This is a genomic window from Microbacterium sp. MMO-35, assembly GCF_037147555.1.
Lineage (GTDB): Bacteria > Actinomycetota > Actinomycetes > Actinomycetales > Microbacteriaceae > Microbacterium.
In genome coordinates this window covers 452,420-509,210 of the sequence record NZ_JBBCVH010000001.1, presented here as the reverse complement: position 1 = coordinate 509,210, position 56,791 = coordinate 452,420, and the positions used below count along the sequence as shown (strand labels likewise).

The 56,791-nt window shown below is 71.2% G+C and carries 51 protein-coding genes (2 of these 51 cut by a window edge); 37 read left to right on the top strand and 14 right to left on the bottom strand.

Annotation, left to right across the window (positions count from 1 at the left end; translation table 11 throughout):
• Together WFJ01_RS02260 and WFJ01_RS02255 are read left to right on the top strand one after the other, a co-directional pair.
• On the top strand, positions 1-852 hold the 3' portion of the coding sequence (locus tag WFJ01_RS02260; protein WP_336628082.1) for a heavy-metal-associated domain-containing protein. The gene continues 126 nt to the left of window position 1, outside the view; only the last 852 of its 978 coding nucleotides appear in the window; the start codon falls outside the window, past its left edge; it ends in the stop codon at positions 850-852.
• A 38-nt stretch (positions 853-890) separates the two neighbouring features.
• Complete coding sequence (locus WFJ01_RS02255) at positions 891-3,248, top strand: heavy metal translocating P-type ATPase (RefSeq protein WP_336628081.1); 2,358 nt, start codon at positions 891-893, stop codon at positions 3,246-3,248.
• 220 nt (positions 3,249-3,468) lie between these two features.
• Here the strand turns inward: WFJ01_RS02255 and WFJ01_RS02250 are convergent, their stop codons facing one another.
• From WFJ01_RS02250 to WFJ01_RS02240, 3 genes are all read right to left on the bottom strand, one after another.
• Positions 3,469-3,834, bottom strand: a complete 366-nt coding sequence (locus tag WFJ01_RS02250) for a Fe-S protein (RefSeq protein WP_292882602.1) — start codon at positions 3,832-3,834, stop codon at positions 3,469-3,471.
• A 135-nt stretch (positions 3,835-3,969) separates the two neighbouring features.
• A complete protein-coding gene (locus WFJ01_RS02245) occupies positions 3,970-4,695 on the bottom strand; it encodes an SDR family NAD(P)-dependent oxidoreductase (protein ID WP_292882605.1) in 726 nt (241 codons plus the stop codon).
• Positions 4,692-5,402, bottom strand: coding sequence for a hypothetical protein (locus tag WFJ01_RS02240; protein ID WP_336628080.1), 711 nt, complete (start codon positions 5,400-5,402; stop codon positions 4,692-4,694). Before WFJ01_RS02240 ends, WFJ01_RS02245 begins: the two co-directional genes overlap by 4 nt.
• A gap of 53 nt (positions 5,403-5,455) precedes the next feature.
• On the opposite strand from WFJ01_RS02240, the gene WFJ01_RS02235 reads away from it, so the two are divergent.
• A complete protein-coding gene (locus tag WFJ01_RS02235) occupies positions 5,456-5,959 on the top strand; it encodes a MarR family winged helix-turn-helix transcriptional regulator (protein WP_336628079.1) in 504 nt (167 codons plus the stop codon).
• Between the two features lie 13 nt (positions 5,960-5,972).
• On the opposite strand, the gene WFJ01_RS02230 is transcribed toward WFJ01_RS02235, so the two are convergent.
• Complete coding sequence (locus WFJ01_RS02230; protein WP_251443559.1) at positions 5,973-6,863, bottom strand: helix-turn-helix domain-containing protein; 891 nt, start codon at positions 6,861-6,863, stop codon at positions 5,973-5,975.
• A gap of 174 nt (positions 6,864-7,037) precedes the next feature.
• Here WFJ01_RS02230 and WFJ01_RS02225 point away from each other — a divergent pair, with 174 nt between their 5' ends.
• From WFJ01_RS02225 to WFJ01_RS02215, 3 genes are all read left to right on the top strand, one after another.
• Positions 7,038-8,042 carry an aldo/keto reductase gene (locus WFJ01_RS02225; protein ID WP_292882616.1) on the top strand — a complete coding sequence of 335 codons (1,005 nt, stop codon included), beginning with the start codon at positions 7,038-7,040 and terminating at the stop codon, positions 8,040-8,042.
• Between the two features lie 377 nt (positions 8,043-8,419).
• Positions 8,420-9,892, top strand: coding sequence for an MATE family efflux transporter (locus WFJ01_RS02220; protein WP_292882619.1), 1,473 nt, complete (start codon positions 8,420-8,422; stop codon positions 9,890-9,892).
• A gap of 302 nt (positions 9,893-10,194) precedes the next feature.
• On the top strand, positions 10,195-11,097 hold the full coding sequence (locus tag WFJ01_RS02215; RefSeq protein ID WP_336628078.1) for a VOC family protein: 903 nt from the start codon (positions 10,195-10,197) through the stop codon (positions 11,095-11,097).
• Between the two features lie 34 nt (positions 11,098-11,131).
• Here the strand turns inward: WFJ01_RS02215 and WFJ01_RS02210 are convergent, their stop codons facing one another.
• Positions 11,132-11,497 (bottom strand): DoxX family protein, encoded by a 366-nt coding sequence (locus tag WFJ01_RS02210; RefSeq protein WP_292882625.1) that lies wholly within the window; start codon positions 11,495-11,497, stop codon positions 11,132-11,134.
• 217 nt (positions 11,498-11,714) lie between these two features.
• Between WFJ01_RS02210 and WFJ01_RS02205 the strand changes: the two genes are divergently transcribed.
• The gene (locus WFJ01_RS02205; RefSeq protein ID WP_336628077.1) at positions 11,715-12,026 is read left to right on the top strand and encodes a winged helix-turn-helix transcriptional regulator; all 312 of its coding nucleotides are present in this window, start codon (positions 11,715-11,717) and stop codon (positions 12,024-12,026) included.
• A gap of 3 nt (positions 12,027-12,029) precedes the next feature.
• Here the strand turns inward: WFJ01_RS02205 and WFJ01_RS02200 are convergent, their stop codons facing one another.
• A complete protein-coding gene (locus tag WFJ01_RS02200; protein WP_336628076.1) occupies positions 12,030-13,775 on the bottom strand; it encodes an AMP-binding protein in 1,746 nt (581 codons plus the stop codon).
• A 238-nt stretch (positions 13,776-14,013) separates the two neighbouring features.
• Between WFJ01_RS02200 and manA the strand changes: the two genes are divergently transcribed.
• The 5 genes from manA (at position 14,014) to WFJ01_RS02175 (ending at position 19,098) form a co-directional block, all read left to right on the top strand.
• Positions 14,014-15,183, top strand: coding sequence for a mannose-6-phosphate isomerase, class I (manA, locus tag WFJ01_RS02195; RefSeq protein ID WP_336628075.1), 1,170 nt, complete (start codon positions 14,014-14,016; stop codon positions 15,181-15,183).
• A gap of 245 nt (positions 15,184-15,428) precedes the next feature.
• A complete protein-coding gene (locus tag WFJ01_RS02190; RefSeq protein ID WP_336628074.1) occupies positions 15,429-16,454 on the top strand; it encodes a DMT family transporter in 1,026 nt (341 codons plus the stop codon).
• 107 nt (positions 16,455-16,561) lie between these two features.
• A complete protein-coding gene (locus WFJ01_RS02185) occupies positions 16,562-17,239 on the top strand; it encodes an acyl-CoA synthetase (protein ID WP_251443538.1) in 678 nt (225 codons plus the stop codon).
• A complete protein-coding gene (locus tag WFJ01_RS02180) occupies positions 17,236-17,607 on the top strand; it encodes a hypothetical protein (protein ID WP_292882637.1) in 372 nt (123 codons plus the stop codon). Before WFJ01_RS02185 ends, WFJ01_RS02180 begins: the two co-directional genes overlap by 4 nt.
• 48 nt (positions 17,608-17,655) lie before the next feature.
• Positions 17,656-19,098 carry an MFS transporter gene (locus tag WFJ01_RS02175; protein ID WP_336628073.1) on the top strand — a complete coding sequence of 481 codons (1,443 nt, stop codon included), beginning with the start codon at positions 17,656-17,658 and terminating at the stop codon, positions 19,096-19,098.
• 358 nt (positions 19,099-19,456) lie between these two features.
• Here WFJ01_RS02175 and purB read toward each other — a convergent pair whose 3' ends face one another.
• Positions 19,457-20,833 carry an adenylosuccinate lyase gene (gene purB / locus WFJ01_RS02170; RefSeq protein WP_336628072.1) on the bottom strand — a complete coding sequence of 459 codons (1,377 nt, stop codon included), beginning with the start codon at positions 20,831-20,833 and terminating at the stop codon, positions 19,457-19,459.
• Between the two features lie 41 nt (positions 20,834-20,874).
• Positions 20,875-21,396, bottom strand: a complete 522-nt coding sequence (locus WFJ01_RS02165) for a low molecular weight protein-tyrosine-phosphatase (protein WP_251443529.1) — start codon at positions 21,394-21,396, stop codon at positions 20,875-20,877.
• A gap of 150 nt (positions 21,397-21,546) precedes the next feature.
• Between WFJ01_RS02165 and WFJ01_RS02160 the strand changes: the two genes are divergently transcribed.
• Positions 21,547-21,792 carry a hypothetical protein gene (locus tag WFJ01_RS02160; RefSeq protein WP_292882651.1) on the top strand — a complete coding sequence of 82 codons (246 nt, stop codon included), beginning with the start codon at positions 21,547-21,549 and terminating at the stop codon, positions 21,790-21,792.
• A 4-nt stretch (positions 21,793-21,796) separates the two neighbouring features.
• The gene (locus tag WFJ01_RS02155) at positions 21,797-23,275 is read left to right on the top strand and encodes a hypothetical protein (RefSeq protein ID WP_336628071.1); all 1,479 of its coding nucleotides are present in this window, start codon (positions 21,797-21,799) and stop codon (positions 23,273-23,275) included.
• Positions 23,276-23,301: 26 nt separating this feature from the next.
• Here the strand turns inward: WFJ01_RS02155 and WFJ01_RS02150 are convergent, their stop codons facing one another.
• Positions 23,302-23,706, bottom strand: a complete 405-nt coding sequence (locus WFJ01_RS02150; protein WP_251443522.1) for a phage holin family protein — start codon at positions 23,704-23,706, stop codon at positions 23,302-23,304.
• A 106-nt stretch (positions 23,707-23,812) separates the two neighbouring features.
• Between WFJ01_RS02150 and WFJ01_RS02145 the strand changes: the two genes are divergently transcribed.
• The 4 genes from WFJ01_RS02145 (at position 23,813) to WFJ01_RS02130 (ending at position 28,835) form a co-directional block, all read left to right on the top strand.
• Positions 23,813-24,883 carry a histidinol-phosphate transaminase gene (locus WFJ01_RS02145; protein WP_336628070.1) on the top strand — a complete coding sequence of 357 codons (1,071 nt, stop codon included), beginning with the start codon at positions 23,813-23,815 and terminating at the stop codon, positions 24,881-24,883.
• Between the two features lie 349 nt (positions 24,884-25,232).
• The gene (locus WFJ01_RS02140; protein ID WP_336628069.1) at positions 25,233-26,372 is read left to right on the top strand and encodes a thiamine pyrophosphate-dependent dehydrogenase E1 component subunit alpha; all 1,140 of its coding nucleotides are present in this window, start codon (positions 25,233-25,235) and stop codon (positions 26,370-26,372) included.
• Positions 26,369-27,376 (top strand): alpha-ketoacid dehydrogenase subunit beta, encoded by a 1,008-nt coding sequence (locus tag WFJ01_RS02135; protein ID WP_336628068.1) that lies wholly within the window; start codon positions 26,369-26,371, stop codon positions 27,374-27,376. Before WFJ01_RS02140 ends, WFJ01_RS02135 begins: the two co-directional genes overlap by 4 nt.
• A gap of 115 nt (positions 27,377-27,491) precedes the next feature.
• Positions 27,492-28,835 (top strand): dihydrolipoamide acetyltransferase family protein, encoded by a 1,344-nt coding sequence (locus WFJ01_RS02130; RefSeq protein WP_336628067.1) that lies wholly within the window; start codon positions 27,492-27,494, stop codon positions 28,833-28,835.
• Positions 28,836-28,890: 55 nt separating this feature from the next.
• On the opposite strand, the gene WFJ01_RS02125 is transcribed toward WFJ01_RS02130, so the two are convergent.
• On the bottom strand, positions 28,891-30,174 hold the full coding sequence (locus WFJ01_RS02125; RefSeq protein ID WP_336628066.1) for an ROK family protein: 1,284 nt from the start codon (positions 30,172-30,174) through the stop codon (positions 28,891-28,893).
• A gap of 130 nt (positions 30,175-30,304) precedes the next feature.
• Between WFJ01_RS02125 and WFJ01_RS02120 the strand changes: the two genes are divergently transcribed.
• The 6 genes from WFJ01_RS02120 to WFJ01_RS02095 all read left to right on the top strand — a co-directional run bounded on the left by WFJ01_RS02120 (position 30,305) and on the right by WFJ01_RS02095 (position 39,203).
• On the top strand, positions 30,305-31,609 hold the full coding sequence (locus WFJ01_RS02120) for an ABC transporter substrate-binding protein (protein WP_336628065.1): 1,305 nt from the start codon (positions 30,305-30,307) through the stop codon (positions 31,607-31,609).
• Positions 31,606-32,517, top strand: a complete 912-nt coding sequence (locus WFJ01_RS02115; protein ID WP_292882670.1) for a carbohydrate ABC transporter permease — start codon at positions 31,606-31,608, stop codon at positions 32,515-32,517. Before WFJ01_RS02120 ends, WFJ01_RS02115 begins: the two co-directional genes overlap by 4 nt.
• Positions 32,517-33,413, top strand: coding sequence for a carbohydrate ABC transporter permease (locus tag WFJ01_RS02110; protein WP_251443499.1), 897 nt, complete (start codon positions 32,517-32,519; stop codon positions 33,411-33,413). Before WFJ01_RS02115 ends, WFJ01_RS02110 begins: the two co-directional genes overlap by 1 nt.
• A gap of 50 nt (positions 33,414-33,463) precedes the next feature.
• Entirely contained in the window at positions 33,464-35,146 is a 1,683-nt protein-coding gene (locus WFJ01_RS02105; protein WP_292882676.1) for a glycoside hydrolase family 13 protein, read from the top strand.
• A 172-nt stretch (positions 35,147-35,318) separates the two neighbouring features.
• On the top strand, positions 35,319-37,733 hold the full coding sequence (locus tag WFJ01_RS02100; RefSeq protein WP_292882679.1) for a polysaccharide lyase 8 family protein: 2,415 nt from the start codon (positions 35,319-35,321) through the stop codon (positions 37,731-37,733).
• Positions 37,734-37,808: 75 nt separating this feature from the next.
• Positions 37,809-39,203 (top strand): sulfatase family protein, encoded by a 1,395-nt coding sequence (locus WFJ01_RS02095; RefSeq protein ID WP_336628194.1) that lies wholly within the window; start codon positions 37,809-37,811, stop codon positions 39,201-39,203.
• Here the strand turns inward: WFJ01_RS02095 and WFJ01_RS02090 are convergent.
• The 3 genes from WFJ01_RS02090 to WFJ01_RS02080 are packed head-to-tail and all read right to left on the bottom strand — an operon-like array spanning position 39,193 to position 42,752.
• Positions 39,193-40,623 (bottom strand): sulfatase-like hydrolase/transferase, encoded by a 1,431-nt coding sequence (locus WFJ01_RS02090; RefSeq protein WP_336628064.1) that lies wholly within the window; start codon positions 40,621-40,623, stop codon positions 39,193-39,195. The two genes, WFJ01_RS02095 and WFJ01_RS02090, sit on opposite strands and share 11 nt — an antisense overlap.
• Positions 40,620-41,612, bottom strand: a complete 993-nt coding sequence (locus WFJ01_RS02085) for a Gfo/Idh/MocA family protein (protein ID WP_336628063.1) — start codon at positions 41,610-41,612, stop codon at positions 40,620-40,622. Before WFJ01_RS02085 ends, WFJ01_RS02090 begins: the two co-directional genes overlap by 4 nt.
• Before the next feature lie 9 nt (positions 41,613-41,621).
• Entirely contained in the window at positions 41,622-42,752 is a 1,131-nt protein-coding gene (locus WFJ01_RS02080; protein ID WP_336628062.1) for a GntR family transcriptional regulator, read from the bottom strand.
• 226 nt (positions 42,753-42,978) lie between these two features.
• Between WFJ01_RS02080 and WFJ01_RS02075 the strand changes: the two genes are divergently transcribed.
• The 6 genes from WFJ01_RS02075 to WFJ01_RS02050 all read left to right on the top strand — a co-directional run bounded on the left by WFJ01_RS02075 (position 42,979) and on the right by WFJ01_RS02050 (position 48,901).
• Positions 42,979-44,280: an ABC transporter substrate-binding protein gene (locus WFJ01_RS02075; RefSeq protein WP_336628061.1), complete on the top strand. Its 1,302-nt coding sequence runs from the start codon at positions 42,979-42,981 to the stop codon at positions 44,278-44,280.
• Positions 44,277-45,239 (top strand): carbohydrate ABC transporter permease, encoded by a 963-nt coding sequence (locus tag WFJ01_RS02070; RefSeq protein ID WP_336628060.1) that lies wholly within the window; start codon positions 44,277-44,279, stop codon positions 45,237-45,239. The genes WFJ01_RS02075 and WFJ01_RS02070 overlap by 4 nt, the downstream gene beginning before the upstream one ends.
• 8 nt (positions 45,240-45,247) lie before the next feature.
• Positions 45,248-46,177 carry a carbohydrate ABC transporter permease gene (locus WFJ01_RS02065; RefSeq protein ID WP_295034503.1) on the top strand — a complete coding sequence of 310 codons (930 nt, stop codon included), beginning with the start codon at positions 45,248-45,250 and terminating at the stop codon, positions 46,175-46,177.
• Between the two features lie 98 nt (positions 46,178-46,275).
• The gene (locus tag WFJ01_RS02060) at positions 46,276-47,169 is read left to right on the top strand and encodes a metal ABC transporter solute-binding protein, Zn/Mn family (RefSeq protein WP_336628059.1); all 894 of its coding nucleotides are present in this window, start codon (positions 46,276-46,278) and stop codon (positions 47,167-47,169) included.
• Positions 47,166-48,011, top strand: a complete 846-nt coding sequence (locus WFJ01_RS02055; RefSeq protein ID WP_292882700.1) for a metal ABC transporter ATP-binding protein — start codon at positions 47,166-47,168, stop codon at positions 48,009-48,011. The genes WFJ01_RS02060 and WFJ01_RS02055 overlap by 4 nt, the downstream gene beginning before the upstream one ends.
• Before the next feature lie 44 nt (positions 48,012-48,055).
• Positions 48,056-48,901 (top strand): metal ABC transporter permease, encoded by an 846-nt coding sequence (locus WFJ01_RS02050; RefSeq protein WP_442928031.1) that lies wholly within the window; start codon positions 48,056-48,058, stop codon positions 48,899-48,901.
• 63 nt (positions 48,902-48,964) lie between these two features.
• Here the strand turns inward: WFJ01_RS02050 and WFJ01_RS02045 are convergent, their stop codons facing one another.
• The gene (locus tag WFJ01_RS02045; protein WP_336628057.1) at positions 48,965-49,651 is read right to left on the bottom strand and encodes a DUF899 family protein; all 687 of its coding nucleotides are present in this window, start codon (positions 49,649-49,651) and stop codon (positions 48,965-48,967) included.
• A gap of 118 nt (positions 49,652-49,769) precedes the next feature.
• Between WFJ01_RS02045 and WFJ01_RS02040 the strand changes: the two genes are divergently transcribed.
• The 7 genes from WFJ01_RS02040 to WFJ01_RS02010 form a co-directional block, all read left to right on the top strand.
• Positions 49,770-50,351: a TetR/AcrR family transcriptional regulator gene (locus WFJ01_RS02040; protein WP_336628056.1), complete on the top strand. Its 582-nt coding sequence runs from the start codon at positions 49,770-49,772 to the stop codon at positions 50,349-50,351.
• Positions 50,352-50,629: 278 nt separating this feature from the next.
• Positions 50,630-51,943 (top strand): DivIVA domain-containing protein, encoded by a 1,314-nt coding sequence (locus WFJ01_RS02035; RefSeq protein ID WP_336628055.1) that lies wholly within the window; start codon positions 50,630-50,632, stop codon positions 51,941-51,943.
• A 102-nt stretch (positions 51,944-52,045) separates the two neighbouring features.
• Entirely contained in the window at positions 52,046-52,444 is a 399-nt protein-coding gene (locus WFJ01_RS02030) for a Fur family transcriptional regulator (RefSeq protein WP_251443451.1), read from the top strand.
• Positions 52,445-52,517: 73 nt separating this feature from the next.
• Entirely contained in the window at positions 52,518-53,525 is a 1,008-nt protein-coding gene (locus WFJ01_RS02025) for a permease (protein ID WP_442928030.1), read from the top strand.
• Positions 53,518-54,405 (top strand): TIGR03943 family putative permease subunit, encoded by an 888-nt coding sequence (locus WFJ01_RS02020; protein WP_308220687.1) that lies wholly within the window; start codon positions 53,518-53,520, stop codon positions 54,403-54,405. The genes WFJ01_RS02025 and WFJ01_RS02020 overlap by 8 nt, the downstream gene beginning before the upstream one ends.
• Complete coding sequence (locus tag WFJ01_RS02015; protein ID WP_336628054.1) at positions 54,395-56,248, top strand: hypothetical protein; 1,854 nt, start codon at positions 54,395-54,397, stop codon at positions 56,246-56,248. Before WFJ01_RS02020 ends, WFJ01_RS02015 begins: the two co-directional genes overlap by 11 nt.
• Positions 56,248-56,791, top strand: partial view of a DNA-3-methyladenine glycosylase gene (locus tag WFJ01_RS02010; protein ID WP_336628053.1) — the 5' portion only. Its footprint extends 269 nt past the window's final position; 544 of the gene's 813 nt are visible here — the first part of the coding sequence; the start codon lies at positions 56,248-56,250; its stop codon lies beyond the right edge, outside the window. The genes WFJ01_RS02015 and WFJ01_RS02010 overlap by 1 nt, the downstream gene beginning before the upstream one ends.

The window sequence follows — 56,791 nt, the reverse complement described above, 5'->3', positions numbered from 1 at the left end:
GGAACTCAGCAGGAGGAGAAGAGCATGAACGGGCACGACGCGCACGGCAGCGCGCCGCAGACGGGCGCCGACCAGGGCGCACAGGCGGCCGCGTGGACTGCGGGCGTGTCGCTCGCCGCCGGCGGGTACACGCTGGATCCGGTCTCCGCGCCGGCCGCGGTGGGGGAGCAGGGGGCTCTGAGCTTCCGGATCCTGGACTCATCGGGAACCCCGCTCACCGCCTACGCGCCACAGCACGAGAAGGACCTGCACCTCATCGTCGTCCGCAGCGACGGCGCGCAGTTCCGGCACGTGCACCCCGTTCTCGACGCGGCCACCGGCACCTGGAGCATCCCGTGGTCCTGGAGCGCCGCCGGCTCGTACCGGGTGTTCGCCGACTTCGCGGCCCTGCGCGAGCCTCAGGGGACGGAGGCGGATCCGATCACGCTCTCGCGAACGGTCGAGGTCGCCGGATCCTTCGCGCCCGTCGTCCCTGCGACGAGCACCCGGACGAGCGTCGATGGCTTCGACGTCAGCATCGCGGGCGATCTCGTCGCCGGATCCGGCTCCGAGCTCACCGTGACGGTCCGCCGCGACGGCGAGCCCGTCACGACGCTGCAGCCGTACCTCGCGGCTTTCGGGCATCTGGTCGCGCTGCGCGAAGGCGACCTCGCCTACCTGCACGTGCACCCCGAGGGCGCCGCACCGACCGGTCCGGACGCGACCTCCGGCCCCGACGTCCGGTTCGGCGCGCACGTGCCCACCGCCGGCCGCTACCTGCTCTACTTCGACTTCCTGGCCTCCGGATCCGTGCACACCGCAGCGTTCGTCCTGGATGCGCACGGCGCCGAGACCGCGACCCACCAGCACTGACCCCTCGAAGACGACCGACCCCGGAAGGAGATGCACCCATGAACGCGAACAGCGTGGAGCTCGAGATCGGCGGGATGACGTGCGCCTCCTGCGCCAACCGCATCGAGAAGACGCTCAACCGGATCGACGGCGTCACCGCCACGGTGAACTACGCGACCGAGAAGGCGAGGGTCGACCTGCCGGACGGCTTCGACCCCGCGACGCTCATCGCCCAGGTCGAGGACATCGGCTACTCCGCGGTGCTCCCCGCGCCGCCGGTCGCGGAGCCGCCGGCCGGCGATGCCCCTACGGCGGACGACCCCGAGCTGCGCTCCCTGCGCACCCGTCTCGTCGTCAGCGCAGTGCTCGCGGTGCCCGTCATCGCGATGGCGATGATCCCGGCGCTGCAGTTCACCAACTGGCAATGGGCCTCGCTCGCGCTCGCCGCGCCGGTGATCGTGTGGGGCGCCTGGCCGTTCCACCGCGCCGCCTGGCTGAACCTGCGCCACGGCGCCGCGACCATGGACACCCTCATCTCGATGGGGACGCTGGCCGCTTTCGGCTGGTCGCTGTACGCCCTCTTCCTCGGCACGGCCGGCATGCCGGGCATGCGGCACGAGTTCTCGTTCGCTCTGCAGGCCGGTGACGGCAGCAGCAACATCTACCTCGAGGTGGGTGCGGGCGTGACCGTGTTCATCCTGGCCGGACGGTACTTCGAGAAGCGCTCCAAGCGGCGGGCGGGAGCGGCGCTGCGCGCGCTGCTCGAGCTCGGCGCCAAGGATGTGGCGGTGCTGCGCGCTTCGGCGGGCGCAGGGGCCGGGGGCGCTGCCCCGGAAGCGGCGGATGCCGGCGCGGTGCCCGGGGACGCCGACTCGGCGGCCGGGGGCGCCGGTTCGGACGCGGGGAGCGCGTCACCGCAGACCGCTGTGCGGACCGAGGAGGTGCGGATCCCGATCGCGCAGCTCGTCGTCGGCGACGAGTTCGTGGTGCGACCGGGGGAGAAGATCGCGACCGACGGCGTCATCGTCTCCGGGACGTCGGCGGTCGACGCCTCGATGCTCACCGGCGAGTCCGTGCCCGTCGAGGTCGGCGCGGGCGATGCCGTGGCCGGAGCCACGGTCAACGCGGGCGGGCGCCTCGTCGTGCGTGCCACGCGGATCGGATCCGACACGCAGCTCGCGCAGATGGCGCGCCTCGTCGAGGATGCGCAGACCGGCAAGGCCGAGGTGCAGCGCCTCGCGGACCGGATCAGCGGAGTGTTCGTGCCGATCGTGATCGCGATCGCCGTGGTGACGCTCGGGGCCTGGCTCGGCGCGGGGTTCCCCGCGACGGCGGCGTTCACGGCCGCGGTGGCGGTGCTCGTGATCGCATGCCCGTGCGCCCTCGGCCTGGCGACCCCCACGGCGTTGCTCGTCGGGACCGGTCGCGGTGCGCAGCTCGGGATCCTGATCAAGGGTCCGGAGGTGCTGGAGTCCACCCGCAAGGTCGACACGATCGTGCTCGACAAGACCGGGACGGTGACGAGCGGCCGGATGGAGGTCACCGACGTCATCGTCGAGGACGGCACGGATGCCGCCGAGCTGCTGCGTCTGGCGGGCGCCGTCGAGGCCGCCTCCGAGCACCCGATCGCGCAGGCCGTGGCCCGTGCGGCGGCGGGTGCGGGACCGGTTCCGCCCGTCGAGTCCTTCGAGAACATCCCGGGTCGCGGCGTGCAGGGCGTCGTCGACGGTCACGCCGTGCTCGTCGGGCGGGAGGCCCTGCTCGCGGACTGGGCGCAGCACCTGAGCCCGCGGGTCGCGGCGGCCAAGGCCGAGGCCGAGGGCGGCGGCAAGACCGTCATCGCGGTCGGCTGGGACGGATCCGCCCGCGGCGTCGTCGTGATCGCCGACACGGTGAAGCCGACGAGCGCCGAGGCCGTCGCCGCGCTCAAGCGGCTCGGACTCACCCCGATCCTGCTCACGGGAGACAACGAGGCGGTCGCCCGCCGGATCGCCGCGGAGGTGGGCATCGACGTGGTGTCAGCGGAGGTGCTCCCCGAGGGCAAGGTCGACGTGATCGCCCGGCTTCAGGGCGAGGGGCGTGTCGTCGCGATGGTGGGCGACGGCGTGAACGACGCCCCCGCGCTCGCCACGGCCGACCTCGGCATGGCGATGGGCACGGGCGCCGACGTCGCGATCGAGGCGAGCGACATCACGCTCGTGCGCGGCGACCTGCGCACGGCGGCCGACGCGATCCGGCTCTCGCGCCGCACGCTCGGCACGATCAAGACGAACCTGTTCTGGGCCTTCGCGTACAACGTGGCGGCGGTCCCGATCGCCGCGCTGGGGCTGCTGAACCCCATGCTGGCCGGAGCCGCCATGGCGTTCTCGAGCGTCTTCGTGGTGGGCAACAGCCTGAGGCTGCGCCGGTTCCGCTGAGCCGCAGGCTGTGCCGGTTCCGCTGAGCCGGGCGCTGCGACGGGTTCGACCCGGGGCCTCTGAGTCGAACCCGGACGGGGCAGCCCGGTACTTTGCGGCGGAGAAGTGCGCCTTCTTCGGACGGATCCGGAGAACGGATCCGAAGAACGCGTACATCTCCGTGTGAAGTCGTCGGGTTGCGGGCCGCCGGGCCCGCGTGCCGCGAGCTCGACCGAGGGCGTCAGGCGCCGTGCCAGAAGATCGCGATGCCCGCATTCAGCACCGCAAGCACGCCGATCGTCCAGAAGGCCCCCGCGGTCGGTCGGCCCGCGCGCTCGCGGGTGATGACGACGCCGAACGCGCCGCCGATCGCCAGGGCGACGACGAGCTTCACGCCGAGCTTGACGTAGTCCAGGTGCACCCCGGCGGGGAAGGGGATCGCGAGGATCAGGCCCGACGCGATCATGACCCCCAGCCCGGTGCGGAACAGGGTCGTGGTGACGTAGCGCCGGCGCACGGCCTGGGCGGCCCAGCCGCCGAGCAGGAGGGCGAAGCCCACGAGGTGCACGAGCACGAGGAACTCGCGCAGCAGGGACAGAGGATCCATGGGTGTCTCCTTTTCGGATCGGACGGGCAGAGGGATTCGGACAGGGCGGATCCAGCGGGTGGGTGGATCCGGCAGGGGGATCGGGCGCGCCGGAGGAACCCGGCGCAGCGGGTGACGACGAGGAGCGGTCCGGGGTCAGGCCGCGGCGGTCTTCCCGCCGTCGACGGGCAGGACCACGCCGGTGACGAACGAGGCGGCCGGCGACGCGAGCCAGGCGATCGCCTCCGCGACCTCCTCGGGGCGCCCCATCCGCTGCATCGGCACGAACCGGCCGATGTGCTCCCGCACCTCCGCGGGCTGGGTGAGCACGCGGCCCGAGGCGATCGGGCCGGGGGCTACGGCGTTGACCCGCACGCCGCGAGCGGCCTCGTCGAGGGCCGTGGTGCGGGTCAGGCCGACCACGCCGTGCTTGGCGGCCGCATAGGCCGACATCCCCGGAGCCCCGCCGATGCCCGCGGTGGACGAGACGTTCACGATCGCCCCGCCGTCGCCGATGACGGCGAGCTCGGCTCGCAGGCACCGCGCCAGCCCCAGGAGGTCCACCGTGAGCACGCGCTCCAGCTCGGCATCGTCGATCGCACCGAGCGGGCGCGGCAGGTGCGCGACGCCGAGGTTGTTGACGGCGACCTGGATTCCATCGGGGGCTTCGCGGGAGAGGAACTCCTCGAGCGCGCCCTCCATCGAGGCGTCGAAGGCGCCCGCGGCCACGTCGACCCCGGTCGTCCGCAGCTCCGCGGCGAGGGCGTCGAGCGGCTCCGCCCGGCGTGCCACGAGGAGCATCCGGTGCCCTTCGCCGGCGAGCCGCCGTGCGACCGCTCCGCCGATCTCCCCGTTCGCGCCGACCACGATCGCACAGCTCATGACCTGTCCTCCCGGCCTGCCAGGCGCGGATCCCGGCGAGGGCGATCGCGGGGGAGGAGGAACGCCGCGGCGATGAGCCAGGCGCCGCCGCCGAACCGGACGATCGGAAGAAGGACCTGCAGCGGATCCAGCACGAGCGAGAGGAACGACACCTCGCCCGCGGCGGCGGTGACGAGCCCCGCGAGGGCGAGCCACCGAGGCAGGAGGCGCAGGATGTAGGCGGGGACGGCGATGCCCGCGATGAGCAGGCCCATGCCCACCGCGTATCCGACGCTGCCGAGCCCGAACGCGAGGCGGCCGAGCGCCGCGACGGAGCCCGGATCCCCGGGGGAGGATCCGGAGGCGAGCGACCAGGGCACGAGGGCCGAGAGGAGCAGCAGCAGCGAGGCCGCGATGCCGCCGTACAGTCCGATCACCGGTCCGGGCACCCGCACGCCGAGCCGGAGCTGCCGCGCGTAGACGGAGGCGGCGAGGATCCCCAGCGGCACGGCCGCGCCGAGCTGCAGCGTCGCCGCGATGCGGATCGGCAGCGCGTGCGCCGCGTACCAGGCCGCGACGTCGCCGGCCGGTGCGAACGGCGCGGGAGCGGATCCGGTGCCGGCGAGCAGGGTGACGACGCCGGCGATCGTGAGGGCGAACGTCACGATCGCGAGCGGGCCCAGGGGCGGTCCACCAGGGCGACGGGGGCGCTGCGAAGAATCGGTCATACAACAAACGATGCATGGCATGAATCATTCTGTCAAGGGACTAAGCTGAGGTGATGGACACCCCTCGCCGCCCCGAGCGCACGGGCTTCCTCCTCTCGCAGCTCGGATCCTTCGCCGCCGCGCGCTTCGCCGAACTCGTCAAGCCGGCCGGCCTCACCCCGGCGACCGCCGGTGCGCTGCGCATCCTGGCGCGCAGTCCCGGTCTCAGCCAGCGCGCGCTCGCCGACCGCCTCGGGGCCGTGCCCAGTCGCGTGGTGGTGCTCGTCGACGCCCTCGAGCACGCCGGACTCGTCTCCCGCACCCGCGATCCCGACGACCGTCGTCACCACCGGCTCGATCTCACCGACGCGGGGCGCGCCGCGCTGCAGGGGCTGCGCACGGCGGCCGAGCAGCAGAACGCCGACATCCTCGGGCCCCTCGATCCCGCCGAGCGTGAGGCGTTCGCCGCCCTCATCGCCCGGCTCGCCGCCGCGCACGGCATCGACCCCGACGTGCACCGCGGGTTCGCCGATCATCCTCGTGCGGAGGATGGCGCGCCAGGCGACGACCGGGCGTAGCGACGAGTCCCGCTCAGAGGTCGCGGGCGCGGAGCCGCTCCTCCTCGTCGGTCGCGGCCCAGCTCGCCAGCATCCGCAGAGCGTCCGCCGACCCGGATCCGGGCTCCGCCGTGTACACGGCCATCATCACGCCCGGGTCGGCGGAAAGGTCCAGGCCCTCGTAGGTGAGGTCCAGATCGCCGACGACCGGGTGATGCAGGCGCTTGATCCCGGTGCGGTGGAAGCGCACGTTGTGCGCCGCCCACAGTGTGCGGAACTCGTCCGAGCAGTCCGACAGCTCATCGACGATCGACGCGAGCGCGGGATCCGCCGGGTGCCGTCCGACCTCGGCGTGCAGAGTCGCGACCAGATCCTGCACGACCTGATCCCACTCGCGGTAGAAGGTGCGCGCCACAGGGTCCAGGAAGGCGAAGCGCAGGCTGTTCGGCCGCTCGTGCGCGAACAGCGGGGCGTAGAGCGCCCGGCCCAGGCGGTTCGCGCCGAGATAGTCGAAACCGCCGCCGCGCACGATCGCCGGCGCATCGACGATGGCGTCGATCATCCGCAGCACGCTCGGGCGGAGCGCCGCGGCCCGCACCGGGGCTGCGAGGCCCGGGCGCGTGACGCGGCCGGAGCCGCGGGCGAGGTCGAACAGGTGGGCCGTCTCGGCCTCGTCCAGCTGCAGCGCTCCGGCGATGGCCGCGAGCACCGTGTCGGAGGCGCGGGTGAGGTCGCCGCGCTCGATGCGGATGTAGTAGTCCACGCTGACGCCCGCGAGCAGCGCGACCTCCTCGCGACGGAGCCCGGGAACCCTGCGGAACCGCCCGTATGCGGGAAGCCCGGCCTGCTCGGGAGACAGCCGTGCGCGCCGGGACGTGAGGAAGTCCTGCACCTCAGCCCTGGCGTCCCGCCCGCGATCGTCCATGCCTCGACGGTACGCGCCGCGATCGGGCGGTGCCAGGCACTGGCAGTACCCGGAACATCCGGGTCTGGTGCCTGCGGGGGAATCGGAGTGGACTGGACGTGCTCCGGATCCGCCGGAGCGGGATCCGGCAGGGCGGCTCGACGCGCCGGCCGGCAGCGACGGAAGGAGAGGCGCATGCACACGCGCACACTCGGACACGGTCTCGACGGCGCGGGCCTCCAGGTCTCCGCGATCGGCCTCGGCGCGATGGGGATGTCGCAGAGCTACGGTCCGAATCCCGGCAGCCGGGAGGACATGATCGGCGTGCTGCGTTCGGCACTGGACCACGGCGTCACCCTCATCGACACCGCGGAGGTCTACGGGCCCTACGTCAACGAGGAGCTCGTCGGCGAAGCGCTCGAGCCCGTCCGGGACCAGGTCGTCATAGCCACGAAGTTCGGCTGGCACATCGAGGAGGACGGCCGCTACACCGGGGTCGACAGCCGCCCGGAGCAGATCCGCCGGGTCGCCGAGGCATCGCTCCGACGGCTGCGCACCGACGTGATCGACCTCTTCTACCAGCACCGGGTGGATCCGGCCGTGCCGATCGAGGACGTCGCGGGCACCGTGGGCGAGCTCGTGCGCGAGGGCAAGGTGCGCCACTTCGGCATGTCCGAGGCATCGGCCGCCACGATCCGCCGCGCGCACGCCGTGTTCCCCGTGACCGCGGTGCAGAGCGAGTACTCCCTGTGGACGCGGGATCCGGATGCCGAGGTGCTACCGGCGCTCGCCGAGCTCGGCATCGGGTTCGTGCCGTTCAGCCCACTCGGCAAGGGCTTCCTCACCGGCACGGTCTCGGCGGAGACGTCGTTCGCCGAGGGGGACATCCGCGCCACCATCCCGCGGTACACCGCCGACAACCGCGCGGCGAACCAGCGTCTCGTGGATCACGTCGCGGCGCTCGCCGCGGCCAAGGGGGCGACGCCCGGGCAGATCGCCCTGGCCTGGCTGCTCGCGCAGCAGCCGTGGATCGTGCCCATCCCGGGCACCCGGCGCACCGCGCGCATCGCGGAGAACGCCGGATCCACCGCGGTCGCACTGTCGGCCGACGAACGCGCCGACCTCGATTCCCTCGCGGCCCGCCTCGGCGTCGCCGGCGATCGCTACAACGCGACGCAGTTCTCCTACGTGGGTCGCTGAGGATCGCGCGGGCGGTCGGGCACCCGGTCCCGGCGCCGCCCCCGGCCACCGGCCGCCCCCGGCCGGCCTCCGGCGCCGGCCCCCGCCCGCGGCCCCGGCGGGCGGGCACGCGGTCTGCCCGCCCCGCTCTGTTCCCGTCGCAAAAAAGGTCGCTCAGGGCGCTGCTGAACGACATTATTTGCGACGGGAACGGAAAGGCTCGCGACGGGAACGGAGCGGGACCGCGCGACGGCCGCGGCGCCCGCCGATCCCGGAAAAAGATCGGATGTTCTCTTCGCTTCTCCGAATCGATTCGATACGATGGAGACGGCTCGCCGTGACCGATCACGGGGAGCCTTGCTTCGTCCCCCGCCGATCCTCGCCCGAAGAGTCTCCTCATGGCCGTCTCCCTGACCACAGGCCGCCCCTGGCGCGTCATCCTCGCGTTCGCCGTCCCCCTGCTGATCGGCAACGTCGTCCAGCAGCTGTACCAGTTCGCTGATGCGATCGTCGTCGGACGCCACCTCGGCGTGGACTCGCTGGCGGCCGTGGGCGCGACGGGCAGCCTGATCTTCCTCCTCATCGGCTTCGCCTGGGGTCTGTCGAGCGGTTTCGCCATCCCGACCGCGCAGTCGTTCGGCGCGGGGGACCATGCCGCGGTGCGGCGTTCGGTCGCCACCGGCACGCTGCTCACCGCCGCCACCAGCATCGTCATCACGATCGGCGCCCCGCTGGTCACCGAACCGCTGCTCCGGCTGCTGCAGACGCCCGAGGCGCTGCTCCCGGAGGCGACGGTGTTCACGCAGGTGACCTTCATCGGCGGCAGCACCGTGATGTTCTTCAACTACCTCTCGGCGGTCATCAGGGCGATCGGCGACTCGCGGACGCCCCTGGTCTTCCTCACGGTCTCTTGCGCGCTGAACATCGTGCTCGTGATCCTCATGGTCGGCACGTTCGAGTGGGGAGTCGCAGGGGCCGCCTGGGCCACCGTCGTCGCCCAGGGCGTCTCGGTCGCGCTCTGTCTCGTGTACGTGTGGCGCAAGCTGCCCGTCCTGCACGTGCACCGCGCCGACTGGCGGGTGACCCGTGCCGACATCGCGGAGCACCTGCGCCTCGGACTCCCGATGGGATTCCAGGCCTCGATCATCGCGATCGGCACCATCACGGTGCAGGTGGCGCTGAACATGCTCGGCGCCGACGCGGTCGCCGCCTACACGACCGCGTCCCGGGTGGACAGCATCGCCGTGGCGTTCCTCTCGTCGATCGGGCTCGCCGCGTCGATGTACGCCGCGCAGAACCTGGGCGGACGCCGCCCCGACCGCATCCGCCGCGGCGTGACCCAGGCGATCTGGATGGCCGTGATCACCGCGGTCGTGCTCGGCGCGCTGCTGGTGCTCTTCGGATCCTCGATGGTGCGGGTCTTCATCGGAGACGGATCCGATGAGGTCGTGCGTCTGGCCGCCCTCATGCTCCTGATCAACGGGCTCACCTATACCGCGCTGGGCGTGCTGTTCGTGCTGCGCGGCGTGCTGCAGGGGCTCGGCCACACCCTGATCCCGACCATCACCGGGGTGATCGAGCTCGTGATGCGCGTCGGCGCCGCCGTCGTGCTGGGAGCGCTCATCGGGTACCCCGGCGTCGCACTGAGCAATCCGCTCGCGTGGTTCGGCGCCGCCGCGCTGCTCATCCCCGCGTACGTGAAGGCGCACCGGCAGCTCGCCGCCATGCCGGTCGACCCCGTGGAGGTCACCCCGACCACGGCGATCCCCGTGGTCGGTCCGACCGACGGATCCATGGTGGTCGACGGGGTCTTCACCGCCCCCGTTCCCGTGGTGAGGAGAAGGGCGCGCCTCAAGGTCGGACGCCGCTGACGCTGCACGCCTGACCGCGGGGTCGCGGTGCCGGAGCGAGGAGCGCGTCGCGCGGTTGCCGGCCACCGGGGGTCGCACCGGTGCCGGGGCGAGGAGCGCGTCGCGCGGCTGCCGGGCACCGGGGGTCGCACCGGGGGTCGCGCCGGTGCCGCGAGCCGGGGCCACTGCGGGCGCCGGCGCGCGATCGTCGGGCGGAATCACGACGGCGAGCGACGGATGTCCGCCAGGCGCTTGCGGTGGGGGAGCGGGGTCGCGCACTCTGGAGATCTGGCGGGACCATCGGCGTGCGAGGAGCTTCCCCAATGACCCAGCGGATCACCCCCAACATCTGGTGCGACCACACCGCCGAGGAGGCGGGGGTCTTCTACGCATCGGTGTTCGACCGCACCACCTCGCGGGTCGTCGCGCGCTACCCCGACCACGGTCTGCCGGAGTTCCAGCGCGCGTTCGCCGGGCAGGCGCTCACCGTCGACGTGTCGATCGACGGCTATCGGATCACTCTCATCAACGCCGGATCCGAGTTCGCCCCGAACCCGGCGACGTCCTTCCTGGTGAGCGTGGATCCGCGCCGCTTCGGTGGCGATGATGCCGCCCGCGCCTGGATCAACCGCACCTGGACACGGCTCGGCGAGGACGGCCTCGTGCTCATGGACATCGGCGAGTACTTCTTCAGCGGCCTGTACGGCTGGGTCGAGGACCGCTACGGGGTGAGCTGGCAGCTGAAGCTGATGGATCGGGACGCCGAGCCCGCGCCGCTGATCACCCCGATGCTCGTGTTCGGCGGACCCGTGCGGAACAGGTCGCTGGAGGCGATCGCGCTGTACGGCGAGCTGATGCCGCCCGCGGGCATCACCCGCCAGGTCGAGTACCCCGTCACCGAATCCCCGCACATCGACGAGCCGATCGTCTACTCCGAGTTCCAGCTCGCCGGGCAGCGCTTCGCGGCCTTCGATTCTCCGGTCGACCGGGATTTCACGTTCACGCCCGGGTTCTCGCTGCAGGTCGACTGCGACGGGCAGGACGAGCTCGACCGGATCTGGGAGGCGCTGAGCGCTGTGCCCGAGGCCGAGCAGTGCGGCTGGCTCGTCGACCGCTTCGGCGTGAGCTGGCAGGTCGTGCCGGCGAACCTCGGCGAGCTGATGCAGCGGCCGAACGCCTACGAGCACCTCATGCGGATGGGGCGCATCGTCATCGCCGATCTCTGAGCCTGATCCGCGGGAGGAGTCTTCGGCTCGGTATTCAGCGCAGGGCGAGGAAGCCCAAGGTCGCGCTCGCCACGGCCAGCACGGCGAGGACGATCGCCGGCGTCGCCGCCTCCTTGCGGCGCAGGTGAACGACCACCGCGCCGATCATGATGATCGCGATACCCGTGCCGGCGAGGGGCGTGAGGATCGGGGCGATTCCCGTCGCCAGAGGCAGGATCAGACCGATCGCGCCCACGACCTCGAGCGCAGCGATCACCTTCACGGTGCCGGCGGAGAAGTCGTCGGTCCACGCCATGCCGCGTTCGGCGAGCACGGGCTTGGGGGTGATCAGCTTCATGCCGCCTCCGCCGAGCATGGCGAGGGTGAGCAGCGCGTTGACGATCCAGAGGGCGATGAGCATGGGGATCCTTCTTGTTATCGATCGTCACCTTGTTACGATCAGTAAGCAACAAGGATGGAGCACGATGGAGGCGCGTACAAAAGGCACATCGGTGTCACCGGCGCACAGCGGGAGAACTCCCGCCGCGACAGCTGGCGCGGGCTCGGACCTCTCCGAATACGAACGCTCCTGCCAGGGACGCCCGGGAGGTCCCGAGACGGGACGTTTGATCCGCGACGTGCTCGATCGGGTCGGAGACAAGTGGTCGCTCCTCGTCGTGGGCTCCCTCAACGGCGATGTGATGCGGTTCAGCGACCTCCTCCGCCACATCCCCGGCATCTCGCAGCGCATGCTGACTCTCACGCTCCGCCAGCTGGAGCGCGACGGCCTCGTGATCCGTACCGCGTACGCCGAGGTGCCGCCGCGCGTCGAATACCGGCTCACAGCGCTCGGCACCACTTTCGTCGAGATCGCGCACACCATCGCCCAATGGGTGATCGCCAACCACGGCGCGATCGAGCGCTCCCGTGCGGAGTACGACGCGCGCTGAGCCTCAGCGGTGGTCGCGGTCGTGGTGCTGACCGGACTCGTCGCCGTTCGCGATGCGCTCGGCCTCGCGGGCGCGCAGGTCCACCCGGCGGATCTTGCCCGAGATCGTCTTGGGCAGCTCCGGCACGAACTCGATGATGCGCACCCACAGGTGCGGGGAGAGCTGGCCGCGCGCATAGGCGAAGATCGAGCCCGCGGTCGCCGTGAGGTCGTCGTGCGCGGCCGCCGTCAGCAGCACGTATGCCTTCGGCACCGCGAGGCGGGTCGGATCCGGGCTCGGCACGACGGCCGCCTCCACCACGTCGGGGTGCTCGAGCAGCACCGACTCGAGCTCGAACGGTGAGATCTTGTAGTCGGACGCCTTGAACACGTCGTCCGCACGGCCGACATAGGTCAGGTACCCCTCGGCGTCGCGGGTGGCGATGTCGCCCGTGTGGTGGAAGCCGCCCTCGCGCGAGCGCGCTGTCGCCTCGGGATCCGCGTAGTACCCGGCCATGAGCCCGAGCGGGCGCTCGGCGAGGTCGAGGCAGATCTCGCCCTCGGCCACGCCGTCGGCATCGCCGTCGACGCGGGCGCCCGTGACGGGATCCACGAGGACCACCGGATACCCGGGCAGCGGGCGGCCCATGGATCCGTCCTTCACGACCTGCCCCGGCGAGTTGCCCACGCAGGCGGTCATCTCGGTCTGCCCGAAGCCGTCCCGGATGGTGCCGCCCCAGGCGTCGCGCACGCGCCCGATCACCTCGGGGTTCAGCGGCTCACCCGCGCCGACGAGTTCACGCGGCGGATGCGGGAGCCGGCCCAGGTCGGCCTGGATCAGCATCCGCCAGACGGTCGGCGGTGCGCAGAAGGTCGTGACATGGTGCTGCTCCATGACCTCCATGAGGGTGTTCGCGTCGAAGCGGTCGTAGTTGTAGACGAACACGGTGGCCTCGGCGAGGAACGGCGAGTAGAAGCTCGACCATGCGTGCTTCGCCCAGCCCGGCGAGGAGATGTTGAGGTGCACGTCGCCCTCGCGCACGCCCAGCCACCACATGGTCGAGAGGTGCCCGACCGGGTAGGAGACGTGCGTGTGCTGCACGAGCTTGGGCCGGCTCGTGGTTCCCGAGGTGAAGTAGAGCAGGCTGGTGTCGCCCGCCGGGGTGGGGCCGTCGGGCTCGAAGTCGTCCGAGGCGCCGTGGGAGTCGGCGAAGTCGTGCCAGCCGTCGGGTGCGGGCGCACCGGGGGCATCGGGCACGGCGATGCGCACGATGTCGGCGGGCAGGCCGGCGACGCGGTCCGCGAGGGATCCGAGGGTCACGATGCCGCGGGCCTCGCCCTTCTCCGCCCGGTAGGCCAGATCCGCGGGCGAGAGCAGCGTCGAGGTCGGGATCGCGACCGCGCCGAGCTTGGTGAGACCGAGCATAGTCTCCCACAGGTCGATCGTGTTGCCGAGCATCACGATCACATGGTCGCCGCGGCGGATCCCGAGCCCGTGCAGCCAGTTCGCCACCTGGTCGGACCGCCGCGCCAGCTCGCCGTACGTCCAGGTCCGGCTGGTGAGATCGGCGGACACGATCTGCACGGCCGGGCGGTTCGGCGTCTCGCCGGCCACGACGTCGAACCACTCCAGCGCGAAGTTGAACGTGCGCAGCTCGGGCCAGTGGAAGACGGCCCGCGCCCGGGTGTAGTCGTTCGCATGCGCGAGCAGCAGATCGCGGGCGGAGCGGATCGCGGAGGTCGCCGCGGTGGCGGCACGGGGCTGGCTCATGGAGCCATCTTCGTCGCTCCGGACCGTTTCGGGGAGCGTCCGGGCCACGGGAAGCGCTCGTGCTCGGCGAGGCCGTCGCGCAATTCAGGCTGGAGCCCGCTCAGAGGCCGGATAGGGCCGGATGCGGGCCGGTGGCGGGAAACGAGCCTGAATTGTGCGATCGGCGTCCGGCCGACAGGATCCGGGGCGGGGTGCAATACGCTGGCGTGCGTCCCCGCCATCCACCGATCGGAGCAGCATGTCCGAGCCCCTGTTCGTCGAGATCGCCAACACGCCGCGCGACTACGCCTGGGGAAGGGTCGACGGCGTGGCCGGAGTGCTGGGCGCCGCGGGCACGGGCGGCCCCGAGGCGGAGCTGTGGCTCGGCGCGCATCCCGGATCCCCGGCCCGCACGGTCGGCGACGCGCCGTGGGCGACCCTTCTGGACTGGGAGCGGCAGGCCGGCGCCCGGCTGCCGTTCCTGCTGAAGATCCTCGTCTCGGCGGGCCCGCTGTCCCTGCAGGCGCATCCCACGCCGGCCCAGGCGGCCGCCGGCTTCGCGGATGAGAACGACCGGGGCATCCCGCTCGAGGCGTCGCACCGCAACTACAAGGACCCGTATGCCAAGCCGGAGCTGATCGTCGCGCTCGAGGACGGCTTCGAGGCGCTGTGCGGCTTCCGTTCGGTCGCGGAGATCCTCGTCGATGTCGACGAGCTCGCCGCACGCGCAGGATCCGATGCGCTCGCGCCGTGGCGCGCCGCACTGGCCGGTCCCGACGGGCTGCGCGCCGGGTTCTCCTGGCTGCTGGGCGGCGGCGCCGATGTGGATCTCGCGGTCGCCGCTCTGGTCGCCGCGGCCGTGGGCGAGGAGCGTTTCGAGCTGATCACCCGTCTCGCGGCGGCCTACCCCGGAGATCCGGGCATCGCGGTCGCGCTCATGTTGCGCCACGTCACGCTGGCCGCGGGGGAGTCGTTGTGGCTGCCGGCGGGCAACATCCACGCCTACCTGCGCGGTGCGGGCGTCGAGCTCATGGGGCCGAGCGACAACGTGCTGCGTGGCGGACTCACCCCGAAGCACGTCGACACCGCCGAGCTGGAGAAGGTGCTGACGTTCACCGCCTCGGAGGACGACCACCTCCTGCCCGTCGAGATCGCGGAGGGCGTGCGCAGCTACCGCCCGCGGATCCATGCGTCGGGAGCGGACGTGCCGTTCGAGCTGCTCGCCGTCACCGGTGCCGCGGACGTCGCCCTCGCCGGCCCGTCGATCGCGATCGCCACGGACGGCTCCTTCGCCCTCGCCGCGGAGGGCGCGGAGGTCGCGGAGGGCGCGGAGGTCGCCGTCGCGCGCGGCGCCGCGGTGTTCGTCACCCGCCCGGCGCAGGTGCGGGTCACCGGATCCGGCCGCCTCTGGATCGCGACCGCCGTCTGAGTCGCCCCGCGCGCGGCGCCCGCCCCGCGCCCCGCGCGCCCCGCGCCGCGCTCCCGCGCCGCGCTCCCGCGCCGCGCTCCCGCGCCGCGCTCCCGCGCCGCGCTCCCGCGAGACCGAACCTCCGTCTCGAGACCGACGAAACGAACCGCGGTCTCGGGACTCGGGTTCGGTTTCGCGGGTGCCTCGTCGTGCGCTGGCGTCGTCGGCGCCATGACCTGAGGCGGAGCGCCCGGTAGCGTATTACCGTGAACAGCTCCGTCGCCCGTCGTGTGCTCGGGCTGTCCGTCCAGGAGTGGGCGCTCGTCGGGATCACGATGATCTGGGGCGGCACGTTCCTCGTCGTGCACACCGCGATGCAGCACTCCGGGCCCTGGTTCTTCGTCGGGTTCCGCTTCCTCGCGGCCGGGCTCTTCGCCGCCGCGATCTTCTGGCGGTCGCTGCGGGGTATGTCCTGGCGCGAGCTCGGCGCAGGCGCCGCGATCGGCGCGGCCATCTACGGCGGCTACGGTCTGCAGACGGCGGGCCTCCAGACCATCGACTCCTCGACCAGCGCGTTCATGACGGCGTTCTACGTGCCGCTCGTGCCGCTGCTGCAGTGGCTCGTGCTGCGCAAGCCGCCCCGCGCGCTCACGCTGGTCGGCGCAGGACTCGCGTTCGTCGGCCTGCTGCTGGTCGCCGGGATCGGATCCCGGGGGATCCAGCTCGGCACGGGCGAGATCCTCACGCTCATCAGCACGCTGCCGATCGCCGGCGAGATCATCCTGATCAGCCTCTTCGGCGGGCGGTTCGACGTCGGACGGCTCACCGTGGTGCAGCTGCTCACCGCCTCGGTGCTGGGGTTCGCGACGATGCCGCTGGCCGGAGAGCCGATCCCCGCCTTCGACCCCGTCTGGCTGATCGCGGGGCTCGCCATGGGGCTGGCGAGCGGGCTCATCCAGCTCACCATGAACTGGGCGCAGCGTTCCGTGTCGGCGACCCGCGCCACCATCATCTACACGGGCGAGCCGGTGTGGGCCGGCGTCGTCGGACGGATCGCGGGGGAGAGGATCCCCCCGCTCGCGATCCTCGGGGCCGGGCTCATCATCGCCGGCACCCTGCTCAGCGAGCTGCAGCCCCGGCGCGCCGACGGCGGCGCGGCCGAGGACCCCGGGGCGGAGGATCCGGCGCCGGACGAGCCGGGCGACGACCGGGCGACGGACGACCGCGCGGAGGGTCCGGCGCAGGATCCGGAACCGGAGGGACGGGAGGCGGCGCCCCGAGCGGGCGCCTAGGATCCCGCGCGTAGACTGGACGGGTCCGCCCGACACGCCGCGGCGGCGCCGAGCCCGCGATGCCATTGCGGCGTGCTCGCCCCAAGCACAGGACCCGAGGATCCGTCATGTCAGCCACTCGCACGCTCACGCTGCGTCAGGTGCAGCTCGCGCGCGCCGCCCTCGCCGCGGTCGCGGCCCTCATGATCACGTTCTCGGCGGACCACTCGGCGACCGTGGGACTGGCGGTGTTCAGCGGATTCGCTCTGGTCACCGCGCTCATCCATATCCTCAGCGCCTGGCTGATGGCGCCTTCGGGCTGGCGCTGGCCCTTCATCCTGCTCGCCGCGGTGTCGATCCTCACCGGCATGGCCGGCGGTGTGCCCGCCTGGCGCTCCACCCCGATGTTCTTCGTGATGGTGATCGCCTGGGGGGCGCTGACCGGGCTCATCGAGCTCATCGCGGGCATCCGCGCCCGTCGGCTCGCGCGCACCGGCGACGCTCCGGCCGTGGTCGCCGACGGCGCCCGCGACGCGATCCTCGTCGGATCCCTGGGGCTGGCTCTCGCCGTCGGACTGCTGTGCGTGCCGACGACCTACGCGCTGCGTTACTCGATCGCCGAGGCGGGGTCGTTCACCTTGACCGGCATCACCCTCGCCGTGGGGATCTTCGGCGCCTATGCCGCGGTCGTCGCGGTGTTCCTGGGTATCGCGGGTCTCAGCCCGCGCTCCCGCACCTCCATCGACGCGGGTGCAGAAACCGCCGCCGCCGGGACGGCGCCGGCCGAGAACGAAGGATCCGCATGACCGAGAACACCAGGCGCAGGGATCTGTTCCGGCCGGTGCAGCTGATCGGGCTGTCGCTGCTGTGCGGCGTCTTCGCCGGGATGGTCACGCTGATCGCGACGGGCGCGTTCACCGACAAGGTGATGCGCATGGTCGACAAGGGCACCTACGCGGGCATCCCGCCGTGGAACCTCGCCTTCATCGTCACCGGCGGGATCTTCATCGCCGCACTGCTGATCCTGTCGATCCTGATCCTCGCGGTCGACCCCGCGGACTTCACCAAGCCGCACGACCGCCCCGTGCTCTACGACAAGACCGACGACGGGGATGCACCCGCAGACGGTGCCGCGGACGCCGGCAGCGCCCCGGGCGACGCGCCGCAGATCTGAGCCGCGGGGAATAGCGCGGGCCGGTCGAGCCTTGACCCGAAGGTGAGCATGACCGTCGACCGCGACTCTGTGGGATTCCGTTCCGAGCGCGGCCCCGTGCTGCTCTCACTGATGCTGGCCACGGGCCTCATCGCGATGGACGCCACCATCCTCGCGACGGCTGTGCCCAGCGTCGTGCACGATCTGGGCAGCTACCAGCAGTTCCCGTGGCTGTTCTCGGTCTACCTGCTCGCGCAGGCGGTGAGCGTGCCGATCTACTCGAAGCTCGCCGACACCGTCGGCCGCAAGCCGATCATCCTCATCGGGATCGCGCTGTTCCTGCTCGGATCCATCCTCTGCGGCTTCGCCTGGAGCATGCCCTCGCTCATCCTGTTCCGCCTCGTGCAGGGGCTCGGAGCCGGGGCCGTGGGCCCCATGGCGATGACGATCGTCGGCGACATCTACACCGTGTCCGAGCGGGCGATCGTGCAGGGCTACATCGCCAGCGTGTGGGCGATCAGCTCGGTCGTCGGCCCCGCCCTCGGCGGCGTGTTCGCGCAGCTCGACATGTGGCGGCTGATCTTCTTCATCAACGTCCCGCTGTGCCTCATCGCGGGGTGGATGCTGCTGCGGCACTTCCACGAGCAGGCAGAGCGCCGACGGCACCGGATCGATTACGTCGGGGCCGCGCTGCTGACCCTCGGGCTGACCGGCATCATCCTCGGCGTGCTCGAGGGCGGCAACGCCTGGGCGTGGCTGTCGCCGCAGAGCCTCATCTGCTTCGTCGGAGGGGCGGCCGCGATCGTGGTCTTCGCGCTCGTGGAGCGCCGCGCGGCCGAGCCGATCATCGACTTCCGCCTGATCTCGAGCCGGCTGATCCTCACCACGACCCTCGCCTCGTTCGCGATCGGCGCGCTGCTGACCGGCGTGACGAGCTTCGCGCCGGCCTACCTCGAGGGGTCGATCGGCGTCGTCCCGCTGCTGTCCGGACTGGCGGTCGCCGCCATGACCCTGGGCTGGCCGCTCTCGGCAGCCAACGCGGGCCGGCTGTACCTGCGCCGCGGATTCCGCTTCACGGCTCTCATCGGATCCGCGATCGCGACGATCGGCGCACTCGGGCTCGCGCTGATCGGCCCCTACCCCAACGCGTTCTCGCTCGCCGCGGTCGCGTTCGTGATCGGATTCGGCCTCGGCTGGACGGCGGCGCCCACGCTCATCGTGGCGCAGGCGTCGGTGGGCTGGGGAGAGCGCGGTGCGGTCACCGGCATGAACACGTTCGCCCGGTCGGCCGGAGCAGCCGTCGGCGTCGCCGTCTACGGCGCGATCTCCAACGCGGTGATGGCCGCCGGAGGGGGTTCGGGGGATCCGGCCACGGTCGTGCATGCGTCGACGTGGGTGTTCGTCGCGGCTGCGGTGACGGCCGCGCTCATGCTGCTCGCCATCTTCGCGATGCCGAAGGACCGCGCAGGCGAGTACTCCGGCGCGCCCGCGGCGGTGCCGGCCGAGGCCTGACCCCCGGGCGGTCCCGGCCCGGTGCGTGCGCCCGGGGCGTCCGGTCTGTGCGCCCGGGTCGTGCGGTCCGTGCGCCCGGGTCGTCCGGTCCGTTCGTCCGGTCGTCCTGTCCGTGTGCCCGGTCGTGCGGTCCGGGCTTGCCGTTTCGGCCCGGTGCTGGCTCGCGGTCACAGCCCGGGTCAGCCCAATTTCGGCCCGTTTCGCTCGGTTGCGGTAGGCCTTACGTCGACCCTCCCCGCACAATTCAGGTCAGAAACATGGGAACCCGCCGTTCCAGGCGCGGAACGGCGGGTTCTCCGAGGCCGGGCCTGAATTGCGCGGCCTCAACCACCGAACAGTGTGAACGCAGCCAGCGCGGCTACTTCGCCAGGGTCTCGGCGAGCCCGACGTAGGTCGCCGGGGTCAGCGCGAGCAGGCGCTGCTTGGCGGCGTCGCCGATCTCCAGCCCCTGCACGAACTCGGCGAGCTCGGCCGCGCCCACGCGGTGACCGCGGGTCAGCTCCTTGAGCAGCGCGTAGGGATCCTGGATCGTGGAGCGGCCGGCGACGACCTCCGCGCGGATCACCGTCTGGATCGCCTCGCCGAGCACCTCCCAGTTGGTGTCGAGGTCGGCGAGCAGCACGTCCCGCGAGAGCGAGATCTCGTTCAGGCCCCGGCGCAGGTTGTCCAGCGCGAGCAGCGAGTGCCCGAAGGCGACGCCGATGTTGCGCTGCGTCGTCGAGTCGGTGAGGTCGCGCTGCAGGCGGCTCGTGACGAGGGTCTGCGAGAGCGAGTTCAGCAGGGCGCCGGACAGCTCGAGGTTCGCCTCGGCGTTCTCGAAGCGGATCGGGTTGATCTTGTGCGGCATGGTCGAGGATCCGGTCGCGCCGGCGACGGGGATCTGCGCGAAGTAGCCCAGCGAGATGTACGTCCAGATATCCGTCGCGAGGTTGTGCAGGATCCCGCCCGCGTGACGCACGTGGTCGTACAGCTCGACCTGCCAGTCGTGCGACTCGATCTGGGTCGTGAGGATGTTGAAGTCGATCCCCAGGCCCTCGATGTACTCGCGCGCCAACTCCGGCCAGTCCACGGAGGGCTCGGCGGCGAGGTGCGCCGACCAGGTGCCCGTCGCGCCGGAGAATTTCGCCAGGTACTCGGATCCCTGGATCCGGGAGACGACGCGCTCCAGGCGCCAGGCGAAGACGGCGAGCTCCTTGCCCATGGTGGAGGGCGTCGCGGGCTGGCCGTGCGTGCGGGACAGCATCGCGGCGTCGGCGTGCTCGACCGCGAGTTCGCGGAGCTTGGCGATCACGTCCTGCAGGGCGGGCAGCCACACCCGCTCGACCGCGCGCTTGACGGTCAGCGCGTACGAGGCGGAGTTGATGTCCTCGCTCGTGCAGGCGAAGTGCGTCAGCTCGGCGATCGCGTCCAGGCCCAGGGCGGACAGGCGGTCGCGGACGAGGTACTCCACGGCCTTCACGTCGTGGCGGGTCACCGCCTCCTTCTCGGCGAGCCAGTCGATCTCGGCCTGACCGAAGTCGTGGTAGAGGCCGCGCAGGCGCTCCTTGTCGGCGTCCGCGAGAGGGGCGGTGCCGAACAGCGAGCGATCGGTGAGGGCGATCAGCCACTCCACCTCGACCTCGACGCGGGCACGGTTCAGGCCCGCCTCGGACAGGTAGTCGGCGAGGCCGGCGACAGCGGCGCGGTAGCGGCCGTCGAGCGGGCTGAGGGGCTGGACGGGGAGCGAGGCGGTCACGGGGGTCCTCCGGGAAGAGTCGTGGATCCGGGCCGCCGGTGTCACGGACGCGGCGGTCGGATGGCGGGTTCGAGCTGGCGGAACAGGCCGTGGCTCGCGCTCTCGATCATACCGAGCACCTCGTCGAACACCGGGGCGTCCGCGTAGTAGGGGTCGGGCACGTCCAGCGCGCCCTGGTGCTCGAACGAGGCGCCGTGGTGCTCGAAGGAGAGCAGCAGGGTCACCTTGCCCTCCTCGGACTCATCGCGCGCCCACTGCCGCAGGATCCGCTCGTGCGTGCGGTCCAGGGCGACGACCAGGTCGTTCTCGGCGAAGTCGTCGTAGGTGAACTGCCGGGCGCGGTGTGCCGAACCGTCGTAGCCGCGGCGGGCGAGGGCATCGATCGTGCGGCGATCCGCCTGCTCGCCGACGTGCCAGTCGCCGGTGCCCGCGCTCGTCGAGACGATGCGGTCGCCGAGACCCTGTGCTGCGGCGATGTCGCGGAAGACGACCTCCGCCATGGGGGACCGGCAGATGTTGCCCGTGCACACGAAGATCACGCGGAACGGGTCCGACTCGGTCATGGCTCCATTGTGCCGCACCGCGCCGGCCGCCCGAGTGCGGGGAGGGGCTCGCACGGTGGTCGTCCTGCACAGCGCGGAAGGCCCCGGGGGAGTGCACGGAGTGCGGCCGCCGCGCCCCGGGACGCTGCGCCGGAGCGCAGTGTGGATGCCATGCCGACCGTCGCCCCCGCCACCGCCGAAGGATCCTGGATGCTCGCCGAGGCGCTGCTGCGCTGCCTGAGCGCCCGCGATCGGCTCGACCGTGTGCTCGCCGATCTGCGTGCGCTCGTCGTCGACTGCGCCTGGAAGGCCCGCGCGATCGAGCTGATGCTCGACCGGTGCACCGAGCAGCAGCATGTGCTCACGGGGGTGGTCGATCTCCTGGAATCGATCGAGTCCGGGCTGCGGGCGGGGTGACGGCGTGGGCGGAGAGGTGGAGATCACCCACGGCGGGATCGTCGCGGTCGACCCCGACGGGCTGCGGGCGATGGCCGGCCGGGTGCGAGCTGATGCCGCGGCGGTGCAGGTCGCGCGGGAGGAACTGCTCGAGATCCCCGTGCTCGTCGAGGCGTCCGGGCTCGCCGCCCGGCTGCCGCTCGGGGGCCTCGGAGCGGTGTGGGCGGCCACGGGGCGTCTCGACGCGATCGACTCCGCGCTCGACGAGGTCGCGAGTGCGACGGCGACCATGGCGGACGTCTTCGAGATCGCCGAGCTGCGCGCGTGGCGTCAGATGCCGGGTCCGGCGGATCCGGAGCTCGTGAAGGGATCCCTGCACCGCATCGACGAGCTCCTCGCACGCAATCCGGGACTGGTGCAGATGCAGCGCGAACTGCGGGAGGGATGGGCGCGCGCTGTCTTCGACGGGTTCGCCGCCGTGCCGGGAGCCCCGCTCTCCGAGATGCAGGGAACCGCGGGCGACCTGCTCGCGGCGCTGAGCCCCGCCGTGCGGGTGGCCCTCCTGACCGGGGGCGCGACCGAGGCCGGCATGTCCCAGGGCGCCCTGCTTCTGCTGATGCTGCTGGCGCCGGGCCTCGGGCAGACGCCGCGCGCACCGCTCGAGCCGACACCGGGCGTCGTGTTCGTCGACGGGGTCCCCGGACCGGGCGCACCGGGGCGGGGCGCGGTGGGGCCGCGTCCCGGGGACCTGCTCCTCACGTCCCGCCCGGGGCGGCTCGCCGGCGGATCGACGGCCGCCGGTGCTCTGCCGGTTCCCGCGGCCCCGGCCTCCCTGAGCGACGCGATCAGCCGGATCCCCTTCGGCGAGGGGCCGCAGGTGCGCGTCGAGAGGTACGTCCTGGCGGACGGCTCGGCCCGCGTGGTGGCCTACGTCGACGGCACGCGGCCGGGGCGGCCGGATACGGAGCCCTGGGACATGCGGTCGAACGTGCAGGCGTATCTCCGGCGCGAGGAGTCCGACTCGTACAAAGCCACGGTCGCCGCCCTCCGGGCCGCGGGCGTGGACGAGAAGACGCCCGTCGACCTCGTCGGCTACTCGCAGGGCGGCATGAACGTCGACCTGATCGCACAGTCCGGCGCGTTCACCGTGCAGGGCGTCTACACGATCGGCTCGCCGGTCGAACCCGCGCTGCCCGGCGACGTGATGCACGTCGCCGTACGGCACACCGACGATCCGGTGGCCGGTCTCGCGGGAGGCGGGAGGCCGGACGGATCCGGGTCGCCGCAGAGCGTGGTGATCACGCGCGCGGCTGTGCCGGGTCACGGCATCGACGCGGGCATGCCCGCGCATCGGTTCGGGGAGTACCGCGAGACCGTGCAGAGGGCCGAGCAGTCCGGGGACCCGCGTATGACGGCGATCCGTGACCGATTCGCGGCCTATGACGGCGCGAGCCTGATCGACTCCACGGACTTCACCGCGACACGGGTGACGGAGTCGGGATGACGAGCGGGAGGGCGCCTCGTGGATCCTCAGCGATCCCGGTCGCGCTGGCGCTGCGGGCGCAGGATCGCGTTGAAGATCGCGTTGATGACGGCGATGAGGAAGGCCGCCACGATCGTCCAGCCGAAACCGCCGACCGCCAGCCCCCATCCCCAGAAGCCCGTGATCCAGGAGGTGAGCCAGAGCAGGAACCCGTTGATGACGAGCGAGATCAGCCCGAGGGTGAGGATGTACAGCGGTATCGCGACCACCTTCACCACGGTGCCGACGATCGTGTTCACGATCGCGAAGACCGCACCGATCGCGAGCAGGGTGACCACCAGGGGGATCTGGCCGCCCGGCGGGTACGGAGTGACCGTGACCTCGAGGATGGTGATCAGGCTCACGACCCAGATGGCGAAGGCGTTCACGACGACGCGGATGAGAAACCTCATGGGCTGATTCTCGCACTTGAAACCGGGATCCGGCGGGGAGTCTCGCCCGGAACGCGCGCGATGACGGGCCGGGCGCCAGGGCGGAGCGCGGATCTAGACTCGACCCGTGAGCGAAGAGATCCTGCCCCGCATCCGTGCCGAGATCGCGGCCCTCCCGCCGTACCGTCAGGGCAAGCAGGCCGGCGCCGATGCGTTCAAGCTGTCCAGCAACGAGAACCCGTTCGAGCCGCTGCCGTCGGTCGTCACCGCCCTCACCGCCGGCGCGCCGATCAACCGCTACCCCGATGCCACGGCCGCGGCGCTGCGTGCGCGGATCGGCGAACGCTACGGCGTCGCCCCCGACGCGGTGCACGTCGCCTCGGGCAGCGTCGCGATCCTCTACCAGCTGGTGCAGGCGGCGGCCACGGTCGGCGATGAGGTCGTCTACGCCTGGCGCTCCTTCGAGGCGTATCCGGGGCTGCCGCTGGTGGCGGGGGCGACCGGCGTGCAGGTGCCGCTGACCGCCGACGCCCGCCACGACCTCGACGCGATGGCGGCGGCGATCACCGACCGCACCCGCGTGGTGATCGTGTGCACGCCGAACAACCCGACCGGCCCGATCGTGACCAGCGCCGAGTTCGCGGCCTTCGTCGAGAAGGTGCCGCGGGACGTGCTGATCGTGCTCGACGAGGCCTACGCCGAGTTCGTCACCGCCCCCGACGCCGTCGACGGCCTGGCCGAGCGCATCTTCGAGGCGCATCCCAACGTCGTCGTGCTGCGCACCTTCTCCAAGGCGTACGGGCTCGCCGGCCTCCGCGTCGGCTACGCGATCGGCAACCCGCGGGTGCTCGACGCCGCCCGCACCACGGCGATCCCGCTCTCGGTCACGGCCGCCGCGGAAGGCGCCGCGATCGCGAGCCTGGACGCCGAGGAGGAACTGCGCGCCAGGGTGGCCGTCATCGTCGAGCGCCGGGCGGAGCTGCGCGACGGCCTGCGCGCCCAGGGGTGGGACGTGCCCGATGCGCAGGGCAACTTCGTCTGGCTGCCCACGGGCGAGGCGACCGCCGACGTGGCCGCGGCGTTCGAGGAGGCGGGTCTCATCGTCCGCGCCTTCCCGGGAGACGGCATCCGGATCTCGGTCGGCGAGGCGGAGTCGCTTCCCCGCGTGCTCGCCGTCGCCGCCGCGCAGCGCGCCTGACGCCCCGGGCGACGCCCGCCGTCCGCGCTTCGCCCGCCGTCCGCACGTCCGTCCGTCGTCCGCGCGTCCGTCGTGCGCGCGCCCCGCACGTCCGCCCGCGCGTCCGCCCGCACGTCCGTCCGCACGTCCGTCCGTTGTCCGTCCGTCCGCCGTCGCACGAGGCGCTCGACGGGGCCGCGAGAGATGCAAGGCATCCCACGCAAAAAGCTAGGGGGACCTGGCATAAATGCATGGGACACCTGGATATCCGCGAGCCCGCATGCGTCCGTGGGGATCGTCACAGGACCTCCGGCATCGTTTGTGCGCACCCTCCACTGCGAAGCGCGAAACGTCGGTTAGCGTAGACAAGGTGACTGACGCCGATATCCCCGTCGTCCGCGTCCTCGACGCCGACGGAAGCTACGCCCCGAACGCCGCGGCGGAGGAGTATCTGCCTCTGATCGAGGCGCTCCCCGATGGCGAGATCGAGCAGTTCTACCGGGACATGGTCGCGATCCGCGCGATCGACACCCAGGCGACCAACCTGCAGCGCCAGGGCCAGCTCGCTCTCTGGCCGCCGAGCCGGGGGCAGGAGGCGGCCCAGGTCGGATCCGCCCGCGCCGCCCGTCCGCAGGACACGATCTTCCCGTCCTATCGCGAGCACGTCGTGACCCGTATTCGCGGTGTGGATCCGGTCGACATCATCAAGCTCATGCGCGGCACCTCGAACGGCGGCTGGGATCCGACCGATCCCCGCAACGGCAACACGCGCATCTACACCCTCGTGCTCGGCTCGCAGACCCTGCACGCCACGGGACTGGCCATGGGGCTCGTCTTCGACGGCAAGTGCGGCACGGGTGACCCGGATCGCGACGAGGCCGTCATGGTCTACTACGGCGACGGCGCCTCCAGCCAGGGCGACGTGCACGAGGCGATGGTGTTCGCCGCGAGCTACCGCACCCCCGAGGTCTTCTTCCTGCAGAACAACCACTGGGCGATCTCGGTGCCGGTGAGCACACAGTCCCGCGTTCCGCTCGTGCAGCGCGGTATCGGCTACGGCATCCCCTCGGTGCAGGTGGACGGCAACGACGTGCTTGCGAGCTACGCGGTGACCCGCCGGGCGCTCGACGAGGCACGGGGCGGCGACGGCCCGCGCGCGATCGAGGCCGTCACCTACCGCATGGGCGCGCACACCACGAGCGACGACCCCACGAAGTACCGCGGCAGCGACGAGGAGCAGGAGTGGGCGCGGCGCGATCCGATCGCCCGCCTCCGCGCCCACCTCGAGCACCGCGGCGCGGCCGGATCCGTCTTCGCCGACGCGGAGGCCGAGGCGGCCGAGGCGGCGGAGGACCTGCGGGTGCGCACCCTCGAGCTCACCTCGCCGGGGCCCGAGGCGATCTTCGACCACGTCTACACCGATCCGCACCCGCTCATGGCCGAGCAGAAGGCCTGGCAGGCGCAGTACGAAGCCTCGTTCGCGGCAGAAGGGCAGGGGGGCCACCGATGAGCACCATTGAGACGACCGCGGGCACGAGCATCGAGACGATGCCGTTCAGCAAGGCGCTGAACGCGGGGCTGCGCAAGGCGATGGAGGACGACCCGCGCGTCATCCTCATGGGCGAGGACATCGGCGCGCTCGGCGGCGTTTTCCGCGTCACCGAGCACCTGCAGCGGGACTTCGGCCCGCAGCGGGTGCTGGACACCCCGCTCGCCGAGTCGGGCATCGTCGGCACCGCGATCGGCCTGGCGATGGGCGGGTTCCGCCCGGTCATCGAGATCCAGTTCGACGGCTTCGTCTTCCCCGCCTTCGACCAGATCACCACGCAGCTCGCGAAGATCACGGCGCGGCATCAGGGCGCGGTGTCGATGCCGGTCGTGATCCGCATCCCCTACGGCGGGCACATCGGCGCGGTCGAGCATCACCAGGAGAGCCCCGAGACCTACTTCGCGCACACCCCGGGCCTCCGCGTGGTGTCGCCGTCGACGCCGAACGACGCGTACTGGATGATCCAGGAGGCGATCGCCTCGAACGACCCGGTCGTGTTCCTCGAGCCCAAGAGCCGCTACTGGCCCAAGGGCGAGGTCGACCTCGCCGCGCCCGCGCTGCCGCTGCACGCCTCGCGGATCGTGCGCCGCGGATCCGACGTCACCCTCGTCGGTCATGGCGCCATGGTGTCGACGCTGCTGCAGGCGGCGGCGCTCGCCGAGACGGAGGGCACCAGCTGCGAGGTCGTCGACCTGCGCTCGCTCTCGCCCGTCGACTACGGGCCGATCCTCGACTCCGTGCGCTCCACGGGCCGCATGGTCTACGCGCAGGAGGCGCCGGGGTTCGTGAGTCTCGGCAGCGAGATCGCCGCGACCGTCATGGAGCGCGCGTTCTACGCGCTGGAGGCGCCGGTGCTGCGGGTGTCGGGCTACGACACCCCGTTCCCGCCCGCGAAGCTCGAGGGCGTCTACCTGCCGGATCCGGACCGGATCCTCGAGGCCGTCGATCGATCCCTCGCGTACTGATGGATCGCACAACTCAGGCCGGCCGGTTCCGGAACGCCCGAATCACGCCTTGCGCCACGGGTGGCCGAGGCTCCAGCCTGAATTGCGCGTCCGCCTCGCTCCGAAAGGAAACCCGATGAGCACCCAGACCTTCACCCTCCCGGACGTCGGCGAGGGGCTGACCGAGGCCGAGATCGTCACGTGGCGGGTCGCCCCCGGCGACGTCGTCGCGGTCAACGACGTGATCTGCGAGATCGAGACGGCCAAGTCGCTCGTCGAGCTGCCGTCGCCGCACGCCGGCACCGTCGGCGAGCTGCTGGTGCCCGAGGGGAAGACCGTCGACGTCGGCACCGCGATCATCACGTTCGTGTCCGAGGGAGCCGCCCCGGCCGCGTCGTCCGCCGCCCCCGCCGCCCCCGCCGCGGAGGAGGGATCCGGATCCGTGCTCGTCGGTTACGGCTCCGGTGCGGAGGCCACCTCGCGCCGGCGGCGTCCGGCGGAGCGCCCCGTGCGCTCCACGGTCGGCGTGATCGCGAAGCCGCCGATCCGAAAGTTGGCGCGCGACCTCGGCGTCGATCTGACGCAGGTCTCCCCGTCCGGCGCCGACGGAGAGGTCACCCGCGACGACGTCATGAAGCACGCCGAGCAGGCGAGCGTGTTCCGCAACATCCAGACCCCCGAGTGGGGCGACGTGCGGGAGGAGACCGTGCCCGCGCCGCAGCCCGCTCCCGTGGGCCTGGCCCGCGGGATCTCGCCCGCCCGGGCCGGCGCCGACGAGAGCCGCACCGAGTCGATCCCGGTCAAGGGCGTGCGCAAGGCGACGAGCTCGGCCATGGTGCAGAGCGCCTACTCGGCCCCGCACGTGACCGTGTGGAAGGAGGTCGATGCGACCCGCACCATGGAGCTCGTGAAACGCCTCAAAGCCTCGCCCGACTTCGCCGACATCAAGGTGTCGCCGCTGCTGATCGTCGCCCGCGCGGTGATCTGGGCCGTGCGCCGCACCCCGATGGTCAACGCCGCATGGATCGACACCGCCGACGGCGCCGAGATCGCGGTGCGCCACTACGTGAACCTCGGCATCGCCGCGGCCACCCCGCGGGGCCTGCTCGTGCCGAACATTAAGGACGCGCAGGAGATGGGCATGAAGGATCTCGCCCGCGCCCTGAACCGGCTCACCACGACGGCCCGCGAGGGCAAGTCGACGCCCGCCGACCAGCAGGGCGGCACCATCACGATCACCAACATCGGCGTGTTCGGGATGGACGCGGGCACCCCGATCATCAATCCCGGCGAGGCCGGCATCGTCGCCATGGGCACGATCAGCCAGAAGCCGTGGGTCGTCGACGGCGAGGTGCGCCCGCGCTGGGTGACGACGGTTGCCGGCTCCTTCGACCACCGCGTCGTGGACGGCGATGGCATGAGCCGCTTCATCGCCGACGTCGCCGCCGTCCTCGAGGAGCCCGCCCTGCTCGTGGACTGAGAGGGATCCTGGTCCGTTCGGGGCTCGCTCAACGACCCCAGGCGAGCCCTCCGGCTCAGGCGTGCAGCCGCTGGGCCACGAGCTGCGGGAGGCCGACCGTCCGCGCGGCGGCCAGGGCTGTGGACACCGCGCCCTCCAGCACGATGTCGGCCCCGAGGCGGGAGCGCAGGATCGTCGGCGCGGGAAGGTCGAGCAGCGGGCGCAGCACGTCGCGGGCCGCGTCCAGGACGGGCTGGATGCTCTCGGCGATCGCGCCGCAGACGATCACGCGGTCGGGGTCGTAGGTGCTGCCGAGCACGGCCACCACCCGGGCGAGGAACGCACCGGCGCCGCGGACCACCTGCGCCGCATCGGGGTCGCCGGAAGCGGCGAGGGCGAGGATCCGGTCCGCGCGCAGGCCGCCGGCGTCGAGGTCTGCGAGCGCCCCGCGCGGTGACGCCGCCCCCGAGGCGAGCAGTTCGCCCGCGATCCGCGTGATCGCGGGCCCCAGCCCCTCCGCCGAGTCCACGCCGCGCACGTGGTCGAAGAGCACCATCTCGCCCACGCCGCCGTGCGCGCCGTGCAGGATGTGCCCGTCCACGACGGCGCCCGCGCCGAACCGCTCGCCGGCGATGAGCGCGATGTAGTCGCGGCAGCCGACCGCCTCGCCCAGATCGCCCTCGGCGGCGGCGGCGAGCACGGCGTCGTTCTTGATCTCGACGACCGGCGCCCACCCCGCCAGCAGCTCGGCGAGGCCGGGGTTGGTGCGCTCCCAGAAGCCGTCGGGGTGCGGCGGCGACGACCCGTTGCGCGCGACGGGGGCCGCGACGCCGGCGCACAGCGCCAGGACGCGGTCGCGGGGGACTCCGCTCGCGGTCAGGGCGGCGTCGAGACGGGTGAGGATCGCCGTGCGCCGCTGACCCACGGTGTGCTGCGGATCCAGGTCGGCGCGGACGTGCGCGAGCGGCGTGCGCGCCAGGTCGGTCACCGTCACGCCGAGGTGGGTGTCCCCGGCGTCCAGGGCGATCACGGCGCCGAGATCGGACGGCAGCTCGAAGCGCCGGGCCGGGCGGCCCGCGGAGTACTCGCCGGCGTCGCGCGCGTTCGCGAGCTCGCGGATCACCCCGGCCGCCACCAGGGTGTCGATCGCGTCGATGGTGGTCGAGCGGGTGAGCGAGGCGCCCGCCATCGCCTCGGTCGCGGTGAACGGGCCGCGCCCCCACGCGAAGTCCAGCACCTGGCCGAGGCTCGGTCGCGCGGCGCCCGCGGCCGTGGCCGGCGATGCGCCGGTCCCGGGAACCCTGACGGGCCCCGCGCCGCGATCGGCGGGGGTCGTGTCGGGCGCGGTCGTTCTCGGCATTCGTGCTTGACCTCTCGGGTGGACCTCTGTCAGAGTATCCCTTGCCCGAGTTAATTCGGGAACAAAATCTAATCTCCGGAACAAGATCCGGGCCGAGGACGGCCGGATCCCGGAAGGGACGAGGACAAGGGTGTCTGCAAGAAGCACGCGGATCGCGAGGGCGCTCGCCGCCGTCGCCGCGCTCGCCGTCGTCGGGGGAGCCCTCGCGGGCTGCGCCCCCGCCGACGGGCGCGAGACGATCCGCTTCACGTTCAGCAAACGCGAGGCGATCGACTTCATGACCAAGAAGGTCGCGGAGTACAACGCCTCGCAGGACAAGGTCCGCGTGGTCATCGACACCTCGGGCGTCGACGTCGTCTCGGCGAGCTTCGTGCGCGGCAACCCGCCCGACCTCATGCTCGCCAACTACAACATGGAGGTCGCGCGCTTCGTCTCGCGTTGCGCGCTCAGCGACCTGAGCGGCACGAAGGCCGCGGGCCAGATCGCCGACACGTACCAGCCGCTGCTCGACCAGTACGGCACCTGCGCCGGCCGCACGAGCGCCCTGCCGTACTCGGTCATGGCCGCATCGGTCATCTACAACAAGCAGATCTTCGCCGAGCACCACATCGCGGTGCCGACCACGTGGGACGAGCTCATCGCGGCCTGCGACGCGCTCAAGGCCGCCGGGGTCACCCCGTTCTACGCGACGCTCAAGGACGACTGGACGGTCGGACAGGGCTGGTACGACTACGCTGCCGGCGGATCCCTCGACGTGCTCGACTTCTTCCAGCGGCTGAACGCCGAAGGGGCGGAGGTCGGACCCGGCTCCGACACCTCGTTCCAGAAGGACTTCGCCGAGCCCATGGCCAAGATGCAGCAGCTGCTCGGCTCCTACGTCAACAAGGACGCAGCGAGCCGCGGCTACGGCGATGGGAACCTCGCCTTCTCGAAGGGGCAGGCCGCGATGTACCTGCAGGGCCCGTGGGCGTTCAGTGAGATCGCGAAGACCGCACCCGACCTGCCGCTCGGGACGTTCCCGCTGCCGATGACCGACAGCACGAAGGATCTGAAGGTGCGCGTCAATCTCGACCTCGCCGCGATGATCCCCGAGGGATCCCGGCACAAGGCCGCCGCGCGCGACTTCCTCGAGTACCTGTATCAGCCGCAGAACATCGAGGCGTACAACGCCTCGCAGCTCGGGTTCACGCCCACCGCCTCTGCGGCCGCGCCGGACGACCCCCGCATCGCCGGGATGATCCCGTACGTGGACAGGGGGCAGGTCTATCAGGGGCCGTCGGTGCTGGTGCCGAAGACGATCCCGGTCTTCAACTACGCGCAGGCGATGGGGCTGGGCGCGAAGCCCGCGACGACCCTCGCCACGATGGACGCCGACTGGGCCCGGCTCGCGTTCCGCGCGCCGGCGGCCCGTGACACGAAGGGAGCGGCGAAGTGACCACCACGACCACGATCGTCACCCAGGGCGATCGCACGGCCCGCCGGAGCACCCGCCGCGTCGAGCCGATCTACTACCTGTTCCTGCTGCCGAGCCTGATCCTGTTCACGCTCGCGATCACGGTCCCCGCGATCATCGGCATCTTCTTCAGCTTCACCGACTCCATCGGCATCGGCGACTGGAGCTTCAACGGGGTGACCAACTACGTCGCCGCGTTCAGCGATCCCGCCATCCTGCAGAGCTACCTGTTCACGTTCGGGTTCTCCCTTGCGACGGTGATCGTGGTGAACGTGATCGCGTTCCTGCTCGCGGTCGGGCTCACCTCGCGGATCCGGTTCAAGGCCGGGCTGCGCACGATCTTCGTGATCCCCATGGTGATCTCGGGCATCATCATCGCCTACGTCTTCAACTTCCTCTTCTCGAACTCGATCCCCGGGCTCGGGAACGCGACCGGGATCGAGTGGCTGCAGACGAGCATCCTCGCGAACCCCGACTTCGCCTGGGTCGCGATCGTGATCGTGACGGCATGGCAGGCGATCCCCGGCACGCTGCTCATCTACATCGCGGGGCTGCTGTCGGTGCCGGGCGAGGTGTACGAGGCCGCCGCGATCGACGGGGCCTCCCAGACGCAGCAGCTCACCCGCATCACGGTGCCGCTGGTGTTCGGCTACGTCGTGATCAACGTGATCCTCGGGTTCAAGGGCTTCCTCAACGCCTACGACATCATCGTCGGCCTCACCAACGGTGGTCCGGGCACGGCGACGCGCAGCGTCGCGATGACGATCATCGCGGGCTTCAACGGCGGCGACTACGCCTATCAGATGGCCAACGCGACCATCTTCTTCGTCGTCGCCATCCTCATCTCCCTCCTCCAGCTGTCGCTGACGCGCGGAAGGAACGCACTCTGATGTCGACCCAGACCCTCCTCACGACCGAGGCGCTCACCACCGTCAACGCCCGGGGTCGCCGGCCGCGCGTCCGCATGGAGCGCGTGAACTGGTCGGGCACGATCATCCTGATCCTGTGCGCGATCACCGTGCTGCTGCCGCTGTACGTCACGATCTCGATGGCCTTCAAGACCACGAACCAGGCCGTGGACGGCAACGCCTTCTCGCTGCCGGCGCCCTTCTCGATCGACGGCTTCGTGCAGGCGTGGAACCTGACGACCTTCCCCGTCGGCGCCGGGATCTCGCTGTTCGTGACAGCCGGCACCGTCGTGCTCACGATCGTGCTCGCGGCGTTCGCGTCGTACGCGATCGTGCGCAACTGGGATCGGAAGCTGTTCCGGTACTCGTTCTTCTACCTGCTCGCGGCGATGTTCATCCCGTTCCCCGTGGTCGCGCTGCCGCAGATCCAGCTCACCGGTCTCGTGCACCTGGACAACCCGTTCGGCGTCGTCATCCTCGCCACGATGTTCCAGCTGAGCTTCAGCGTGCTGCTGTTCACCGCGTTCCTGCGCTCGATCCCGCTCGAGCTCGAGGAGTCCGCGCGCATCGACGGAGCGAGCACCTGGCAGACGTTCTGGCGGATCATCTTCCCGCTGCTCGGGCCGATGAGCGCCACGGTCGGCATCTTCGCGTTCCTCTACGCCTGGAACGACTTCATGATGCCGTCGCTGATCATCTCGGATCCGGCCTTGCAGACCCTGCCGGTGAGGCAGAACCTGTTCCAGACGCAGTTCAGCAACAACTACAACGTGTCCTTCGCCTCGTACCTGATGGCCATGGCCCCCGCGATCGTCGCCTACCTGTTCACGCAGCGCTGGGTGATGGAGGGCGTGACCCAGGGCGCCGTCAAGGGCTGACGCGCCCCGCCCCGAGACCACCCGAACCGCCCACCCCAGAAGGGAACCCCATGACCGATGCAGTCCTCGCCGCCGACCCGCGCGTGATCGGATCCGACGATGCCGCCGCCTGGTGGCGTCAGGCCGCCGTCTACCAGATCTATCCGCGCAGCTTCTCGGATGCGGACGGCGACGGTCTCGGCGACATCCGCGGCGTCGTCGAGAAGGCCGACTACCTCGCCGGCCTCGGCATCGATGCGGTCTGGCTGAGCCCGTTCTATCCCTCGGAGCTCGCCGACGGCGGCTACGACGTCGCCGACTACCGCGACGTGGATCCGCGCCTGGGAACCCTCGCCGACTTTGACGACCTGATCGCGGCCCTGCACGCCCGCGGCATCAAGGTCATCGTCGACATCGTGCCGAACCACTCCTCGGACCGGCATGCGCTGTTCCAGGCCGCGCTCGCCGCGGGGAAGGGGTCCCCGGAGCGCGACCGGTACATCTTCCGCGACGGCCTCGGCGAGAACGGGGAGCTGCCGCCCGCCGACTGGCAGTCGTGCTTCGGGGGTCCGGCCTGGGAACCGGTCGGCGACGGCCAGTGGTACTTCCACTACTTCGCCACGGAGCAGCCCGACTTCAACTGGGACAACCCCGACGTGCACGAGGAGTTCCTGACCACGCTGCGGTTCTGGTCGGACCGCGGAGTCGACGGGTTCCGCATCGACGTCGCGCACGGGCTCAGCAAGGATCTGCCGGCCGTGCTGCCGAGCCAGGCCGAGCTCGACGCACGGGACACCACCGACGGGCAGCACCCGCTGTGGGACCGCGACGCGGTGCACGAGATCTACCGCGAGTGGCGGCAGGTGTTCGACGAGTACGACCCGCCGCGCATCGCGGTCGCCGAGGCCTGGGTCGCCACGGCCGAGCGCCGGGCGAAGTACGCCACCACCGACGGGCTGGGCCAGGCGTTCAACTTCGACCTGCTCGAGGCCGACTTCGACGCCGCGCAGTTCCGCGAGATCGTCGCCGACAATCTCGCGCAGAGCGCGGCGACCGGATCCAGCTCGACCTGGGTGCTGTCGAACCACGACGTGGTGCGTCACGCGACCCGGTACGGCCTCGCGCCCCGCCGGGGAAACCTCGCCAAGCAGGGCTCGGCCTGGATCATCGCCGGCGCCCCGGCCGACCAGCTCGACCTTGCGGGCGGCAGCCGGCGGGCGCTCGCCGCGTCGCTGTTCCTGCTCGGGCTGCCCGGCAGCGCCTACCTCTACCAGGGAGAGGAGCTCGGCCTGCACGAGGTCGGCGACATCGCCCCCGAGGACCGGCAGGACCCGGCGTTCTTCCGCGGAGCGGATCCCGACCGCGACGGCCTCGGCCGCGACGGCTGCCGCGTGCCGCTGCCGTGGACCGGTGACGGTGCGTCGTTCGGGTTCGGCGCCGCGGGTGCGCACATCCCGCAGCCGGCGTGGTTCGCCGACTACGCGGTCGCGGTGGAGGACGCGGATCCGGAGTCGTCGCTGAACACCTACCGTCGCGCGCTCGCGCTGCGGCATGAGCTGCAGACCGGCGAGGACCTGGAGTGGATCGAGACGGGGCGCGACGACGTGCTCCGGTTCGCCCGCCCCAACGGCTGGCAGGTCGTGACCAACTTCGGCACCGAGCCGTTCGCGCTCGCCGCGGGCGAGGAGCCGGTGCTCGGCACGCTCGTCGACGGTGCGGTGGCCGGCGAGAGCACGGTCTGGCTGCGCGGCTGAGCCGGCCCGATGCGGTCGGGCGGACGCGCGCTCCTGCGGGAGCCGCGTCCGTCCGATCTCAGGTGTGCCCGGCGCACGTCCTGTGTGCGCCGGATGCTCCCTCGGATTCCACGTTTATTCCTCTTGCAATCGCCTTCTAGCCTCGTCCGCAGAGACGACCGAAGGAGTTCGCATGCCTGCTCTCAACCGCCGCACCGTGCTGCAGCTCGGCGGCCTGGCCGCCGCTGCTGCGCTGTTCGCCGACCTGTCCCGTCCGCCGCACGCCGTCGCAGCGACACGGCCCCTCGCGGTCGGTGTGCCCGAGATCGAGGCGCTTCGCCTGCGCTGGGTGGAGACCCTGACTGGACGGGCGATCGTGGCCGCCTCGCCCGGCGTCTTCGCCGATGCGATCGCACGTCAGGACAAAGCCGCCGATGCGCTGCTCGACAAGGTGAGCCCCACGGCGACGCGCTACTTCTCCGACCAGGACTGGGCGATCGGGGCGAGCGACATCGCCCGATCCAACTCCATGCGGATGAACTACGTGGGCATCCAGGCCTTGGCGGTGTCCTGGGCGACCCCGGGATCCAAGCACGAGGGGTCGACAGCGGTGCTCGACGTGATCATCCGCGGTCTGGCGCACATGAATGAGCGGATCTTCAACACGGGGACGGCATGGTGGGGGAACTGGTGGTCCTGGAACATCGGAGCGCCGCAGCCGCTCGCCAGCACGATGGCGATCGTTCACGATCACCTGTCCGCGGACGAGGTGGACGCCTATTGCGCCGCGATCGACCACTTCCTCCCGAACCGCGACCCGCGGATGCAACTGCATCCCAGCGGGGTCCAGCTCTCGGACGCGGCCAATCGAGTGGACATCTGCCAGAGCATCATCGTGCGTTCGATCGTGCAGCCCGACGCCGACCTGCTGAAGGCCGCGGTGGCCGCGCTGAGCGACAGCTGGCAGTACGTCACGGAGGGCAACGGGTTCTTCCGCGATGGGTCGTTCGTGCAGCACTCCACGATCGGCTACACGGGCACGTACGGGCTGGTGCTGCTCGGCGGGCTCGCGAAGCTGTTCGCCCTGGTCTCCGGATCCTCGTTCGACATCACGGATCCGAGCCGCGTCAACATCACCAGCGCGGTCGACGATTCGTTCGCACCCGTGATGTTCCGTGGCCAGATGATGGACGCGGTGCGCGGGCGGGCCGTCTCCCGCTTCGCGGAGCGGAGCATCGACGACGGCGACGGCCTCATCGAGTACGCCCTGCGTCTCGCGCAGTCCGCCGACGCCGAAACCGCTGCTCGATGGCGGGGCCTCTGCCGGCAGTGGATCGAAAGCAACTCCGCGGCGGAGATCAGGGCATCGACGAACATCGTCCGGCTGTCGCTGGTCACGGAGCTCCTGGCGTCCGATACGCCCTCGGTGCCGGATCCCCGCGGGCCGAAGCTGTTCCCCGCCATGGATCGTCTGGTGCACCGCTCGGCGGACGGAGAGTGGGCGCTGTGCGTGGCCATGTGCTCGAACCGCATCGCCTGGAATGAGGGCACGCCCGACGAGAACTTCCTCGGAGCCAAGACGAGCCAGGGGATGACCTATCTGTACCTCGCCGGCCAGGAGAACGCGTTCGATGACGAGTTCTGGGCCACGTCCGATCTCGACGCGCCTCCCGGTACCACGGTCGATCTGACCCCGCTGCCGAAGAACCCCGAGGGGGAGTGGGGAGCGCGTACTCCGCAGAACGAATGGACCGGTGGCGCCACGTTCGAGGACATGGCGCTCGCGGCGATGCACCTGGTCGCGCCAGGAGGCACCGGCCTCCAGGCGCGCAAGGCGTGGTTCACCCTGCCCGACGCCGTGGTCGCCCTCGGCACCGGCATCTCGACGCGCAGCACGAGCGAGGTGCGCACGGTCGTCGAGCACCGCAACCTGGGCGCGACCGGAAGGCGCCTCATCGTGGATGGCCACGACATCTCCGACGAGAAAACGCTTCCGGGTGCTCATTGGGCGCACCTCGAGGATGTCGGCGGTTACGTCTTCCTCGATGGATCCGCACCGCTCACCGCGAGCATCGGCGCCAGGCAGGGTTCGTGGCAGCGCAACAACACGAACAAGGCGGCAGGCACGGGCGTCCTGCAGCAGCGTGCCTACGCCACGCTGACCCTCTCGCACGGTGTCGGGGCGAATGCCGCCGGCGGCTACGCGTATCTCCTGCGTCCGGGCGCCGACGCCGCCACGACCGCCGCGCTCGCGCAGAAGCCCCCGGTGCAGATCCTGCGAAACGACGAGACGGCCCAGGCGATCCAGCCCGCACCGCACGTCGTCGCCGCCGCGTTCTGGAAGGCCGGAAGCGTGGGGGAGGTGAGCGTGGACCGAGCCGCCTGCGTGATCCTGCGCAAGACGCCCGGCATGACGCGGATCTCGGTGAGCGAGCCCACCCAGAAGGAGGCGACGGTCGTGATCGATCTGGCGAACACGACGGCCAGCAGAGCCAACGGCCCCGACGCCGACCGCGTCTCGGTCGTGCGACGCGCGGACGGTGTCCGCGTCACGGTCGACGTGTCGGCTGCCGCCGGCCGGACGGTGGAGTTCGTCCTGCAGCGCTGACGAGATCGTCACCGGAGGCACTGATCACTTCGGCGGGCACCGCGCCAGCCGGACAAGACCCGCCCACAGGGAGGCATCATCTCACAACGCCCCAACATCCTCGTCGTCATGGCCGACCAGTTCCGCGCCGCCGTGCTCGGCGTCACGGGATCCGACCCGGTACGGACGCCGCATCTCGACCGGCTCGCGGCCGAGGGGGTCGTGGTGCGTCAGGCGGTGAGCTCGTACCCGGTGTGCAGTCCGCACCGCGCCATGTTCCTCACCGGTATGAGGCCGCACGTGAACGGCGTCACGCTGAACGTCAACTCCGAGACCGCGCAGGACGGCGTGGGCCTGCGGGATGGTCTGCCGACCTGGGCGAGCGTGCTGCGCGCACAGGGCTGGCGCACCGGCTACATCGGCAAATGGCATCTGGAGCCCCCGGTCGCCGCAGACGAGCGCTACGGCGAGGGGCGCCGGGACGACGGCAAGGTGTGGGACGCCTGGTCGCCGCCGACCCGTCGCTTCGGGTTCGACTACTGGTACTCCTACGGCGCCGCCGACCGACATCTCGCACCGCACTACTGGACGACCCACGCCGAGCGGGATGAGCGCATCGATGTCGACCAGTGGTCGGCCGCGCACGAGACCGACGTCGCGATCGCGTTCCTCCGGGAGGGCGGTGACGGCCCGTTCGCGCTCATGGTGTCGCTGAACCCGCCCCATCAGCCGTTCGACCAGGTGCCCGACCGCTATCGCGCCGCGTATGCGGAGCTTGACGAGCGCACCCTGCTGAACCGTCCCAACGTCGCCCACGGCACCCCGATGGCCACCGAGGCCGCGGCCATCGCCCGCGACTACTTCGCGGCGATCACCGGGGTCGATGAGCAGGTCGGTCGCCTCGCCGCCGCGGTCGCCGCCCTCGATGACCCCCGCCCGACCGTCATCCTGTTCACGTCCGATCACGGGATGCAGCTCGGCAGCCACGGGCTGCTCTACAAGAACGTCGCCTACGAGGAGTCGATGCGCGTGCCGCTCATCGTGCACTCGCCCGCGCTCGTCCCGCCCGGGTCGTGCGACGCCGTGATCGACTCGCTCGACGTCGCGCCGACGATCCTCGGCCTCGCCGGCATCGCGGCGACGGATCCGCGGATGGTCGGCCGCGACCGCGCCCCGGTGCTGCGAGGGCAGGCCGAGGCCGACGCTGACGACGCGACGGTGTACGCACGCCACGCATCCCGCTCGGACCCGAGCAGCGCACGCGGCCTGCGCACGACGACGGGCAAGCTCGTCGCGGTGTGGCATCCCGATCAGGGCCTGGACGTGCAGTTCTTCGACCTCGTCGCCGACCCGTTCGAACTCGACAGCGCTCCGCAGGCTCCGGCGGCGCACCGGCTCGCGACCGCGCTCGCCGCAGCCCTGGCCGAGGCCGACGACGCCTGGGAAGGCGCTGCGGCACTCGCGGACGCCTACCCGGCCGTCACCGGTTGAGAGCTCGGGCGCCGTCCCAGTCCGGCGCGTCGAAGGCGCCCAGCGGGTCGCCGTCGAGGGGGCGGAGCTGGCCCGAGCCCATCACCGGCAGGGCGACCCCGTCGGCGTCCTCGGTGCTGTGCGCGGCGAACCACTCCCAGAGCAGCCGTCGCAGCACCACCACATCGTCGGCGTGTGCCGGATCCTCGGCGAGATTGACGCGCTCCTGCGGATCCTGCACGAGGTCGTAGAGCTCATGGGGGCCGTAGGGCGCCCGGTGCACGTACTTGCGCTCCCGTGTGCGGATCATCCGTGCCGGGCCGTATTCGCTGTGCACGACCACCGGACGGTCCGGATCCGCGGTCGTGCCGTCGCGCAGCAGGTCCGCGAAGCTTCGTCCAGGGCCCTCTTCGAAGACCGCCGGATCCCGGTCGATCAGATCGAGCAGGGTGGCGGGCAGGTCGTAGGCACTGAGCAGCTGGTCGTGGACCGTTCCGCTGGGAAGCAGCCCCGGCGCGGAGATGATGAACGGCACCATCACCGACTCGTCGTACATGTTCATCGGGAACGTGCCGTTGCCTTTGCCCCAGAAGCCGTGCTGGCCGCAGCTGAACCCGTTGTCGCTGAGGAACACCACGATCGTCTCCTCCTCGATGCCGTGCGCGCGGAGCCGATCGAGGACGCGACCGATGGCGGCATCCATGGCGGTGACCGAGGCGAAGTAGCCGATCAGCGCCTCGCGGGTATCGGCCTCGCCTCCGATCGGGGCGCCGTCCTTGGTCTGCAGCCACGGGTGCGGCGCCTCCTGAGGGCAGGTGTCGAAGGCGCAGTCGCGATACAGGGCGGTGAACTCCTCCGGATGCTCCCCCGCGAACGGGCGATGCGGCGCGGTGAAGTTGATCGCGAGGAAGAACGGCGCGTCCTGACCCTGCTCGGCGTCGATGAAGGCCGCCGCATCGTCGGCGATGACGTCGGTGAGGTAGTCCGTGACGTGCTCGGCCGTTCCATCCCGGTACATCACCGCGTCGTGATAGGGGCTGCCGCCGCCCTCCAGCGCGTACCAGTGCACGAAGCCGCGCCGCGGCACGTCGCTCGCGCCGAGATGCCATTTCCCGGAGAGGCCCAGGCGGTATCCGGCATCGGCGAGCGCGTCCGTCAGCGTGGGCAGGTCCCGCAGGTAGTCGCGGCTGTCCGGGCCGACATGGGCGCCGCCGAGGTAGTCGTGAACGCCGTGCGTCGACGGGATCTGCCCGGTCAGCAGACTCGCGCGCGCGGGTGAGCACACCGGCGACGCGCAGAAGAAGCGCTCCAGGCGCACGCCCCGGCGGGCGAGGCCGTCGAGCACCGGGGTGCGGATCTCAGCGTTCCCGGCGGTGCCGAGCGCCCAGGGGCCCTGATCGTCGCTGACGATCAGGATGAGGTTGCGGCGCGGTCCGGTCATGCGAGGACCTCCACGGCGGCGAACGAGACCGCGGTACCGGTCTCTGCCGAGCGGTAGGCGGCGAGGACCAGCTCGACGACGTGGCGCGCATGGGCGAGGGGGACGGTGGGCGCCGCACCGCCGATGACCGCGGCGAAGTCCGCCAGTTGCGCCGTGAAGGCGTCCTGGATGTCGTCGGGACCGCTCTCGTGGACGGTGCGGGTGCGCCCGTCGATGTGCACCGTCGTGCCGCGACGCGGATCCACCTCGATCACGCCCCTCTCGCACACGATCGTCATGCTGTCGCTCCGCGTGGCCGGGTCGCTGATGACCGAGATCGTCACGCCCACGCCGTTGTCGAGGAGCAGCTGCATGCTGCCGTCCGTCTCGACAGGAGATCCGAACCGGCTCGCCGTGTCGGCGAGCATCTCCACCGCGCGCCCCCCGCCCAGCCAGAGCGACCGATCCAGGCAGTGACCGCCGATGTTGATGAGCGCGCCGCCACCGGCGATCTCGGGGGAGAAGAACCAGGCCGACCGGGTTCCGGGGCGGTAGTCGGTGCTGCGGTTGTCGCGAATCATGCGGACCCGGCCCAGCTCGCCCGAGGCGATCACGCGGGCGGCTGCCCGCTTCTCCGGAAGGAAGTGCTGGATGTGTCCCACGGTCAGGGCGACCCCCGACGCGCGGCACGCCGCGATCAGCCGGTCGCAGTCGGCGACGCTCGTGGCCATCGGCTTCTCCACGAGCACGTGCACGCTCGCCGCTGCCGCGTCTTCGGCGATCGGCAGGTGCAGGGAGTGGGGGGTGTTCACGATCACCGCATCGACGAGGCCGGCCTGCAGCATCCGTCGATGATCGGTGAACACGGCGACTCCCGTGCCGACGGTCGCTCGCCGTGCCGCCTGCTCGTCGATGTCGCAGACCGCGGTCAGCTCGATCCCCTCGAGCACGGAGGCGGCCGTGATGTGGAACGAGGCGACTGCTCCCGCCCCGATCAATCCGATGCGCACGTGTTCTCCTCAGTGTTCTTCGTCTCGGTCGCCCGCGCCGCAGGATCGGCGGATCACGATGCGCGGTCGAAGTCTGATCTGGTGCAGTGGGCACTCGTCGCCCTCGACGAGGCGGCGCAGCATGACGTCGGCGGCCATCCGTCCGATGCGGTACTTCGGTGGCGCGACCGCGGTCAGCGGCACCTCGGCGAGATCGGCGAACTCGTCGTCGTACGAGACCAGCGCGACGTCGTCGGGCACGCGGACTCCGCCGCGGCGCGCGGCGCCTTCGAGCATGGCCGCTTCGCGATCGCCGAACACGAGTGCCGCCGTCGCGTCGAAGGCGCGCAGCGCGCGGAACGCCGACTCGGCGGAATCGGCCTCCCACTCGCTCTTGGCCTGTGAGAACTCCAGATCCGCGATGAGCCCGAGGTCGGCGACCGCGCTGCGATAGCCCTGCACGACCCCGAACTCGGTGACCGTGCGCGAGCGCGTGAGCAGCGCGATGCGCGTATGCCCGAGGCGGGCGAGGTGCACGACCGCGTCGTACGCGCCGCCGGCGTGGTCCGAGCACACGTGCTCCGTGGTGTCGGCGGGGCCGATGCCGTGCAGGCTGCGCTCCACGAGGACCACGGGCACGGGCAGCGCCGTGAGCTCCCGGGAGCGCGCGAGCGGGTCCTCGATCCCGGTGAGCGTCGGCGCCAGCAGGAGGCCGTCGACGCCGGCGTCGAGCAGCGACGCGATGGCGTCGTCCTCGCGCTCGGGCTGATACCGGTACGTGGCGAGCTGCAGCGAGGCGCCTGCCGCGGAGAGCGATTCGTCGATGCCCTGCAGCACCCGTGGGTAGTAGTGCTGGGTATCGGGCAGCAGGACGCCGATGCGCCGTCGCGCACGCTCCTCGCGCGGTCGGGCGTGCGCGACGAAGCTGCCCGCGCCCTGGCGGCGCACGACGATGCGCTCGGCGACCAGCTCGTCGAACGCGCGTCGCACGGTGGTCAGCGACAGCCCGGTCTCCTTGGAGAGCTCCTGCTCGGTCGGGAGCTTCTGCCCCGCGGTCCAGGTCCCGGCCAGGATCCCGCGGCGCAGCTGGTCGGCGAGGATCTCGAACTTCAATCCGCGCGACTCCGCGTCGCGCACGGGTGTCCCGCGCTTTCCGGCCATCACGATCCCTCCGTCGTACTTCCTCTGATTCTGTTCCGCACATAGTGAGGAATAAAGACGTATTCGACGATTCATTGTGTGTGGAGGAGGGTGCCTGATCGCTGCCCCCCGACAATCGCGGCGCAATGACGAGACGAATTCCCGATTACTCCTTGAATGCTTCTTCCGGGTCGAGCGAGAGTCGTGCGACACAGGCGACGATGCCTCTCAGACGGAAGGAAGTCCGATGGCGAAGATCCGAACGCTCTCTGCCCTCGCCCTCATCAGCGCGGTCGCACTCGCCGCCACCGGATGCGCATCCGGTGCGGGCGGCGGGTCCGGCTCGGGGGGCACGCTCACCTACTGGTCGATGTGGAAGGAGGGGGAGGCGCAGCAGAAGGTCCTCGCCTCCGCGATCGCCGACTTCACCAAGGAGACCGGCATCAAGGTCACCGTGCAGTGGCAGGGTCGCGACAGCGTGAAGAAGGTCGTCCCGACGCTCAACACCAACAACGTCCCCGACCTCATCGACAGTTCGTTCGCCAAACTGGCCCCGGTCCTCGCGACGAGCGGGCAGGCCAAGGAGCTGACCGCCGCGTACGGCGCAGACGTCGACGGCAAGAAGGTCTCCGACCTCGTCCCGAAGGCGTACCTCGCCGATGCCGACATCACGCGCGAGGGCGACACGGCGCCGTGGATGCTGCCCTACACGCTCACCAGCGACGCGATCTGGTTCAACGCCGCCACGCACCCAGAGCTCGCGTCCGCGCCGCCGAAGGACTGGAACGCGTTCGTCGCCGAACTCGACACGCTCAAGGCCGCGAACGAGGTGCCGCTCGCGATCGACGGCGACGTCTCCGGCTACAACGCCTACTGGTACACGTCGGCGCTCGTGCACATCGCCGGTCCCGGAGCGATGAAGAAGATCGCCGAGGACAAGACCGGCAAGGCATGGCAAGGCGCCGACGCCGTCGAGGCCGCCACGATGGTGCAGCAGCTCGTCGACGGCGGCTACTTCATCTCCGGCTACAACGCGAGCAAGTGGCCCGCACAGCAGCAGGCCTGGGCGGACAACAAGGCCGCGTTGCTCTACAACGGCACCTGGATCCCGACCGAGACGGCGTCGTACGCGACGAGCGGCTTCCAGTACTCGTCGTTCCCGTTCCCGACGGTCGACGGCGGCAAGCAGGTCTCGCGGGCCGACTTCATCGGGTTCGCGGTGCCGGCCAAGGCCAAGAACGCCGAGAACGCGCAGAAGTTCGCCTCGTTCTTCCTGAGCAAGAAGTACCAGGACGCGCTCGGCACGGACGCGAAGATCCTGCCCATCCGCGCGGATGCCGCCATCAGTCCCGAGGTCGACTCCGTGAAGAAGGCCCTCGACGCGGCCGACGGCTTCTATGTGCAGAACGACGGCATCACCCTCCCGGGCTACGCCGAGAAGCTGCTCTACCCGACCATCGACCAGCTCGTGCAGGGCAAGCTCTCCGCGACCGAGTTCATCGCCGCCATGACCTCGGGCCAGGCCGACTACTGGAAGCAGAACTCATGACCCAGACGGCAGCGATGCCCGGGGTCGCCGCCGGGGGGGGCGCGCGCCGCGCGACCCGCGCCGGCGGCAACGCCATCGACAACGCCCGCAAGAAGCTCTTCATCCCCTTCGTGGGTCCGGCGCTGCTGTTCTACTCGGTGCTGTTCGTCGGCCCCTCCGTCTACGCGATCTGGATCAGCTTCCACAAGTGGGCCGGAGCCGGTCCGATGGAGTTCGTCGGTCTCGGCAACTACGTCAAGCTCTTCGGCGACAAGCTGTTCCTGCAGTCCTTCGGCAACACCCTGCTGCTGCTGTTCGTGGTCGGCCTGGCGATCTTCGTGGTCTCGTTCGGTCTCACCCTGGTGCTGCGGGACATGGCGGGGCGCAAGATCGCCCGCTCCGTGATCTTCTTCCCGCACCTCGTGAACGCCATGATCTTCGGCGTGCTCGCCGGCTTCGTGCTCAACCCCGGCGGTCTCGTGAACACGCTGCTGGGCTGGGCCGGCGTGACGGATCCGCCGGCCTGGCTCGCGACGGAGAACCTGTTCCCGCTGATCATGGTGATGCTCACCTGGATCACCACCGGCTATTACACGACGATCCTGATGGCGGGTGTCGACCGGATCCCGCCCTACTACTACGAGGACTGCGCCCTCGCCGGCGCGAACGCGTTCCAGCGGCTGCGCTACGTGATCCTCCCGCTGACCTGGGACGTGTTCGGCACCTGCGCCGTGCTGTGGACGATCTCCTCGGTGAAGATCTTCGAGATCATCTGGATCTTCGGAGGTTCGACCGGTCAGGGCATCCCGCCCACACGCACCTGGAGCACGGCCGTCTACACCTACGTGACGGCGTTCTCCGGAGAGTCCATCCCCGCATACGGCATGGCCAGTGCCAGCGCGATCCTGTCGCTCGCCCTGGTGTCGGTGCTCGTCGTCCTGCTGCGCCGCGTGATGAGGCGCGACGCGATCGAGATCTAGGAGTCCTGATGACCACTGCCGAGATGCTCCGGGAGGACACCAGCACCCGCGCGGTCGTGACCGGTCGGTCCGACCGGCCGCGCCGCCGCCGGGGCGCCGCCATCGGCCGCGAGCGCAGCGTGCTGCGCGGGATCGGGCTGGTGCTGCTGTGGGCCTTCGTCGCGCTGAACATCGCCTGGATGATCTGGATGGTGATCCAGGCGTTCCGTGACACGCGCTCGATCCTGAGCGATCCGTGGGGGCTGCCCACCTCGCTCGATCCGGTGAACTTCGTGACCGCCTGGACCGCGGGCGATTTCGCCACCGCGACGCTCAACAGCGTGAGCACGACGCTGGTCTCCTCGTTCGTGACGGTCGCGATCGCGGCGCCCGCCGCCTACTACCTGGGCCGGGTGGAGAACCGGTTCACGAACGCGCTCACGATGTACTTCGTGCTCGGGCTGGGGATCCCGGTCCAGGTGATCCTGATCCCGCTGTTCGTGATGCTCAACGAGGTGTACCTCACCGACAGCCTGGTCGGCCTCAACATCGTCTACGTCGGCGTCTCGATGCCGTTCACGGTGTTCCTGCTCATCGCGTTCTTCCGTTCGCTGCCCCAGGAGCTCGAGGAGGCCGCGGCGCTGGACGGCGCCTCCGCGTTCGGGACGTTCTGGCGGATCACGCTGCCGCTCGCGAAGGGCGGCATCCTGACCGCGTTCGTGCTGCAGGTCATCTCGCACTGGAACGAGACGCTGCTCGCGCTGACATTGCTGCAGTCGACGGACAAGTACACCCTGCCGGTGGCGCTGATCTCGTTCATCCAGCAGCAGACGTACTCGGGCGCCGACTGGGGAGGACTGTTCGCCGGACTGTGCATCGTGGTGCTGCCGATGCTCGCCATCTATCTGTGGCTCGGGCGTCGCCTGACCGAAGGGCTCACGCTCGGCATGGGCAAGTAGCCTCGCGACGATTCCGGCGGTACGGGCGGAATCGATCCGTCACGGCGGATGCGGGGTCCGTTTTGATAATGATTCTCATTTAACGTAGTGTCGAGGTCATGACGAAGCCCCTCGCCGCCCTCGCCCTCGCCGCCGCCTCGATCCTCGCTCTGGCGGGATGCTCCGCGACCACAGGAAGCGGTGCGGACAGCGGGGGGAAGATCGACGTCGTCGCGACGACCAACGTCTACGGCAGCATCGCCACGGAGATCGGCGGCGACCGGGTGCAGGTCACGAGCATCATCGACTCGCTCTCGAAGGATCCGCATGAGTACGAGGCGACCGCACGCGACCGCCTGGCCGTGCGCGGCGCAACGCTGGTCATCGAGAACGGCGGCGGCTATGACCCCTTCATGAAGGACCTGCTCGACGGATCGAAGGCGACGGTGGTCACGGCCGCCGACGCGCACCCCGGTCACGACGAGGAGGGGTTCAACGAGCATGTGTGGTTCGATCCCACGACCATGATCACCGTGGTCGGTCAGGTCGAGGCCGCGCTGACGAAGGCCGACCCCGCCGGCAAGGAGCAGTTCGCGAAGGGGGCCGCAGCCCTCACCGCGGATCTCACCCGGGCGGAGGGCGAGCTCGCCGCGATCAAGGCGAAGGCCCCCGGGGCCGGAGTCTTCATCACCGAGCCCGTGCCCGGCTACCTCGCCGCCGCGGCGGGCCTGGTCGACAAGGCTCCCGAGGGCTTCGCGAGCGCCGTCGAGGAGGGCCACGACGTCGCCCCGGCGACGCTGCTCGCGGCCGTGAACGTCGTCAAGAGCGGCGAGGTCAAGGCCGTGCTCGCCAACAGCCAGGCCGGTGGATCCGAGACGCAGCGCATCGAGCAGGAGGCGAAGGCGGCGGGGATCCCGGTGGTGACCTTCACGGAGATCCTTCCGAAGGGCACCGCGTACGCTGAATGGATGCATGCAGCGATCGCCTCCCTCGCCGCTGCCGTCGGAGCATGACCGCGCCCGCGGACGCCTCGGCGGCCGCCGCGCCGGTGCTGCAGATCCGCGGCGCCGCGCTGCACCGCCCGCAGGGCCGCGGCGACCGTGAGCTGTGGTCGGGGCTCGACCTCGATGTGCGGCCCGGCGAGTTCATCGCGGTGCTGGGCCCGTCGGGATCCGGCAAGACCACGCTGCTGCGCAGCATCCTCGGGCTGCAGGATCTGAGCGCGGGGGAGATTCGGGTCGCCGGGGTCCCCGCCACCCGCGGCAACCCCCGGATCGGCTACATCCCCCAGCAGCGCCCCTACCCGCCCGACACCGCGATGCGGGCCCGCGACGTGATCGCGCTCGGGCTGCAGGGCCGCCGGTTCGGACTGCCGGTGCCGCGCCGGGGCGACCGCGAGCGCGTGGACGAGATGCTCGCGGAGGTCGGCGCCGCGCACTACGGCGACCGCCGGGTCGGCGCGCTCTCCGGCGGCGAGCAGCAGCGGCTGCGCGTCGGCCAGGCGCTCATGGACCGCCCGGCGCTGCTGCTCTGCGACGAGCCGCTGTCGAACCTCGATCTCGCCAACCAGCAGGGCGTCACCGAGATCATCGACCGCCAGCGGCGTGCGCACGGCGCGGCCGTGCTGTTCGTCACCCACGACATCAACCCGATCCTGGGCCGCGTCGACCGCATCCTCTACATCGCCGGCGGCCGGTTCATGCTCGGCACGCCCGACGAGGTGCTGCAGACCCGCGTGCTCACCGACCTCTACGGGGCGCCGGTGTTCGTGCTGCGCGCCGGCGACCGCCTCATCGTCGTCGGCGTGCCCGATGTCGAGCCGCACCACGACCACGACCACGAGGGCGCCGCATGAGCGCCGTGCTCGGCCTGCTGACCGCCGCGGGTCCCGTTCCCGCCGTGAACTGGGGCGACATCTTCTCGTTCGCCGACTACGGCGAGCTCGTCGCGCTGCTGGCGAACTCGATCATCGCCGGCGCCGTGCTCGGCATCGTCGGGGGCCTCGTGGGCGTGTTCGTGATGCAGCGCGACCTCGCCTTCGCCGTGCACGGCGTGAGCGAGCTGTCGTTCGCCGGGGCCGCGGCCGCCCTGCTGTTCGGGGGCAGCGTCGTGGCCGGCTCGATCGGCGGTGCGCTCGTGGCGGCGATCCTGATCGGGCTGCTCGGCGCGCGCGCCAGGGAGCGCAACTCGATCGTCGGGGTGCTCATGCCGTTCGGCCTCGGCCTCGGGATCCTGTTCCTGTCGCTCTACGACGGGCGCAGTGCGAACCGGTTCAGCCTGCTCACCGGGCAGATCGTGTCCGTCTCCTCGCCCGATCTGGGCTGGCTGATCGGGATCAGCGCGGCGGTCCTCGTGGTGCTCGTGCTCGTCTGGAACCCGCTGCGGTTCGACTCGCTCGACCCGGTGTCGGCCGAGGCGCGCGGCGTGCCCACCCGCACCATCGGCCTCGTGTTCATGGTGCTGCTCGGGCTGATCGTCGCGGTGGCGGTGCACATCATCGGCGCGCTGCTCGTGATGGCGCTGCTGGTCACCCCCGCAGCCGCCGCGATGCGCGTCACGGCGGGGCCGCTGCGGGTGCCGCTGCTCGCCGCGCTGTTCGGCTTCGTCTCGGCGGTCGGCGGCATCCTGCTCGCCCTGGCCGGCACGCTGCCGGTGAGCCCCTACATCACGACGATCTCGTTCGGGATCTACGTGGTGTGCTGGCTGGTGCAGCGCGCGCGCGACCGGGTGCGGCGGGCCGGCTGAGGCGGGGAGGGCCGCCGGTCGCCGAGCTCGCCGAGCGCGGAGAGCCCGACCCGCCGCCCTCCGTCAGGCGACGGGATCGCCGTACTGCGCCGCGACGTCCTGGGAGCTCAGCCAGCGCGAGTACGTCGGATCCTGCGGCCAGCCCTCCGGCACGTCCTGCCACTCCTCCTGCCGGCCGTAGGGGAGCACGTCGGAGACGGCGAACGCGACGCTGAAGCGCTCGGCGCCACGACCGTCGGTGTGCCAGGTGCGGTAGACGTCGTCACCGTCGCGGAGGAACACGTTGAAGCCGAACCCCTCTCCGGGGCCGGCGTCCATGTCGGCGCCGAAGGAGGACTCGGACGAGGAGTACCAGGTCAGCCGGTTCCCGACGCGCTTCTTGTACGCGAGGACCTCGTCCATCGGGCCGTTCGTCACGATCACGAGGCGTGCGTCCTGCGCCTCGATGTGCCCGGTGCGGGTCCATTGCGAGGTGAGGCCGGTGCACCCTCCGCACTGCCAGGACGCACCGTCGGTCCACATGTGGTGATAGGTGACGAGCTGGCTCTTCCCGTCGAACACGTCGGCGAGGCTCACCCGACTGCCGTCCTCGGCGATCAGCGTGTAGGCGGGGAGCTTCACGGCCGGCAGGCGGCGGCGCGCGGCGGCGATCGCATCCTGTTCGCGGGTCGCGGCCTTCTCCCGTATTCGGAGTTTCGCGAGCTCCTCGCGCCAGGTCTGCTCGTCGACGACAGGGGGCAGAGCGGTCATGACATCCTCCGATGGTCTGCGGCGTGCTCTCGGGCGCCGATGTTCACGGCGTCCACATCTGCTATGTTCACACCGTACACATCAGGTGGCGACACCTCAAGGGGGCAGGAGCTATCCGATGGCCTATCACCACGGCGATCTCGCCACCGCCCTCGTCGAGGCGGCGGTCGCCCTGGGCCGCGAGGGCGGACCCGCCGCGATCACGATCCGCGAGGTCACCCGGCGCACAGGCGTGTCGCCGAACGCCGCTTACCGGCACTTCGCCGACCGGGCCGCGCTCGTGGGCGCCGCGGCCGCCGCGATCCAGGAGGGTCTCGCCGCCGCGATGACCGATTCCCCCGGGTTCTCGCCCGCCGAACGCCTGCACCGGATCGGCACGGCCTACATCGCGTTCGCGCTCGACGAGCCGGGATGGTTCGCCGTGGTGTTCTTCGGCATCCGCCCGCCCGACTCCGCGACGATGGCGCAGTCCCCGGCGTTCCGGGCGCTGACCGCGGCACTCGACGACCTGGTCGACGCGGGGGCGCTGCCGCCGGCCGGTCGCGACGACGCCGCCTGGGCGTGCTGGGCGACGGTGCACGGCTTCGCCGAGCTGTGCCTGCGCGGACCGCTCGTCGGGGTGGACCGTGTGGAGCAGCGCCGTCGCGGGGAAGCGGCCGTCCGGGCAGTGATCGCCGGGATACAGGCGGCCGCCCGCTGAGGCCGGTCCCCTCCTGCCCGGCATCGGATCCCTGACCGTCGCGGTCCCCGGAGCGGATCACCGCATCACGCACGGGGAGGATCCCGACAGGGATCTCTCGTCATCCCTTCAGGGTCCGCCCCCTGTCGGCACCGGGGACCGCGGGTTAGGATCGTCAGGACTCGCGCGGATCACGGCCCCCGCACCCAGGGCGCTGGACGACGCGATTCCCCCTCCGCATCGATCCTCCCGGCATCCCCCCTGCCCGGAGGGGGAGGGATGGACAGAAAGGCGCTGCCGTGGCCGAGGCAACCGAGAACCGTGCATCCGAGGAGCAGGCGCCGCAGGGCGACTTCTTCGATCAGCTCCTGGAGACCCCGTCGAGCCAGCACGCCTTCACGATCGGCTTCCGCGGCTATGACAAGGCCGAGGTCGACGCCCACCTCACCGCCCTGACGGAAGAGCTGCGCCGCGCGACCGACTCGAGCGCCAAGACCGACGCCCACCTCCGCGGCGAGCTGGACAAGGCGTCCGAGAAGCACCGCCGCGAGCTCGAGAAGGCCACGGCGGCGCACGAGGAGCGCTCGGCGAAGCTCGAGGCCGACCTGGCCGCCGCGAACGCGAAGATCGCCGAGTCGGCGCAGCAGATCCAGTCGCTGAGCACGGCGCTCGCGGGATCCCAGGAGGACATCGACGAGGCGACCTCGCGCTCGCAGTTCGAGACCGTGCTGCGCGTGGCCGAGGAGCAGGCCAGCGTCCTCATCCAGAACGCCGCGGTGCAGGCCGAGCGCCTGCTCGAGGCGGCCCGCGACGAGGCCGCGGCCAAGCGCGCCGAGCTCGATGCCGACGTCGCGCGCATCACCGCGCAGGCCGAACGCGACGCCGACCAGGTGCGCCTGAAGATGGAGACCGAGTTCACCGCGCACACCGCGCAGGTCGAGCGCGAGGCCGCGCACGCCGCCGAGAAGGTGAACCACGCCGAGCAGGAGGCGCACTCCATCCGCACCGAGGCCGAGAAGGGCGCCGCGGCGCTGCGCGCCATGGTCACCCGCGAGACCACCGATCTGCGGGTCGCCGCCGAGCGCGAGGTGCGCGAGATGAACGCGCGCGTGCTCGAGATGGAGGAGTCCCTCACCCGCCGTCAGGACGACGCGCAGCAGGAGTTCCTGGTGCTGCACAACCAGGCCGTCGCCCATGCGGAGCGCATCACCGTCGACGCGAACGAGCAGGTCGCCGCCTCGCTCGCGCACGCCGAGCGGATCTCGGGCAAGGCCGACGACTACGAGCGGCTGATGCGGTCGCAGGCGAACGCGATCGAGGCCGAGGCGCAGGTGCGCGCCCGCGAGACGCTCGACCGCGCCCGCACCAAGTCGCAGAAGATCGTCGACATGGTCACCGCGCACACGGCGAACGTCGTGCGCGACGCCGAAGACCGCGCCCGCCAGCTGCGCTGGCAGCAGCAGCAGCTCACCAGCTTCATGGCCGAGGTGCGCGAGCTCATCCGCCCCGACGGCGCGCTCGGCAGCGAGGGATCCGGATCCGCGGCCGCGGCTTCCGAGGACGCCGCCGCGGACGAGGCTACGGCGGCTCCCGCGGAGGGCACCGACGCCTGACCACTCCGGTCCGGCCCCGTTTCGTCTCGGTCGCCTTCGGCGTCCAGCCCCCGGAACGGCTGCTCCCAGCCGGGGGCCAGAACACCGCTCTAGACTCGACGCATGGCTCAGCGGAACACGTGGCAACGCGAGCGCGTGCGCGAGGAGCTCTCGGACGCGCGCGGATTCGTGAGCGCGCAGACCCTGCACGCCACTCTGCGCGAGGCGAACACCGGCATCGGACTGGCCACGGTCTACCGGGCGCTCGCCGGTCTCGCCGCCTCGGGCGACGCCGATTCGCTGCAGAGCCCCGAGGGTGAGGCGCTCTACCGGGCGTGCAGCAGCGAGGGCCACCACCATCATCTGATCTGCCGGTCCTGCGGACTCACCGTCGAGATCGAGGCCACCGACGTCGAGCAGTGGGCGCAGCGCACCGCCGCCCTGCACGGCTTCCGTGATGCCGAGCACGTCGTCGACATCTTCGGACTGTGCGCGAGCTGCGCCAACGCCGCCCAGGAGTGATCCCCGCGTGACCCTGACGACCCCCGGCCGCCGCGCGACCGCCGCACGAGACGGGGCGGCGACCCCGCACGCCCTGCGCGCCGAACCGCCGCGGCTGACCGGGCGCACCGCTCTCATCGGCGCCGCGATCGGCGCGGTCGTGATCGGTGCCCTCATCGCGATCGACGCCCTCGCGCCGCACCTGTTCTCCGCACGGCTGCCGAACCGGCTGCAGGACGGACTGACGCTGTCGCTCAGCGTGCTCTTCGAGGCGCTGCCGTTCGTGATCCTGGGCGTGCTGCTGTCGATCGTCGTGCAGGTGTGGCTGCCCGCGGAGGTGATCGAGCGGGTGCTGCCGAAGCGCGGCTGGGCGCGGCGGGCGGTGCTGTCGCTGCTGGGCATGCTCATCCCGGTGTGCGAGTGCGGCAACGTGCCGTTCGCTCGCGGGCTGATGATGCGGGGTCTCGGGCCGGCCGAGGCGCTGACCTTCCTCATCGCCGCGCCGATCGTCAACCCGATCGTCATCCTCACCACCCATGCGGCGTTCGGCTTCGACGGCGGCATCCTCGTGGCCCGCCTCGTCGGCGGTTACCTCGTCGCGAACCTCATCGGCTGGATCTACAGCCGGCATCCGGATCCCGATGCGCTGCTCACCGAGCGGTTCCGCGACACCTGCGAGGTCGTCGTGCACGAGCAGGGATCCGGGATCCGTCGCAGCCTCGCGCAGTTCCTCATCGAGCTGCGGGCCGTGATGCCCGCACTGATCATCGGATCGGCCCTCGCCGGCGCCGTGCAGGTGCTGGTGCCGCGCGACGTGCTGCTCGCGATCGGATCCAACCCGCTGCTCTCGGTCGTCGCGATGATCGCGCTCGCCATCTCGGTGGCGATCTGCTCGAACGTCGACTCGTTCTTCGCGCTGTCCTTCGCCTCCACGTTCTCGCCCGGCGCGATCGTCGCGTTCCTGCTGGTAGGACCGCTGGTCGACATCAAGATGATGGCGCTGCTGCGCACGACGTTCACCGCGCGCACCCTCGCCGGGATCGTCGGCATCGTGATCCTGTTCGGCTTCGCACTGGGGATCGGGGTGAACGTCTTTGCCTGACACGACGACCGCCACCCGCCGGCAGACGCATGCGCCCCGCGCCGTCGACGCGCACGACCACGCCGCAGAGGCCGCAGGGTCGCGCGCGCGGGCGCTGGGCACCCGCTGGCTGGGCGCCGGACTCGCCGCGGCGCTGGCCGTGGCCACGCTCGCCCTCGCGGCGACCGGCCGCCTCACCCTCTACATCAGCCCGGAGACCGTGTGGTTCGCCGTCGCCGCGGCGATCGTCACGCTCGTCGGAGCGGTCTGGTCGTGCGCGCTGCCCCTCGGCGCCGAGCAGGAGCACGGGCACGACCACGGCAGCCACGACCACGGCGGTCACGACCACGGTCACGCTCAGGATCATGCGCGACCGTCGGCACGCCGGGTCGTCGGCGCGGTCGCGGGTGCGACGGGAGGCGTGATCGCGACGGGCGTCGTCGCCGGCGCCCTGCTGCTGCCGCCCGCGTCGCTCTCGGTCGACATGGCGATGCAGCGCGCCCCGATGGGCAATGTGCTGTTCGCGGGCGCCGACGATGTGGCGCTCGGCGCCAACACCGACACCAGCACCTTCGGCATCGGCGGATGGGCGAGCGTGTTCGCGACCGGATCCCGGCCCGAGAAGTACGACGGCTCGTCGGTCACGCTCACCGGATTCCTCACGCCCAGCGGATCCGCGAAGGATCAGGCGCATCTGACGCGCATGGTCATCTCGCACTGCGTGCTCGACGCGCAGCCCGCCTCGGTGCCGGTGCAGATCACCGGCTGGCAGGGCCAGTACGCTGTGGGCGACTGGGTGCAGGTCAAGGGGACCGTCCGCGCGAGCGCCGACGGGAAGCTCTCGATCGTGCCGGCCAGCGTGTCGAAGATCCCGGAGCCGAAGGACCCCTATGAGCACTGACGACGCGGATCGTCCCCTCACCCGCGCCGAGCTGCGTGCCCGCCGCGAGGCCGAGGAGGCGGCCTCGGTCGCCCCTGCCTCCGCGGACTCGGATCCCGCGTCGGGCGAGGACGCCGAAGGCGACCGAGGCGAGACGTCGTCCTCTGCGGGCATGCCGCGTCCCGACGCGCCGTCGGCTCTCCCGACGACTTCGGAAGCGCCCGAGGCGCCCGCTTCGCTGGAACCGGTGCCGGCGGCTTCGGTCACCCCTGACGACACGCCGGTCATCGATCCCCGCGACATGCCCGCCTCGCCGGCGCCGCTGCCGGAACCCGCCCCTGCCGTGCCGCCCGTCCCCGTGCCGCCCGCTCCGGTCGACGTCTCCGCCGGCCCCGATCTCGGCCGCTCGGATGACGATGCCGCGGACGGCCCCGGATCGGATCCGCGTTTCGAGCCGCCGGCGTGGGAGCCCCATCCCACCCCCGAGCCGGTCAGGTCGCGCCGCCGATTCCCACTGATCCTCGGCGCCGTGATCGGCGTCCTCGTGCTCGTCGTCGCCGGATTCGGCGTGATCACCCTGCTGCAGGGCCCGCGGGTCAGCAGCGTGAAGGTCGACGCGCAGGCCGCGATCGACGCCTCCGGGACCCGGATGATCATCACCGCCAGCCAGCCGCTCGCGAAGGTCGCGGCATCGCAGGTGTCGGTCAGCCCGGCCACTCCGTTCACCGTCGACACCTCGGGGCGCAACGTCGGCGTGCGCTTCACGGTGCCGCTCGACGACGACACGAACTACACGGTGACGGTGAAGGACGCGACCGGCACGGACAAGCAGCGCCGCGGCACGCTGCAGGCCACCTTCCAGACGCCGAAGTCGACGATCTTCCTGCTGCAGCGCAACCCCGACGGCGACGACACGATCTTCCACACCGATCTCGGCGGCAAGAACGCCGTCCCGATCGTGCAGCACGAGAAGATCGACGACTTCCGTGCCACCGCCGACCACCTCGTGGTCGCCACCGAGAAGGACGGCATCTCGGCCCTGCTCGTGATGGACCGCCAGGGCAAGAACGAGCGGGAGCTGAAGCTCCCGGGACCCGGGTTCCTCTCCTCCCTGCAGGTGTCGGAGCGCGGCAACCTCGTCGGCTACACCTTCACCGACAAGGGCGTGAGCGCGACCAGCGGGCGGGCGAGCGTCCTCGTCACGCAGTCGCTCACCGGCGACGGCGAGCCGCGGATCGTGTCCCTCGCCGACAAGCAGCCGAGCGTGGGGCAGTGGGCGTTCGTGCCCGACTCCTCCTCGGCGCTGTTCATCGACTTCACCGGCGCCCTGTACGTCGAGGACCGCGCGGACGCCAAGGCCGCCCCGACCGCCCTCGGCGCCGCTCAGACGATCGAGGGCATCACCCGCGGCACCTACACCGCGATCGTCAGCCGCGGCGCCGATCTCATCGAGCTGAACCTGGCCGACGGATCCGAGAAGCCGCTCGCCGCCTCGACGCCCGACTTCGGCGTGCCAGGCACGATCGCTCCGTTCCCCGGAGGGACGCTGCGCCAGGTCGCCACCCGCGACGAGAGCGGCCTGCCGACCGGGCAGATCGTGACCCGTGTCGCCGACGACGGCAAGGCGACCAAGCTGTTCAGCGTGACCGGATCCGACGCGATCATGCAGGCCTGCCCGTCGCCGAGCGGCCAGTACAGCGCGATCGTGGTGGCTCCGAAGCTCGTGAACAACCCCTACGACCAGTCGCTGCTGCCGCTGCCGACCACGATGCAGACGCACATCGTCGACACGAGGACCGGCAAGGAGCTCGTGGTGCTCGCCGGCTTCGACCCGTCGTGGTGCGCCCAGGCGCCGCACCGGTGATGAGCGGCGCCGGTCAGCCGCCGGCCGGCGACGGCCTGCGCCGGGCTCGTCGGGACGACCTGATCGCGCTGCCGCTCGAGGTCGCGCCGCGGCTGCTGGGCGCACGGCTGCGCACGGTCGTCGGCGGCGCGGAGGTGATTCTGCGGATCACCGAGGTCGAGGCGTACCACGGCCAGGGCGTGGGCGACCGGCACGATCCGGGCTCGCATGCGCGCATGGGCCGCACCGCCCGCAACGCCACGATGTGGGGAGAGCCCGGGCGCCTGTACGTGTACCTCAGCCACGGCATCCACTCGTGCGTGAACGTGGTCTGCGGCCCGGAGGGCGTCGCGGGCGGAATCCTGCTGCGCGCCGGCGAGGTCGAATCCGGCGTGGCCGTGGCGGCGATGCGCCGATCTGCCGGAACACAACGCAGGAGAAACCCGGATCCGGATCCCGGATCCGACGTCCTCACCGCGGATTCTCCTGCGTCATGGTCTGGATCGGCGCGAGACCTCGCCCGCGGACCGGGACGGTTCGGCCAGGCCTCCGGCCTGCGGCACC

Coding starts and splice junctions, on each gene's coding strand:
- WFJ01_RS02255 (WP_336628081.1), top strand. CDS start 891: ATGAACGCGAACAGCGTGGAGCTCGAGATCGGCGGGATGACGTGCGCC.
- WFJ01_RS02250 (WP_292882602.1), bottom strand. CDS start 3,834: ATGGATCCTCTGTCCCTGCTGCGCGAGTTCCTCGTGCTCGTGCACCTC.
- WFJ01_RS02245 (WP_292882605.1), bottom strand. CDS start 4,695: ATGAGCTGTGCGATCGTGGTCGGCGCGAACGGGGAGATCGGCGGAGCG.
- WFJ01_RS02240 (WP_336628080.1), bottom strand. CDS start 5,402: ATGACCGATTCTTCGCAGCGCCCCCGTCGCCCTGGTGGACCGCCCCTG.
- WFJ01_RS02235 (WP_336628079.1), top strand. CDS start 5,456: ATGGACACCCCTCGCCGCCCCGAGCGCACGGGCTTCCTCCTCTCGCAG.
- WFJ01_RS02230 (WP_251443559.1), bottom strand. CDS start 6,863: ATGGACGATCGCGGGCGGGACGCCAGGGCTGAGGTGCAGGACTTCCTC.
- WFJ01_RS02225 (WP_292882616.1), top strand. CDS start 7,038: ATGCACACGCGCACACTCGGACACGGTCTCGACGGCGCGGGCCTCCAG.
- WFJ01_RS02220 (WP_292882619.1), top strand. CDS start 8,420: ATGGCCGTCTCCCTGACCACAGGCCGCCCCTGGCGCGTCATCCTCGCG.
- WFJ01_RS02215 (WP_336628078.1), top strand. CDS start 10,195: ATGACCCAGCGGATCACCCCCAACATCTGGTGCGACCACACCGCCGAG.
- WFJ01_RS02210 (WP_292882625.1), bottom strand. CDS start 11,497: ATGCTCATCGCCCTCTGGATCGTCAACGCGCTGCTCACCCTCGCCATG.
- WFJ01_RS02200 (WP_336628076.1), bottom strand. CDS start 13,775: ATGAGCCAGCCCCGTGCCGCCACCGCGGCGACCTCCGCGATCCGCTCC.
- manA (WP_336628075.1), top strand. CDS start 14,014: ATGTCCGAGCCCCTGTTCGTCGAGATCGCCAACACGCCGCGCGACTAC.
- WFJ01_RS02185 (WP_251443538.1), top strand. CDS start 16,562: ATGTCAGCCACTCGCACGCTCACGCTGCGTCAGGTGCAGCTCGCGCGC.
- WFJ01_RS02180 (WP_292882637.1), top strand. CDS start 17,236: ATGACCGAGAACACCAGGCGCAGGGATCTGTTCCGGCCGGTGCAGCTG.
- WFJ01_RS02175 (WP_336628073.1), top strand. CDS start 17,656: ATGACCGTCGACCGCGACTCTGTGGGATTCCGTTCCGAGCGCGGCCCC.
- WFJ01_RS02165 (WP_251443529.1), bottom strand. CDS start 21,396: ATGACCGAGTCGGACCCGTTCCGCGTGATCTTCGTGTGCACGGGCAAC.
- WFJ01_RS02160 (WP_292882651.1), top strand. CDS start 21,547: ATGCCGACCGTCGCCCCCGCCACCGCCGAAGGATCCTGGATGCTCGCC.
- WFJ01_RS02150 (WP_251443522.1), bottom strand. CDS start 23,706: ATGAGGTTTCTCATCCGCGTCGTCGTGAACGCCTTCGCCATCTGGGTC.
- WFJ01_RS02135 (WP_336628068.1), top strand. CDS start 26,369: ATGAGCACCATTGAGACGACCGCGGGCACGAGCATCGAGACGATGCCG.
- WFJ01_RS02130 (WP_336628067.1), top strand. CDS start 27,492: ATGAGCACCCAGACCTTCACCCTCCCGGACGTCGGCGAGGGGCTGACC.
- WFJ01_RS02125 (WP_336628066.1), bottom strand. CDS start 30,174: ATGCCGAGAACGACCGCGCCCGACACGACCCCCGCCGATCGCGGCGCG.
- WFJ01_RS02110 (WP_251443499.1), top strand. CDS start 32,517: ATGTCGACCCAGACCCTCCTCACGACCGAGGCGCTCACCACCGTCAAC.
- WFJ01_RS02105 (WP_292882676.1), top strand. CDS start 33,464: ATGACCGATGCAGTCCTCGCCGCCGACCCGCGCGTGATCGGATCCGAC.
- WFJ01_RS02100 (WP_292882679.1), top strand. CDS start 35,319: ATGCCTGCTCTCAACCGCCGCACCGTGCTGCAGCTCGGCGGCCTGGCC.
- WFJ01_RS02090 (WP_336628064.1), bottom strand. CDS start 40,623: ATGACCGGACCGCGCCGCAACCTCATCCTGATCGTCAGCGACGATCAG.
- WFJ01_RS02080 (WP_336628062.1), bottom strand. CDS start 42,752: ATGGCCGGAAAGCGCGGGACACCCGTGCGCGACGCGGAGTCGCGCGGA.
- WFJ01_RS02075 (WP_336628061.1), top strand. CDS start 42,979: ATGGCGAAGATCCGAACGCTCTCTGCCCTCGCCCTCATCAGCGCGGTC.
- WFJ01_RS02070 (WP_336628060.1), top strand. CDS start 44,277: ATGACCCAGACGGCAGCGATGCCCGGGGTCGCCGCCGGGGGGGGCGCG.
- WFJ01_RS02065 (WP_295034503.1), top strand. CDS start 45,248: ATGACCACTGCCGAGATGCTCCGGGAGGACACCAGCACCCGCGCGGTC.
- WFJ01_RS02060 (WP_336628059.1), top strand. CDS start 46,276: ATGACGAAGCCCCTCGCCGCCCTCGCCCTCGCCGCCGCCTCGATCCTC.
- WFJ01_RS02055 (WP_292882700.1), top strand. CDS start 47,166: ATGACCGCGCCCGCGGACGCCTCGGCGGCCGCCGCGCCGGTGCTGCAG.
- WFJ01_RS02045 (WP_336628057.1), bottom strand. CDS start 49,651: ATGACCGCTCTGCCCCCTGTCGTCGACGAGCAGACCTGGCGCGAGGAG.
- WFJ01_RS02040 (WP_336628056.1), top strand. CDS start 49,770: ATGGCCTATCACCACGGCGATCTCGCCACCGCCCTCGTCGAGGCGGCG.
- WFJ01_RS02030 (WP_251443451.1), top strand. CDS start 52,046: ATGGCTCAGCGGAACACGTGGCAACGCGAGCGCGTGCGCGAGGAGCTC.
- WFJ01_RS02015 (WP_336628054.1), top strand. CDS start 54,395: ATGAGCACTGACGACGCGGATCGTCCCCTCACCCGCGCCGAGCTGCGT.